The 54,464-nt window shown below is 65.6% G+C and carries 57 protein-coding genes and 1 tRNA gene (1 of these 58 only partly in view); 18 read left to right on the plus strand and 40 right to left on the minus strand.

Annotation, left to right across the window (positions count from 1 at the left end):
• Window positions 1–533: 533 nt before the first annotated feature.
• The gene (locus QP457_RS18810; RefSeq protein ID WP_100553623.1) at window positions 534–1,067 is read right to left on the minus strand and encodes a GNAT family N-acetyltransferase; all 534 of its coding nucleotides are present in this window, start codon (window positions 1,065–1,067) and stop codon (window positions 534–536) included.
• Window positions 1,036–2,403: a bifunctional UDP-N-acetylglucosamine diphosphorylase/glucosamine-1-phosphate N-acetyltransferase GlmU gene (glmU, locus tag QP457_RS18815; RefSeq protein ID WP_205405520.1), complete on the minus strand. Its 1,368-nt coding sequence runs from the start codon at window positions 2,401–2,403 to the stop codon at window positions 1,036–1,038. Before glmU ends, QP457_RS18810 begins: the two co-directional genes overlap by 32 nt.
• A 79-nt stretch (window positions 2,404–2,482) precedes the next feature.
• Here glmU and QP457_RS18820 point away from each other — a divergent pair, with 79 nt between their 5' ends.
• From QP457_RS18820 to QP457_RS18830, 3 genes are read left to right on the plus strand one after another with little or no spacing between them, the layout of a single operon-like run.
• A complete protein-coding gene (locus tag QP457_RS18820) occupies window positions 2,483–4,489 on the plus strand; it encodes a hypothetical protein (RefSeq protein WP_286040842.1) in 2,007 nt (668 codons plus the stop codon).
• Entirely contained in the window at window positions 4,486–5,532 is a 1,047-nt protein-coding gene (locus tag QP457_RS18825; protein WP_205405522.1) for a glycosyltransferase, read from the plus strand. The genes QP457_RS18820 and QP457_RS18825 overlap by 4 nt, the downstream gene beginning before the upstream one ends.
• On the plus strand, window positions 5,529–5,912 hold the full coding sequence (locus tag QP457_RS18830) for a GtrA family protein (protein ID WP_100553627.1): 384 nt from the start codon (window positions 5,529–5,531) through the stop codon (window positions 5,910–5,912). Before QP457_RS18825 ends, QP457_RS18830 begins: the two co-directional genes overlap by 4 nt.
• A 143-nt stretch (window positions 5,913–6,055) precedes the next feature.
• Here the strand turns inward: QP457_RS18830 and QP457_RS18835 are convergent, their stop codons facing one another.
• From QP457_RS18835 to QP457_RS18875, 9 genes are all read right to left on the minus strand, one after another.
• Window positions 6,056–6,478, minus strand: coding sequence for a F0F1 ATP synthase subunit epsilon (locus QP457_RS18835; RefSeq protein ID WP_025877355.1), 423 nt, complete (start codon window positions 6,476–6,478; stop codon window positions 6,056–6,058).
• Window positions 6,479–6,590: 112 nt separating this feature from the next.
• Window positions 6,591–7,997: a F0F1 ATP synthase subunit beta gene (atpD, locus tag QP457_RS18840; protein ID WP_089237045.1), complete on the minus strand. Its 1,407-nt coding sequence runs from the start codon at window positions 7,995–7,997 to the stop codon at window positions 6,591–6,593.
• Window positions 7,998–8,035: 38 nt separating this feature from the next.
• The gene (gene atpG, locus QP457_RS18845; RefSeq protein ID WP_089237047.1) at window positions 8,036–8,899 is read right to left on the minus strand and encodes a F0F1 ATP synthase subunit gamma; all 864 of its coding nucleotides are present in this window, start codon (window positions 8,897–8,899) and stop codon (window positions 8,036–8,038) included.
• Between the two features lie 95 nt (window positions 8,900–8,994).
• Complete coding sequence (atpA, locus tag QP457_RS18850; RefSeq protein WP_205405523.1) at window positions 8,995–10,542, minus strand: F0F1 ATP synthase subunit alpha; 1,548 nt, start codon at window positions 10,540–10,542, stop codon at window positions 8,995–8,997.
• Between the two features lie 44 nt (window positions 10,543–10,586).
• Window positions 10,587–11,114 carry a F0F1 ATP synthase subunit delta gene (locus QP457_RS18855; RefSeq protein ID WP_089237051.1) on the minus strand — a complete coding sequence of 176 codons (528 nt, stop codon included), beginning with the start codon at window positions 11,112–11,114 and terminating at the stop codon, window positions 10,587–10,589.
• Window positions 11,115–11,116: 2 nt separating this feature from the next.
• Window positions 11,117–11,587, minus strand: a complete 471-nt coding sequence (locus QP457_RS18860; protein ID WP_025877365.1) for a F0F1 ATP synthase subunit B — start codon at window positions 11,585–11,587, stop codon at window positions 11,117–11,119.
• 114 nt (window positions 11,588–11,701) lie between these two features.
• Entirely contained in the window at window positions 11,702–12,004 is a 303-nt protein-coding gene (gene atpE, locus QP457_RS18865; protein WP_089237053.1) for a F0F1 ATP synthase subunit C, read from the minus strand.
• Window positions 12,005–12,068: 64 nt separating this feature from the next.
• Window positions 12,069–12,857 carry a F0F1 ATP synthase subunit A gene (atpB, locus tag QP457_RS18870; RefSeq protein ID WP_089237055.1) on the minus strand — a complete coding sequence of 263 codons (789 nt, stop codon included), beginning with the start codon at window positions 12,855–12,857 and terminating at the stop codon, window positions 12,069–12,071.
• Window positions 12,858–12,888: 31 nt separating this feature from the next.
• Window positions 12,889–13,221 carry a hypothetical protein gene (locus tag QP457_RS18875; RefSeq protein ID WP_032952006.1) on the minus strand — a complete coding sequence of 111 codons (333 nt, stop codon included), beginning with the start codon at window positions 13,219–13,221 and terminating at the stop codon, window positions 12,889–12,891.
• Window positions 13,222–13,717: 496 nt separating this feature from the next.
• On the opposite strand from QP457_RS18875, the gene QP457_RS18880 reads away from it, so the two are divergent.
• Window positions 13,718–14,536 (plus strand): hypothetical protein, encoded by an 819-nt coding sequence (locus QP457_RS18880; RefSeq protein WP_089237057.1) that lies wholly within the window; start codon window positions 13,718–13,720, stop codon window positions 14,534–14,536.
• 470 nt (window positions 14,537–15,006) lie between these two features.
• On the opposite strand, the gene lpdA is transcribed toward QP457_RS18880, so the two are convergent.
• The 3 genes from lpdA to QP457_RS18895 all read right to left on the minus strand — a co-directional run bounded on the left by lpdA (window position 15,007) and on the right by QP457_RS18895 (window position 19,336).
• Window positions 15,007–16,815: a dihydrolipoyl dehydrogenase gene (gene lpdA / locus QP457_RS18885; protein WP_205405524.1), complete on the minus strand. Its 1,809-nt coding sequence runs from the start codon at window positions 16,813–16,815 to the stop codon at window positions 15,007–15,009.
• 107 nt (window positions 16,816–16,922) lie between these two features.
• Window positions 16,923–18,653 carry a dihydrolipoyllysine-residue acetyltransferase gene (gene aceF, locus QP457_RS18890; RefSeq protein WP_100553630.1) on the minus strand — a complete coding sequence of 577 codons (1,731 nt, stop codon included), beginning with the start codon at window positions 18,651–18,653 and terminating at the stop codon, window positions 16,923–16,925.
• Between the two features lie 113 nt (window positions 18,654–18,766).
• Window positions 18,767–19,336: a DNA-deoxyinosine glycosylase gene (locus tag QP457_RS18895; protein WP_205405525.1), complete on the minus strand. Its 570-nt coding sequence runs from the start codon at window positions 19,334–19,336 to the stop codon at window positions 18,767–18,769.
• Between the two features lie 186 nt (window positions 19,337–19,522).
• On the opposite strand from QP457_RS18895, the gene QP457_RS18900 reads away from it, so the two are divergent.
• The 3 genes from QP457_RS18900 to glpK all read left to right on the plus strand — a co-directional run bounded on the left by QP457_RS18900 (window position 19,523) and on the right by glpK (window position 23,387).
• On the plus strand, window positions 19,523–20,155 hold the full coding sequence (locus QP457_RS18900; RefSeq protein ID WP_165378166.1) for an OmpW family outer membrane protein: 633 nt from the start codon (window positions 19,523–19,525) through the stop codon (window positions 20,153–20,155).
• A 181-nt stretch (window positions 20,156–20,336) separates the two neighbouring features.
• Complete coding sequence (glpD, locus tag QP457_RS18905; RefSeq protein WP_205405526.1) at window positions 20,337–21,821, plus strand: glycerol-3-phosphate dehydrogenase; 1,485 nt, start codon at window positions 20,337–20,339, stop codon at window positions 21,819–21,821.
• Between the two features lie 66 nt (window positions 21,822–21,887).
• On the plus strand, window positions 21,888–23,387 hold the full coding sequence (glpK, locus tag QP457_RS18910) for a glycerol kinase GlpK (RefSeq protein WP_205405527.1): 1,500 nt from the start codon (window positions 21,888–21,890) through the stop codon (window positions 23,385–23,387).
• A gap of 139 nt (window positions 23,388–23,526) precedes the next feature.
• On the opposite strand, the gene QP457_RS18915 is transcribed toward glpK, so the two are convergent.
• Both QP457_RS18915 and QP457_RS18920 read right to left on the minus strand, forming a co-directional pair.
• A complete protein-coding gene (locus tag QP457_RS18915) occupies window positions 23,527–24,321 on the minus strand; it encodes a MetQ/NlpA family ABC transporter substrate-binding protein (RefSeq protein ID WP_205405528.1) in 795 nt (264 codons plus the stop codon).
• Window positions 24,322–24,348: 27 nt separating this feature from the next.
• A complete protein-coding gene (locus tag QP457_RS18920; RefSeq protein ID WP_089237071.1) occupies window positions 24,349–25,320 on the minus strand; it encodes a YafY family protein in 972 nt (323 codons plus the stop codon).
• A gap of 81 nt (window positions 25,321–25,401) precedes the next feature.
• Here QP457_RS18920 and QP457_RS18925 point away from each other — a divergent pair, with 81 nt between their 5' ends.
• Together QP457_RS18925 and QP457_RS18930 are read left to right on the plus strand one after the other, a co-directional pair.
• Window positions 25,402–26,004, plus strand: a complete 603-nt coding sequence (locus tag QP457_RS18925) for a hypothetical protein (RefSeq protein ID WP_089237073.1) — start codon at window positions 25,402–25,404, stop codon at window positions 26,002–26,004.
• Window positions 26,005–26,111: 107 nt separating this feature from the next.
• Window positions 26,112–26,888 (plus strand): DUF481 domain-containing protein, encoded by a 777-nt coding sequence (locus tag QP457_RS18930; protein WP_089237075.1) that lies wholly within the window; start codon window positions 26,112–26,114, stop codon window positions 26,886–26,888.
• Window positions 26,889–26,959: 71 nt separating this feature from the next.
• Here QP457_RS18930 and hemC read toward each other — a convergent pair whose 3' ends face one another.
• From hemC to mdoH, 5 genes are all read right to left on the minus strand, one after another.
• The gene (gene hemC, locus QP457_RS18935) at window positions 26,960–27,871 is read right to left on the minus strand and encodes a hydroxymethylbilane synthase (RefSeq protein ID WP_205405529.1); all 912 of its coding nucleotides are present in this window, start codon (window positions 27,869–27,871) and stop codon (window positions 26,960–26,962) included.
• Window positions 27,872–28,394: 523 nt separating this feature from the next.
• On the minus strand, window positions 28,395–29,123 hold the full coding sequence (locus tag QP457_RS18940) for a LytTR family DNA-binding domain-containing protein (protein ID WP_025879008.1): 729 nt from the start codon (window positions 29,121–29,123) through the stop codon (window positions 28,395–28,397).
• 10 nt (window positions 29,124–29,133) lie between these two features.
• The gene (locus tag QP457_RS18945; RefSeq protein WP_205405530.1) at window positions 29,134–30,177 is read right to left on the minus strand and encodes a sensor histidine kinase; all 1,044 of its coding nucleotides are present in this window, start codon (window positions 30,175–30,177) and stop codon (window positions 29,134–29,136) included.
• Between the two features lie 3 nt (window positions 30,178–30,180).
• Complete coding sequence (locus QP457_RS18950; RefSeq protein WP_205405531.1) at window positions 30,181–30,840, minus strand: alpha/beta hydrolase; 660 nt, start codon at window positions 30,838–30,840, stop codon at window positions 30,181–30,183.
• Window positions 30,841–30,890: 50 nt separating this feature from the next.
• Complete coding sequence (gene mdoH / locus QP457_RS18955; protein WP_205405532.1) at window positions 30,891–32,816, minus strand: glucans biosynthesis glucosyltransferase MdoH; 1,926 nt, start codon at window positions 32,814–32,816, stop codon at window positions 30,891–30,893.
• Between the two features lie 494 nt (window positions 32,817–33,310).
• On the opposite strand from mdoH, the gene QP457_RS18960 reads away from it, so the two are divergent.
• Complete coding sequence (locus tag QP457_RS18960) at window positions 33,311–35,347, plus strand: TonB-dependent receptor (protein ID WP_205405533.1); 2,037 nt, start codon at window positions 33,311–33,313, stop codon at window positions 35,345–35,347.
• A gap of 57 nt (window positions 35,348–35,404) precedes the next feature.
• Here the strand turns inward: QP457_RS18960 and QP457_RS18965 are convergent, their stop codons facing one another.
• Window positions 35,405–35,575: a hypothetical protein gene (locus QP457_RS18965; protein ID WP_162887695.1), complete on the minus strand. Its 171-nt coding sequence runs from the start codon at window positions 35,573–35,575 to the stop codon at window positions 35,405–35,407.
• Between the two features lie 218 nt (window positions 35,576–35,793).
• Between QP457_RS18965 and QP457_RS18970 the strand changes: the two genes are divergently transcribed.
• Window positions 35,794–36,180, plus strand: a complete 387-nt coding sequence (locus QP457_RS18970) for a DUF2628 domain-containing protein (RefSeq protein ID WP_025879013.1) — start codon at window positions 35,794–35,796, stop codon at window positions 36,178–36,180.
• A gap of 72 nt (window positions 36,181–36,252) precedes the next feature.
• Here QP457_RS18970 and QP457_RS18975 read toward each other — a convergent pair whose 3' ends face one another.
• Both QP457_RS18975 and QP457_RS18980 read right to left on the minus strand, forming a co-directional pair.
• The gene (locus tag QP457_RS18975; RefSeq protein ID WP_180165494.1) at window positions 36,253–38,787 is read right to left on the minus strand and encodes a methyl-accepting chemotaxis protein; all 2,535 of its coding nucleotides are present in this window, start codon (window positions 38,785–38,787) and stop codon (window positions 36,253–36,255) included.
• 209 nt (window positions 38,788–38,996) lie between these two features.
• The gene (locus QP457_RS18980) at window positions 38,997–39,890 is read right to left on the minus strand and encodes an NAD(P)-dependent oxidoreductase (RefSeq protein ID WP_205405535.1); all 894 of its coding nucleotides are present in this window, start codon (window positions 39,888–39,890) and stop codon (window positions 38,997–38,999) included.
• Between the two features lie 329 nt (window positions 39,891–40,219).
• On the opposite strand from QP457_RS18980, the gene QP457_RS18985 reads away from it, so the two are divergent.
• Entirely contained in the window at window positions 40,220–40,522 is a 303-nt protein-coding gene (locus QP457_RS18985) for a KGG domain-containing protein (protein ID WP_205405536.1), read from the plus strand.
• A gap of 46 nt (window positions 40,523–40,568) precedes the next feature.
• Here the strand turns inward: QP457_RS18985 and QP457_RS18990 are convergent, their stop codons facing one another.
• From QP457_RS18990 to QP457_RS19005, 5 genes are all read right to left on the minus strand, one after another.
• A complete protein-coding gene (locus QP457_RS18990; RefSeq protein ID WP_180165491.1) occupies window positions 40,569–40,919 on the minus strand; it encodes a VOC family protein in 351 nt (116 codons plus the stop codon).
• 99 nt (window positions 40,920–41,018) lie between these two features.
• A complete protein-coding gene (locus QP457_RS21620; protein ID WP_088101443.1) occupies window positions 41,019–41,219 on the minus strand; it encodes a hypothetical protein in 201 nt (66 codons plus the stop codon).
• Window positions 41,220–41,302: 83 nt separating this feature from the next.
• Entirely contained in the window at window positions 41,303–41,821 is a 519-nt protein-coding gene (locus QP457_RS18995; protein WP_108268308.1) for a Rossmann fold nucleotide-binding protein, read from the minus strand.
• A 122-nt stretch (window positions 41,822–41,943) separates the two neighbouring features.
• Window positions 41,944–43,128, minus strand: coding sequence for a CmlA/FloR family chloramphenicol efflux MFS transporter (cml, locus tag QP457_RS19000; RefSeq protein WP_205405537.1), 1,185 nt, complete (start codon window positions 43,126–43,128; stop codon window positions 41,944–41,946).
• Window positions 43,129–43,346: 218 nt separating this feature from the next.
• Window positions 43,347–44,252, minus strand: coding sequence for a LysR substrate-binding domain-containing protein (locus QP457_RS19005; RefSeq protein WP_205405538.1), 906 nt, complete (start codon window positions 44,250–44,252; stop codon window positions 43,347–43,349).
• 76 nt (window positions 44,253–44,328) lie between these two features.
• Here QP457_RS19005 and QP457_RS19010 point away from each other — a divergent pair, with 76 nt between their 5' ends.
• Window positions 44,329–45,828 carry an MFS transporter gene (locus QP457_RS19010; RefSeq protein ID WP_240196585.1) on the plus strand — a complete coding sequence of 500 codons (1,500 nt, stop codon included), beginning with the start codon at window positions 44,329–44,331 and terminating at the stop codon, window positions 45,826–45,828.
• A gap of 84 nt (window positions 45,829–45,912) precedes the next feature.
• On the opposite strand, the gene QP457_RS19015 is transcribed toward QP457_RS19010, so the two are convergent.
• The 6 genes from QP457_RS19015 to QP457_RS19040 all read right to left on the minus strand — a co-directional run bounded on the left by QP457_RS19015 (window position 45,913) and on the right by QP457_RS19040 (window position 48,807).
• Window positions 45,913–46,365 (minus strand): PA2169 family four-helix-bundle protein, encoded by a 453-nt coding sequence (locus QP457_RS19015; protein WP_205405539.1) that lies wholly within the window; start codon window positions 46,363–46,365, stop codon window positions 45,913–45,915.
• 177 nt (window positions 46,366–46,542) lie between these two features.
• On the minus strand, window positions 46,543–47,607 hold the full coding sequence (locus QP457_RS19020; RefSeq protein WP_205405540.1) for a hypothetical protein: 1,065 nt from the start codon (window positions 47,605–47,607) through the stop codon (window positions 46,543–46,545).
• 77 nt (window positions 47,608–47,684) lie between these two features.
• Window positions 47,685–47,984 carry a hypothetical protein gene (locus QP457_RS19025; RefSeq protein ID WP_025879032.1) on the minus strand — a complete coding sequence of 100 codons (300 nt, stop codon included), beginning with the start codon at window positions 47,982–47,984 and terminating at the stop codon, window positions 47,685–47,687.
• Window positions 47,972–48,187: a hypothetical protein gene (locus QP457_RS19030; protein WP_205405541.1), complete on the minus strand. Its 216-nt coding sequence runs from the start codon at window positions 48,185–48,187 to the stop codon at window positions 47,972–47,974. The genes QP457_RS19025 and QP457_RS19030 overlap by 13 nt, the downstream gene beginning before the upstream one ends.
• Before the next feature lie 43 nt (window positions 48,188–48,230).
• The gene (locus QP457_RS19035) at window positions 48,231–48,443 is read right to left on the minus strand and encodes a hypothetical protein (protein ID WP_240196586.1); all 213 of its coding nucleotides are present in this window, start codon (window positions 48,441–48,443) and stop codon (window positions 48,231–48,233) included.
• 142 nt (window positions 48,444–48,585) lie between these two features.
• Window positions 48,586–48,807, minus strand: coding sequence for a hypothetical protein (locus QP457_RS19040; protein WP_205405543.1), 222 nt, complete (start codon window positions 48,805–48,807; stop codon window positions 48,586–48,588).
• Between the two features lie 170 nt (window positions 48,808–48,977).
• Between QP457_RS19040 and QP457_RS19045 the strand changes: the two genes are divergently transcribed.
• Entirely contained in the window at window positions 48,978–49,280 is a 303-nt protein-coding gene (locus QP457_RS19045) for a hypothetical protein (protein WP_089237115.1), read from the plus strand.
• Window positions 49,281–49,297: 17 nt separating this feature from the next.
• Here QP457_RS19045 and QP457_RS19050 read toward each other — a convergent pair whose 3' ends face one another.
• On the minus strand, window positions 49,298–49,783 hold the full coding sequence (locus tag QP457_RS19050) for a hypothetical protein (RefSeq protein ID WP_240196587.1): 486 nt from the start codon (window positions 49,781–49,783) through the stop codon (window positions 49,298–49,300).
• Between the two features lie 30 nt (window positions 49,784–49,813).
• On the opposite strand from QP457_RS19050, the gene QP457_RS19055 reads away from it, so the two are divergent.
• Both QP457_RS19055 and QP457_RS19060 read left to right on the plus strand, forming a co-directional pair.
• Complete coding sequence (locus QP457_RS19055) at window positions 49,814–50,455, plus strand: glutathione S-transferase family protein (RefSeq protein ID WP_205405544.1); 642 nt, start codon at window positions 49,814–49,816, stop codon at window positions 50,453–50,455.
• Between the two features lie 169 nt (window positions 50,456–50,624).
• A complete protein-coding gene (locus QP457_RS19060) occupies window positions 50,625–50,945 on the plus strand; it encodes a hypothetical protein (RefSeq protein ID WP_205405545.1) in 321 nt (106 codons plus the stop codon).
• Between the two features lie 58 nt (window positions 50,946–51,003).
• Here QP457_RS19060 and QP457_RS19065 read toward each other — a convergent pair whose 3' ends face one another.
• On the minus strand, window positions 51,004–51,381 hold the full coding sequence (locus tag QP457_RS19065; protein ID WP_205405546.1) for a nuclear transport factor 2 family protein: 378 nt from the start codon (window positions 51,379–51,381) through the stop codon (window positions 51,004–51,006).
• Window positions 51,382–51,505: 124 nt separating this feature from the next.
• Between QP457_RS19065 and QP457_RS19070 the strand changes: the two genes are divergently transcribed.
• Window positions 51,506–52,420, plus strand: a complete 915-nt coding sequence (locus tag QP457_RS19070; protein ID WP_205405547.1) for a LysR family transcriptional regulator — start codon at window positions 51,506–51,508, stop codon at window positions 52,418–52,420.
• A gap of 165 nt (window positions 52,421–52,585) precedes the next feature.
• A complete protein-coding gene (locus tag QP457_RS19075) occupies window positions 52,586–53,656 on the plus strand; it encodes an acyltransferase (protein WP_205405548.1) in 1,071 nt (356 codons plus the stop codon).
• A gap of 12 nt (window positions 53,657–53,668) precedes the next feature.
• Here the strand turns inward: QP457_RS19075 and QP457_RS19080 are convergent, their stop codons facing one another.
• From QP457_RS19080 to QP457_RS19090, 3 genes are all read right to left on the minus strand, one after another.
• On the minus strand, window positions 53,669–53,965 hold the full coding sequence (locus QP457_RS19080) for a hypothetical protein (protein WP_205405549.1): 297 nt from the start codon (window positions 53,963–53,965) through the stop codon (window positions 53,669–53,671).
• A gap of 102 nt (window positions 53,966–54,067) precedes the next feature.
• Window positions 54,068–54,143: transfer RNA gene (locus QP457_RS19085), tRNA-Ile, on the minus strand.
• 44 nt (window positions 54,144–54,187) lie between these two features.
• Window positions 54,188–54,464, minus strand: the 3' portion of a protein-coding gene (locus tag QP457_RS19090) for a hypothetical protein (protein WP_205405550.1). It continues 53 nt past the right edge of the window; the window shows 277 of its 330 coding nt (coding positions 54–330); its start codon lies beyond the right edge, outside the window; it ends in the stop codon at window positions 54,188–54,190.

The raw sequence follows: 54,464 nt of genomic DNA on the forward strand, positions 1-54,464 counted from the left end.
TGATGGCTGAAGGTTGATCATTGTTCATGGGTGTCACTTTTCTTTTCGCGCGAAAAGAAAAGTAACCAAAAGAAACGCGCCGCCGGTCCGCGAGCCGTCGTGCTGCGCACGCCGGTACCCTGCGCTCCTCGGTCCGTCGAGGGACGGCGCGGGAACTCGCTTCGCTCAGACACCCGCGCCTCTTCGCCCTCGCCGGCCCTGCGGTGCTCGGCTCGCTTCAAGGCGGACTCGAGAAGCAAAGCAAAAGCATCCACGCATGGCGTGGATCTACTGGGTGCAGCTGTGGGGTTTGACTTGGGTCCGCCTTGAAGCGAGCCGAGCACCGCAGGGGAATCAGGGGCGAAGAGGTGCCGATGTCTGAGCGCAGCGAGTTCGGCACCGGCCCCTGATTCGCCGAGGAGCGCAGGGCACCGATGCGCAGCATCGGCTCGCGGCCGGCGGAACGTTTCTTTTGGTTACTTTTCTTTGCGTACAAAGAAAAGTGACACCCATGAAAGATGAGCAACCATCAGCAATCAACAGAAGAAGCAAAACTAAAGCACCCGTCGCATTGCCACCCGCAGGTGCATCGGGAATCCCAATGCGGCCTCCTCGGCCATCACCGCTCGCAAGCCCGCGCTCCACTCTGCCTCCGGCAGCACCTTGAATCCTTCGCTGGCATAGAAAGCCGCATTCCACGGAACATCGGACAACGTGGTCAGCACCGCCCCCGGATAGCCAAGCGCCTTGGCCTCGGCGAGTGCATGCCGCAGCAACGCTCGGCCGTAACCACGCCGCGCGTGGCCGGGATCCACATCCATCTGCAGCACGTGGAAATCACCGTCGAGCGCACCGCCCAGCAGGTAGCCGGCGATGCTGCCATCGGCGCCGTCGATGACCCACAGCTGGTCACGCTGCAGTCCAGCCTGCAGCGTGAGCAGATCCAGTCCATGACCGGCGAACACCGGGTACGCCTCATGCCCGCGCAGCAGTTCGCCCGCACGCTGTTCGATGCGGGGCAATGCGTCGAGTTCGCCGACGCGCGGTGGCCTCGGCTCAGCTTTTCTTGATGGGACGCTGCCAGCCATCGATCGTTTCCTGGCGCGCACGGGCCACGGTCAGCTTGCCGTCCGGCGCAGTGCGGGTGATGACCGAACCTGCAGCGATCGTCGCCCCTTCACCGATCAGCACCGGCGCCACCAGCGAACTGTTGGAGCCGATGAAGGCGTTGTCACCGATGGTGGTGGTCGACTTGTTCACGCCGTCATAGTTGCAGGTGATGGTGCCCGCACCGATGTTGACCTTGCTGCCGATCACCGCATCGCCCAGGTAGGTCAGGTGGTTGGCCTTGCTGCCCACCCCCAGGGTGACTTTCTTGGTTTCCACGAAGTTGCCCACGTGCACGCCATCGGCCAGCACGGTACCGGGGCGCAGGCGCGCGAACGGGCCGATCTGTGCCGCCCCCTCGCTGACGACACCTTCGACATCGCAGTGCGCGCGCACCTCTGTGCCCGCGCCGAGCGTGACGTCCTTCAGCCGGGTGAACGGACCGATGGTGACGCCATCGCCGAGCACCACCTTGCCTTCCAGGATCACGTCGACATCGATCATCACGTCGCTGCCGACGATCACTTCACCGCGGATGTCCACCCGCGCCGGATCCCGCACGCGCGCGCCCTGGATGCACAGCGCACGCACTGCGCGGCGTTGCCAGGCGCGTTCCAGCTGCGAGAGCTGCCATGGATCGTTCGCGCCTTCCGCGTCCTGCGCATCGGCCACCAGGGCCATCTCCGCCGGAGTGAACTCACGGGCGGCGAAGGCGAACACATCGGTCAGGTAATACTCGCCCTGTGCGTTGCTGTTGGACAGCTGTGACAGCCAACGGCGCAGCGCGGTCGACTCGGCAGTGATGATGCCGGTGTTGATGATGCGCACCCGGCGCTGTTCGTCATCGGCGTCCTTCTGCTCGACGATCGCCCCTACCTTGCCTTCGGCATCGCGCAGCACGCGACCATAGCCGGTTGGATCCTCGACATCGGCAACCAGCACGGCCAGCCGGCCCGGCTGCGCCAGCAGGTCGCGCAGGGTCTGCGCACGGATCAAGGGCACATCGCCGTACAACACCAGCACCTGCGCGGCATCGGGCACCTCCGGCATGGCCTGGGCAACGGCGTGGCCGGTACCCAGCTGCTGCGCTTGTTCAGCCCACAACAGGTCCGGCTGGTCAGCGAAGTAGTGTCGCACCCGGTCCCCACCGTGGCCGTACACCACGTGGATGGCAGCCGGCTGCAGTTCGCGCGCCGTGGCGATCACATGCGCCAGCATCGGCTGACCGGCAATCGGCTGCAGTACCTTGGGCAGCAACGACTTCATGCGCTTGCCGGCGCCAGCTGCGAGGATGATCACGTGCAGGGGTTGGGTCATGGAGAGGGGCCACGCAGCGGCGGCAATCTGAGGACTGGCTGATAGGATAGCCGAGCTCTTTCCCTGCCTGACGTGAACCGTGAATTCCTTGAAGGAACGACTTCTCAATCTGCTGCCCTGGATGGGCCCACTCCTGCTGCTCATCGGCCTGGCCATCACGCCACTGCTCAAGAGCCTGCCATCGGGTCGCTTCGGTGAACTGGTCGCACTGGGTCTGCTGACCTGCGCCTTGGCATGGCTGATGCGGCGCCTGCGTGGCTGGTCCATGGCCAGCGGCCTGGCGGTGCTCTGGATACTTCTGCTCCCCCTGTTCACCGGTGTATTTCCGCTACTGGCAACGGTCTTGCTGCTGCTGGTTGCGATCGTGATCGGTCAGGCGCTGTTCGTGCAGCGCCCGTTGGCCCTGCAGGCGATGGCTGGCCTGTTGGGACTTTCGGCAGTGCTGGGGTGGACCCTGCTGGTTCCGATCCATTTCCGCTGGGTCTATCTGCCGGTGGGCCTTGCCGTGGTGATCTGGCGCCGTTCGCTGCTGTGGTCATCGTTGCGGGCCGGCGTGGCGCAGTGGCGGCAGTCCGTGGCGGACGCGCCGCGCAGCGCCGCTTTCGCTGTGCTGGTGGTGGGCTTGGCCAGTACCGCCTGCTGGTTGCCGACCCTGCAGTACGACGACCTCACCTACCATCTGCGCTTGCCATGGCAGTTGCTGGAACAAGGCGTCTATCAACCGGTTCCCCAGCACCAGATCTGGGCGCTGGCGCCCTGGGCGACGGATATCATCCAGGCAGTACCACAGGTAATCGCAGGGGCTGAATCACGTGGCCCGGTCAACGCGATCTGGCTGCTGCTGCTGGCCACGGGCGCCTGGCAGCTTGCGGCGCAGCTCGGCGCGAGCGTGCTGCTGCGCTGGCTGGCGGTTGCCATGGTAGCCAGCCTGCCGCTGACCGCCGGCCTGGCGGGTGGCATGCAGACCGAGCTGCCAACCGCTGCGGTGCTGCTCTGGATGTGTGCGCTGGCTGCCGCGCCCCGTGATGGCCGCTTGTCCAACTGGATGCTGCTGGCGGTGCTGGCCGGTGGACTGCTGGCGATGAAGTCGATGAGTGCGGTGATGGCACTCCCTGTCCTGGCCTGGGCCCTGATCCGCCATCCGTGGCCGTCGTTGCCGCGCATCGGCCTGGTGCTGCTGGCAGGACTGCTGGTCGGTGGTGCCAACTACGTGTTCGCGCAGTGGATTGCTGGCAATCCGGTGCTGCCGCTGTTCAACGGCATCTTCCAGTCTCCCTACTTCGCTCCGACGAACTTCATCGACCTGAAGTACAAGATCGGCTTCGGTCCCGACCTGCCGTGGGCACTGACCTTCCATTCATCGCGCTACTTCGAATCGCACGATGGTGCGGCGGGCGTGGTCCTGATCGGCTTGGCCGGGCTGTGGCTGCTGGCCGTGCTGCGTCCGCCAACTCGCGCGGCGGCACTGGTGGCACTGGCCGTGCTGGCCCTGCCGCTGTTGCCGATCCAGTACCTGCGCTACGCCTATCCTGGCATGGCATTGCTGTGCGTGGTCGCCGTGGCGTCGCTCGGCGCCGGTCCCCTGCGCCGGCCTCTCATTGGACTGCTGGTGGCGCTGTGCGTGCTCAATGTCAGCTTCCAATCCACCGGCTACTGGATGCTGCGTAGCGGAGCGTTGAAGGACACGCTGAAGGCGGCTGGCCGCGATGCTCCGTTGTTCCAGCGTTTTGCACCCGAACGCACACTGGCCGCAGCCATCCGTGCGTCGGGTGAAGACGAGGGCACCGTGCTGCTGCTGGATCCGGGTGACCCGTTCTTCGCCGAATTCGGTACCCGTGGGCGCACGATCAGCTGGTACTCGCCCAGCCTGCAGGCGGCCGCCGCCAACGCCGAGCTGGATCCCAGCGGCAAGCGCTGGCTCGCCATGCTGCAGCAACAGCAGGTCAGGCACGTCATCCTCCGCGGTGAAGCGCTCACACCCTCACAGAAACTCGCACTTGAGCTGGCAGGTGCCCACCTGCGCGAAGAAGCCGGCGGCCGCCAGTGGTGGAGCCTCCCGGCGCCTCCAGGAAAGCCATCGCGATGAACATCCCCCCTCCGACCAGCCCCACCACAGCGGTCCGGCCCGACGACTCGCCGCGCATTGCGGTGGTGATCCCGTGCTATCGCGTGCGCACGCATATCCTGCAGGTCATCGCCGGCATCGGACCGGAAGTGGGCTGGATCATCGCCGTCGATGATGCCTGTCCCGAGGCAAGCGGCGCCTGGATTCGCGAACACTGCACCGATCCGCGCGTCATCGTGGTCCATCACGAGCAGAACCAGGGAGTGGGTGGTGCCACGCTGACCGGCTACCAGCACGCGCTGCAGACACCTGCCCATGTGGTGGTCAAGCTCGACGGCGACGGGCAGATGGATGCCGGCCTGCTTCCCCGCTTTGCCAGCCCACTTCTGTCCGGCCACGCGGACTACGCCAAGGGCAACCGCTTCCATCGCGTCGGCTTCGTGCGCGGCATGCCTTGGGTGCGCCTGGCCGGCAATGCGGCACTTTCGTTCATGACCAAGCTGTCCAGCGGATACTGGCAGATCGCTGATCCGACCAACGGCTACACGGCGATCCGCAGTGAAGTACTGCACGAGCTGGAGCTCGAGCGGATCGCAAAGCGCTACTTCTTCGAATCGGACCTGCTGTATCACCTCAACCAGGTGCGTGCCGTGGTGATCGATGTACCGATGCGCGCCCGCTATGAAGACGAAACCAGCAGCCTGAGCCCGTTACGCATCCTTGGCCCGTTCCTGCTGGGGCATCTGCGCAACACCCTGCGTCGCCTGCTTTACAGCTACGGCATACGCGGCTTCTCGCTGGCCAGCGTAGAGCTGCTGCTTGGCAGCGTTCTACTGGCCGGCGGCGGCATATTTGGCCTGTGGCGGTGGTGCCTCTCAGCCGACAGTGGTGTACCGGCCACTGCGGGTACCGTGATGATCGCCGGCCTGCCCATCATCGTGGGTATGCAGATGCTGCTGTCCTGGCTCAATTTCGATGTAGCCAGCGAACCGCGGCAACCCGTGCATCGTCTGCTTGGCGTCGAACAGGCCCTGCGCAGCGTCATCGGGAAGCCTCGGCAATGACCCTCCTGCGCCAGGGCAGCGCATACATCGTCATCGGCCTGGTGCAGCTGCTGCTGGACTGGCTGGTGTTCGTGGGAAGCACCGCACTCGGGCTGCCGGTCGCTCCTGCCAACATCGTCGGCCGTTTGGCCGGCATGCTGCTCGGCTTCTGGCTCAATGGCCGCTATACCTTTGCTGCCGCCGGCCAACAGCGCCTGGGCTGGAAGCGCTTCGCGCGTTTCTTCCTGCTCTGGATTCTGCTCACCGCGGCCAGCACCCTGCTGGTGACGGCGGTCGACCATGCGGTGGGGCTGCAGTACACGTGGCTCGCCAAGCCGCTGGTGGAAGGTGGCCTGGCCCTGGTGACATTCGTGCTGCTGCGCCACGTCGTGTACCGCTGACCGGATTCATTTAGCGCGACAGCGCCTGATGGCAGCCTGCTCCGGGCATGCGGCAGCGGAAAACAAACAAAAACGCCGGCATGGCAGCCGGCGTTCCTGCACTCACCCATGCCTTGCAGGCAGAGGTGTCACCTCGGCACGGTTCAGTGCTTGAGGGTCTTGCGCAGGCGCTCCAGCGCCTGCAGCTGGACAACGGCTTCGGCCAGCTTCTGCTGGGCTTCGGCCACTTCCATCGCTTCGCCGCGGTTGGCCAGGATGCGCTCGGCTTCTTCCTTGGCCTTGCGGACCGAGGCTTCGTCGATGTCCTGTGCGCGGATCGCGGTGTCGGCCAGCACGGTCACCACCTGCGGCTGCACTTCCAGGATGCCGCCGGAAATGGCGAAATCCAGCTGCTCGCCGCTCGGCGTGGTCACTACCACCTTGCCCGGCTTCAGGCGGGTGATCAGCGGTGCGTGCTTGGGCGCGATGCCCAGTTCGCCCAGCTCACCGGTGGCCACGACCAGGGTCGCTTCGCCACGGAAGATTTCCTGCTCGGCGCTGACGATGTCGCAACGGATGGTGCTCATGTAACTCTCTTCGCTAGGGGGCGGGTCGAACCCACCGCAGGGATTCCGCAGCGGTGGGCGCAGGCCCACCCCGTGTCACGGTCGGGACGGGCGTGTGCCCGTCCCTGCCGCATCAGGCCTTCTCGGCCATCTTCTTGGCCTTCTCGACCGCTTCTTCGATGCTGCCGACCATGTAGAACGCCTGCTCCGGCAGGTGGTCGTACTCGCCATCGACGATGGCCTTGAAGCCACGGATGGTGTCCTTCAGCGACACGTACTTGCCCGGCGAGCCGGTGAACACTTCGGCCACGTGGAACGGCTGGCTGAAGAAGCGCTCGATCTTGCGGGCGCGCGACACGGCCTGCTTGTCTTCTTCGGACAGTTCGTCCATGCCCAGGATGGCGATGATGTCCTTCAGTTCCTTGTACTTCTGCAGGGTCTGCTGGACGCGCTGGGCGGTGTCGTAGTGCTCGTGGCCGATGACCAGCGGGTCCATCTGGCGGCTGGTGGAATCCAGCGGATCGACCGCCGGGTAGATACCCAGCGAAGCGATCGAACGCGACAGGGTCACGGTCGAGTCAAGGTGGGCGAAGGTGGTCGCCGGCGACGGATCGGTCAAGTCATCGGCCGGCACGTAGACGGCCTGGATCGAGGTGATCGAACCATTCTTGGTCGAGGTGATGCGCTCCTGCAGGACGCCCATTTCCTCGGCCAGGGTCGGCTGGTAACCCACTGCCGACGGCATACGACCCAGCAGTGCCGACACTTCAGTACCGGCCAGGGTGTAGCGGTAGATGTTGTCGACGAACAGCAGCACGTCCTTGCCCTTGCCGTTCTCGTCCTTCTCGTCGCGGAAGTACTCGGCCATGGTCAGGCCGGTCAGGGCGACGCGCAGACGGTTGCCCGGCGGCTCGTTCATCTGGCCGTACACCATCGCGACCTTGTCCAGGACGTTGGAGTCCTTCATCTCGTGGTAGAAGTCGTTGCCCTCACGGGTACGCTCACCCACGCCGGCGAACACGGACAGACCGCTGTGCGCCTTGGCGATGTTGTTGATCAGTTCCATCATGTTGACGGTCTTGCCGACGCCGGCGCCGCCGAACAGGCCGACCTTGCCGCCCTTGGCGAACGGGCACATCAGGTCGATGACCTTGATGCCGGTTTCCAGCAGCTCGGTGGCCGGGGACTGGTCTTCGTACGACGGAGCAGCGCGGTGGATTTCCCAGGTGTCGCTGGCGGCGACCGGACCGGCTTCGTCGATCGGACGGCCGAGCACGTCCATGATGCGGCCCAGGGTGCCAGCGCCGACCGGCACGGAGATGCCGCGCTCGGTGTTGGTGGCCACCAGGTTGCGCTTCAGGCCATCGGTGGAGCCCAGCGCGATGCAGCGGACCACGCCGTCACCGAGCTGCTGCTGCACTTCCAGGGTGATTTCGGTGTTGTCCACCTTCAGCGCGTGGTACACCTTCGGCACCGACTCGCGGGGGAATTCGACGTCGACGACGGCGCCGATGATCTGAACGATCTTGCCCTGACTCATTGCTGCATCCTCTAAATGTGTGCTTTTAACGAACGCGGTCAGACTGCTGCCGCGCCGCCGACGATTTCGGAGATTTCCTGGGTGATCGCTGCCTGGCGGGCCTTGTTGTAGACCAGCTGCAGGGTTCCGATCAGCTTGTTGGCGTTGTCACTGGCCGACTTCATCGCCACCATGCGCGCGGCATGCTCGGAAGCGACGTTTTCCAGCAGCGCCTGGTACACCAGCGACTCGATGTAACGCGTCATCACGTGCTCGAGCACGGTCGCGGCATCGGGTTCGTACAGGTAGTCCCAGTCGTGGTGCGCAACCTGCTTCTCGGCGGCCGGCAGCGGCAGCAGCTGATCGAAGCTGGCCTTCTGCACCATCGTGTTGACGAAGCGGTTGTAGACCAGATACACGCGGTCGACCTTGCCTTCGGTGAAGGCGTCGAGCATGACCTTGATCACACCGATCAGCGATTCCAGCTTCGGCGTGTCGCCGATGTGGGTCACCGTGCCGACCATGTTCACCTTGACCCGGCGGAAGAAGGTCGATGCCTTCTGGCCGATGGTCACCAGGTCCACTTCGGCGCCCTTGTCCTGCCAGGCCTTGGCTTCGCCAAGCATCTTGCGGAACAGGTTGTTGTTGAGGCCGCCGGCCAGACCGCGATCGGAGGAGATCACGATGAAACCGACCCGCTTGACCTGCTCACGCTCGACCAGGAACGGATGCTGGTAATCGGTGCTGGCCTGCGCCAGGTGGCCGATCACCTGCTTCATCGCCTGCGCGTACGGACGCGAGGTCTTCATCCGATCCTGCGCCTTGCGGATCTTGGAGGCCGAGACCATTTCCAGGGCGCGCGTCACCTTGCGGGTGTTCTGCACGCTCTTGATCTTGGTTTTGATTTCGCGTCCGCTTGCCATCTTTTATTCCCGTGGCGCGGGGCCTGGGCCCCGCGTTGTTCAACCGTTTGATCGTCTGGTCCAGCGGAGCATCGCTCCGCTCTACAGGACCTCGATTACCAGCTGCCGGTGGTCTTGAACTCGACGATGCCCTTCTTGAAGGCACCTTCGATGTCGTTGTCCCAACCGCCGGTGGCGTTGACCTTGCCGATCAGCTCGCCCTGGGTGTTGGCGAAGTGCGCGTGCAGGCCTTCTTCGAACGCCAGCAGCTTGCTGACCGGCACGTCGTCGAGGTAACCCTCGTTGACGGCGTAGATCGACAGCGCCTGGTTGGCGATCGACATCGGCGCGTACTGCTTCTGCTTCATCAGCTCGGTGACGCGCTGGCCGCGCTCCAGCTGCTTGCGGGTGGCTTCGTCCAGATCCGAAGCGAACTGCGCGAACGCAGCCAGCTCGCGGTACTGGGCCAGCGAGATACGGATGCCGCCGGACAGCTTCTTGATGATCTTGGTCTGCGCCGAACCACCGACGCGCGACACCGAGATACCGGCGTTCACGGCCGGGCGGATGCCGGCGTTGAACAGATCGGTTTCCAGGAAGATCTGGCCGTCGGTGATCGAGATCACGTTGGTCGGAACGAACGCGGAGACGTCGCCGGCCTGGGTTTCGATGATCGGCAGCGCGGTCAGCGAACCGGTCTTGCCGGTGACCTTGCCTTCGGTGAACTTCTCGACATATTCCTCGGACACGCGGGCAGCGCGCTCGAGCAGACGGGAGTGCAGGTAGAACACGTCACCCGGGTAGGCTTCACGGCCCGGCGGGCGCTTCAGCAGCAGCGAGATCTGGCGGTAGGCCACGGCCTGCTTGGACAGATCGTCGTACACGATCAGCGCGTCTTCGCCGCGGTCCATGAAGTACTCGCCCATGGTGCAGCCCGAGTAGGCGCTGATGTACTGCATCGCGGCCGATTCGGACGCGGTGGCAGCCACCACGATGGTGTGCGCCAGGGCGCCGTTCTCTTCCAGCTTGCGCACGATGTTGGCAACGGTCGAGGCCTTCTGGCCGATCGCTACGTACACGCACTTGATGCCGGTGCCCTTCTGGTTGATCACCGCATCGATGGCCAGCGCGGTCTTGCCGGTCTGGCGGTCACCGATGACCAGCTCGCGCTGGCCACGGCCGATCGGGATCATCGAGTCGACCGACTTGTAACCGGTCTGCACCGGCTGGTCGACCGACTTGCGCCAGATCACGCCCGGCGCAACGCGCTCCACCGGAGCGGTCAGCTGGGTGGCCAGCGGGCCCTTGCCGTCGATCGGCTCGCCGAGCGCGTTGACGACGCGGCCCAGCAGTTCCGGACCGACCGGCACTTCCAGGATGCGGCCGGTGGTCTTGGCGACGTCACCTTCGCGCACTTTCTCGTAGCCACCCAGGACCACGGCGCCGACCGAGTCGCGCTCCAGGTTCAGGGCCAGGGCGAAGGTGTTGTTCGGCAGTTCGATCATTTCGCCCTGCATCACGTCGGCCAGACCGAAGATGCGCACGATGCCGTCGGACACGCTGGTCACGGTGCCTTCGTTGCGCGATTCCGCGGCCAGCTTGACCTTCTCGATGCGGTTCTTGATCAGTTCGCTGATTTCGGAGGGGTTGAGCGTGGTTGCCATCGTCAAGTCCTAGTGCCGGCAGCGGGGCCGGACGTTAAATGAATTCAGTTAGCGAGCGCGGTCTGCAGACGGGCCAGCTTGCCCTTCAGCGAACCATCGATGACCACGTCGCCGGCGTCGATCACAGCGCCGCCGATCAGCGAGGCGTCGACCGCGGTGGCCACTTCGACCTCGCGGTTGAAGCGCTTGCGCAGCGCGGCCTTGATCGCGTCCAGCTCGGCAACCGACAGCTCGGCCGCGGAGGTCACCGTGGCCTTGACCACGTGCTCGGCCTCGGCGCGCAGCGCGTCGAACATGCCAGCGATTTCCGGCAGCAGCGGCAGGCGATGCGATTCGGCAAGCACAGCCAGGAAGCGCGAGTAGGTCTCGCCGCGGGACTCCGGCGCCAGCAGGGCGACGGCGTCATCGCGACCCAGCTCCGGGTTGGCGAGCAGGGCCGCCACGCGCGGGTCGGCGGCGACGTGGGCGGAGAACGCCAAAGCGTCCGACCACGGCGCGAACGCGCCTTCGTCACGCGCGGTCGCGAAGGCGGCGCGGGCGTACGGGCGGGCAAGCGTGAGGGCCTGGCTCATCCTTAAATCTCCGAGGCCAGCTCGTCGAGCAGCGCCTTGTGGGCGTTGGCGTCGATTTCGCGCTTGAGCAGCTTTTCGGCACCGGTCACGGCCAGCGCGGACACCTGCTTGCGCAGATCTTCACGGGCACGGTTGGCGGCGGCGTCGATTTCGGCCTGGGCCAGGTCCTTCTGACGGGTGGCTTCGGCAACAGCTTCGTTGCGGGCCGCGTCGACGATCTGGTTGGCACGCGCGTGGGCCTGGTCGATGATCTCGTTGGCCTTGGTGCGGGCTTCCTTCAGCGCTTCATTGACCTTGTCCTGCGCCTGGGCCAGATCTTTCTGGCTGCGGTCGGCAGCAGCGAGGCCTTCAGCGATCTTCTGCTGGCGCTCTTCGATCGCGTTCATCAGCGGCGGCCAGATCTTGGTCGCGATGAGCCAGATCAGGGCGGCAAAGGCCAGGGCCTGGGCGATGAGGGTAAAACCGATATCCATGGGGTTCGCTCAGTCGGTTGTGACGGGATGGACGCGCCGCCACATGGGCGGCGCCTCCGAACCTTCATCCGCGACCAGGCGCCTGCGGCGCCCGGTCGTTTCGCTTTCGCTGGATCAGCCAGCGATTGCCGGCAGGCGCGAGACGAACTCGCCGACCATCGGGTTGGCAAAGGCGAACAGCAGGCCCACGGCGACCGAGATGATGAAGGCGGCGTCGATCAGGCCGGCGGTGATGAACATGCGGACCTGCAGGACCGGGATCAGTTCCGGCTGGCGCGCGGCCGACTCCAGGAACTTACCGGCCATGATGGCCAGACCCAGACCGGCGCCCAGCGCGGCCAGGCCGATCATGATGCCGACGGCGAGGACGGTGGAGCTCTGAACTTGGGCGAGATTGGTCAGGACGGCGAAGTACATGGTTTTCTCCAGGAACTTGATTGCTAAGGGATTAGAAACAAACGGATGAAGGGTGAAGCGAAACTCAGTGAGCGTCTTCCGACAGGCTCAGGTACACGATGGACAGCATCATGAAGATGAAGGCCTGCAGCGGAATCACCAGAAGGTGGAACAGCATCCAGCCGAAGCCGGCGAACGCGCCTGCAAACATGCCGGCGATACCTGCACCGCCCAGCACCCAGATCAGCAGGAACACGATTTCACCGCCGAACATGTTGCCGAACAGTCGCATCGCCAGCGAGATCGGCTTGCTCAGCCACTCGACGATGTTCAGGATCAGGTTGAACGGCATCATCCACTTGCCAAACGGTGCGGTCAGGAATTCCTTGGCGAAACCGCCAAAGCCCTTGGCGCGCAGCGCGAAGAACAGCATCAGGAAGAACACGCTGATCGACATGCCCAGGGTGGCATTGACGTCGGCGGTGGGGACCGGCTTCCAGTACGGCACGCCCATCAGTTCGAGCGGCTTGGCGATGAAGTCGGCCGGGATCATCTTGATGAGGTTCATCAGGAGGATCCAGAAGAAGATCGTGATCGCGATCGGGGTCACCAGCTTGCTGGTGCCGTGGTAGGTGTCCTTGGCCTGGCGGTCAACGAACTCCAGGCAGATCTCGACGAACGCCTGCCACTTGCCCGGCACGCCGGAGGTGGCCTTGCGGGTGCCGAGCCAGAAGGCGACGACCATCACCAGGCCCATCAGCAGCGAGGTCACCAGCGTGTCCACGTGGATTGCCCACGGAGAGCCATGACCTGCCGTCAGATTGTGCAGGTGATGCTGGATGTAGGAGGTGGGTGTAAGCGCCTCGCCTGCCATGTGTCCGGAACCTTAAGTTAAATGAATTCGATTAGCGCCTGGCCATGGCCAGGACCTGGAACATCAGCCCGACGGCGATACCGGCCAACAGCGCCAATGCAGGCAGCTTGAAGACCAGGAACCCCACCATCAGGACACCAAAAACGAGCGCCCACTTGGCCACGATCGCAACGATCAGGCGTGCCATGGCCGAACCGGCCCCCAGCGCACCACCACCCAGTGCCATCCGTGCCGCCACCCAACCACCGGCCGAAACCGCCACACCGGATGCCAGGGCACCAAGGGCATATTTCGGCCCTACCAGCAGGAAGGCCAGAGCCAGGACAGCCACTGCGGCCAGCGGGTAGACCGCGGCGCGCAGCATCAGTCGCCGACCCGTTTCTACGGAGTTCAGCACAGGACGTCCCGCGTGGTTACAAGTGGATGGCTGAGGCGACTACAGCAGGGGGGCCTCATCGAGCCGCCAAATTATAGCAATGGGACAATTTGCGAGACAACCGGTGCCTGTTCATATCGGAACAGCGCAAGTTGCGGTAAGGGCTGCGCTTCTACAGCCCACCACGGGGACAATGACAACTGCGCGATGTTGCGCCGCAACGTATTGAACTTTGGTCGCAGACGACGGAACTTTCCGCCGACGGTGATGGTCCGATCCTGCGACCTGCCTGCAGCTACCTCGTCGACGCTTCGCCTGCAGGTCCCATGATGGCCCCGAAGCGCCGCTCCGGGGCCATCTTTTTCGCACGGCAGCGACAGCGCTGAACCGTCCACACCGCGTGGACCATACTTTCACGAATGGTGGACAGCGACGTCCGGCAAAGTGGCCTTCATTCCGATGAACCACTGCAAGGACTCTTTCGATGCGCTCCGTCCCCACCCTGCTTGCCCTCTCGCTTCTCGCCGCCGGCGCGTCGTTCGCCTCCGCCGCCCATGCCGCCGAAGGCGATGACCGCTTCGCCCTGCGCCTGGGTGCGATGAACATCGACTCGGACAACACCCTGCGCGGCAATACCAATGTCGCCGGCCAGGACATCGGCTTCTCCGAGGACTTCAAGCTGGGTGGCAAGGAATGGGAGCCGCGTATCGACGGCATGTTCCGCATCAGCAACCGCCAGCGCCTGCTGTTCAACTACTTCAAGTACGACAAGGACCGCCGCGAGACGCTCGGCCAGGATATTTCCTTCGGCAACGTCAACGTGCCGGCCGACAGCTTCGTCAAGGCCGAGCTGAAGTATCAGGTGGCCAGCCTGGTGTATGACTACTCGGTGGTGGACACCGAGAAGTTCGACCTCGGCCTGCAGCTGGGTGCCGAGTACGCGAAGGTCAGCACCAAGGGCTACGCCGACCTTGGCACGGTGTACGAAGGCCAGTTCCTGGACGAGAAGACCGACGGTGTTGCGCCGGTGGTCGGTGCACGCCTGAGCTTCACCCCGTCCGAAAAGTGGATGATCACGCTGCAGGGCCAGTACCTCAACACGCGCTGGGGCAGCTTCGACGACTACAAGGGTGACCTCAGCCGCGCCAACGCGATCGTCGATTACCGCTTCACCGACAACTTCGGCGTGTTCGCCGGCTACGACTGGTTCAAGCTGGATGCGGACAAGAAGGGCAGCGACGGCACCATCGGCCTGAAGCAGGAATTCAAGGGCCCGGTGGCCGGTATCAGCGTCACCTTCTAAGCCCTGCTTCCCTTCCACAGCACTCTCTCTCCTGGCGCGGCCTCCGGAACATCGGGGGCCGCGTTTTTTGTGGGTTTCTGACAGAAGAGCAGAAGCGGGTTGGTCGAGCGCTGGAGGGAGAGGGGGCTGCGTGCGAATGTCCCCCGGCGCCGGCCTGCGGCCGTCACCTCCTCCTTTACTTCGCACCCAGCCCCCTCTCCCTCAGCGTGTCAGGCATCCACGCGGCCGTTGCCGTGGCAGCGGCTGTGGCTCCTCTTTCCGCAAGCCGAGCCGCTGCGCGGGCGGCAGGCGTTTCGACAAAGTAAAGGAGGAGGCGACCGCCGCAGGCGGACGACGGGGGACATTTGTCGAAACGCCTGCCGCCCACGCAGCGGCCCCACCGCTCGCAATGAGATTGATCGACGCCCAACAAAAAAACCCCGGCAATGCCGGGGCTTTTTATTCGCATTATTCGCAAAGGCGCGGGCGCCTTATTTCTTCTTCGGCATGTACAGATCGGTGATCGTGCCGTCGTAGATTTCCGAGGCCATCGCCACCGATTCGCTCAACGTCGGGTGCGCATGGATGGTGTGGCCGATGTCCTCGGCCTCTGCACCCATCTCGATCGCCAGGCCGATCTCGGCCAGCAGATCACCAGCATGCACACCGACGATGGCACCACCGATGATGCGATGGCTGTCCTCGTCGAAGATCAGCTTGGTGAAGCCCTCGGTGCGACCGATGCCGATCGCGCGGCCGCTGGCGGCCCACGGGAACTTGGCCACGCCGACCTTCAGGCCCTTGGCCTTGGCTTCGGTCTCGGTCACGCCGACCCAGGCGATTTCCGGGTTGGTGTAGGCCACCGACGGAATCACGCGGGCCACCCATTCCTTCTTGTGGCCGGCAGCCACTTCGGCCGCCAGCTTGCCCTCATGCGTGGCCTTGTGGGCCAGCATCGGGTTGCCGACGATATCGCCGATGGCAAAGATGTGCGGCACGTTGGTGCGCATCTGCCGGTCGACCGGAATGAAGCCGCGGTCGGTGACCTGCACGCCGGCCTTGTCCGCGTCGATCTTCTTGCCGTTCGGCGAGCGGCCCACGGCCACCAGCACGCGGTCGAAGGTGCCCTGCGCCAATGCCGGCGTCTGCCCTTCCTCGGCGGCTTCGAAGGTCACGGTGATGCCCTTGGCATCGGCGGTCACGCCGGAGGCCTTGGTCTTCAGATGGACCTCGATGCCCTGCTTCTTCAGGCGGTCGGCCAGCGGCTTGACCAGGTCCTTGTCGGCGCCCGGCATCAGCTGGTCCATGAACTCGACCACGGTCACCTTGCTGCCCAGCGCGCCATACACGGTGGCCATTTCCAGGCCGATGATGCCGCCACCCACGACCAGCAGCGAACCCGGCACTTCGGCCAGTTCCAGTGCGTCGGTGGAGTCCATCACGCGCTTGTCGTCCCACGGGAAGTTCGGCAGCTTCACCGCCTGCGAACCTGCGGCGATGATGCACTTCTGGAAGCGCAGCAGCTGCGTGCTGCCGTCTTCAGCCGTGATCAGCAGTTCGTTGGCCGACACGAATTTGCCCACGCCCTGCACGTTGCGGACCTTGCGCTGCTTGGCCATGCCGGCCAGGCCCTTGGTCAGCTGGTTGACGACCTTTTCCTTGTACTGGCGCAGCTTGTCCAGGGTGATGGTCGGCTTGCCGAACTCGACGCCGAAATCACCGGCGTGGGCGACTTCGTCGATCACCGCTGCGGCATGCAGCAGTGCCTTGGACGGAATGCAGCCCACGTTGAGGCAGACGCCGCCGAGGCTGGCATAGCGCTCGACCAGCACCGTATCCAGGCCGACGTCGGCGGCGCGGAAGGCGGCGGTGTAGCCGCCCGGGCCCGAGCCCAGCACGACCATTTCGCATTCGATGTCGGCGGCCTTGCCACTGGCCAGCGCCGGCTTCGGTGCTGCCGGCTCGGCCGGGGCGCGGTGCGACGGGGTCACCGGCGGCTTGCTGGCCGGAGCGGCTGCAGCCGGGGCCGGCGCAGCAGCCTTGGCCGGCGCTTCAGCGGCGCCCTCGGTCTCCAGCAGCACGACGACCGCGCCTTCGGACAGGCTGTCGCCCAGCTTGACCTTGATTTCCTTGACCACGCCGGCAGCCGAGGACGGCACTTCCAGGGTGGCCTTGTCCGACTCCAGGGTCACCAGACCCTGGTCTTTCTTCACCGTATCGCCAACGGCGACCAGCACTTCGATCACCGGTACATCGCTGTAATCGCCGATGTCGGGAACCTTGATTTCAATCGTGGCCATGGTGGGTTTTCCTCGTGCCCGACCGGCGTGGCCGGTGGGCTGTCACTGCGTTTCGACAGGCGGCCGCGCCAGGGGCAGCGGCCGCACGGTGGGGGCGAAGCGGTGCCTTACAGCAGCACGCGGCGCATGTCGGCCAGCACCTGCGAGAGGTACGTGGTGAAGCGTGCGGCCAGGGCGCCATCGATGACGCGGTGGTCGTAGCTCAGCGACAGCGGCAGCATCAGCTTCGGTGCGAATTCCTTGCCGTTCCAGACCGGCTGAATGGACGACTTGGAGACGCCGAGGATGGCCACTTCCGGTGCATTGACGATCGGGGTGAACGCGGTGCCGCCGATGCCGCCCAGCGAGCTGATCGAGAAGCAGCCGCCGCTCATGTCGGCCGGGCCCAGCTTGCCGTCGCGCGCCTTCTTGGCCAGCTCGCCGGTTTCCTGCGCGATCTGCACCACGCCCTTCTTGTCGACATCGCGGATGACCGGAACGACCAGGCCGTTCGGGGTATCGGCCGCGAAACCGATGTTGAAGTACTTCTTCAGGGTCAGGTTCTCGCCGCTGGCATCCAGCGAAGCGTTGAACTCCGGGAACTGCTTCAGCGCCGCAGCGCTGGCCTTGATCAGGAAGGCGAGCATGGTCAGCTTGATGCCGGCCTTCTCGTTCTCCTTGTTCAACGCCACGCGCAGGCCTTCCAGGTCGGTGATGTCGGCCTGCTCGAACTGGGTGACGTGCGGGATCATCGCCCAGTTGCGGGCCAGATTCGCACCGGAGATCTTCTTGATGCGCGACAGCGGCTGCACTTCAACGTCGCCGAACTTGCTGAAATCGACCTTCGGCCACGGCAGCAGGTTGAGGCCACCGCCGGCGGCCACGGTGCCACCGGCAGCCGCCGGAGCGCCGCCGCTGAGCGCGGCCTTGACGAATTTCTGCACGTCGGCCTTGGTGATGCGGCCGCCCTTCTCGCTGCCGCTGACCTGCAGCAGGTCGACACCCAGCTCACGGGCGAACACGCGTACCACCGGCGATGCGTAGGGCACCTTGGCCGGCAGCACGCCATCGGCGTTGAACTGCACCGGCGGGCTGCTCGGCGCGCCGGCCGAGGGGGCGCTGGCGATCTCGCGGGCGGCCAGCTTGTCCGGCTGTGCCGGCACGGCGACCGGCTCGACCTTGGTGGCCGTCTCGGCGGCGGCCGGGGCGGCGGCAGCGGCGGCCTTGCTCGGGGCCGGGGCGGCAGCGCCTTCGGCTTCGATGATGGCGACCACGTTGCCCTGCGACAGATTGTCGCCGACCTTGACCTTGATTTCCTTGACCACGCCGGCGACCGACGACGGCACTTCCATGGTGGCCTTGTCGCTTTCCAGCGTGACCAGGCCCTGGTCCTTCTTCACCGTATCGCCCACGGCGACCAGCACTTCGATGACCGGAATACCGCTGTAGTCGCCGATATCCGGCACCAGCGCTTCAACCGCGCCGCCGCTGGCAGCGGGGGCGGCAGCGGCCGGAGCCGGGGCGGCAGCGGGAGCCGCCTGGGTGGCCGCGGCCGGAGCAGCGGCCTTGGCCGGCGCCGGCGCAGCGGCAGCAGCGGCCGGCTGGGCAGCCTCGCCGTCGGCCACTTCGATCAGCGCCACGACCTTGCCTTCGGACAGGCTGTCGCCCAGCTTGACCTTGATTTCCTTGACCACGCCGGCCACCGAGGACGGCACCTCCATGGTCGCTTTATCGCTTTCCAGCGTGACCAGGCCCTGGTCCTTCTTCACCGTATCGCCGACGGCAACAAGCACCTCGATTACCGGGATATCGCTGTAGTCACCGATATCGGGGACACGTGCTTCCTTGATTTCGGCCATGGGGAGAACTCCGGCAATCTGGTGTAGGGAAACGTCTATTGTGCGGCCAGCGGGAGCCAGCGCCAACCGTTACAGGTGTTTTCAGTACGCACGCAGCCGGGACACGCTGTTGCTCATGGCTCGTCGGCGCCTCCAGTGGGTAGCGTATTGTCCTGCCGATGTCCGCTTGATGTCGCCAGTGCGACGGCCACCGGCTGCCAGGCCTGGCGCAGGCGCGGCAACGACCATGCTGCATTGGCCGGACTGGTGGACGGCAGCGCCAGCACTGTTGGCGAGGCGGCCAGCTGCGGCAGCACCCAGCGCTGGAAGGCCTGCATCGCTGCGCCGCCATTGCAGCCGATCAGCTGCAGGTCAGGCAACGCGGCGATCAGTGCGGGAAGCGCATTGGCCACTTCCGTGCCACGCACGATGTCCGCATCCAGGCTGCCGCGTCGCTCGCAGCGGCCGATCACATCCCACAGGCCGACCCCATTGGCGGCCAGTGCCTGCAGTCGCTGCGCGTACGGCAACGACGGATCGAAGCCGCACAGATCGCCGAGCAAGGGCCAGAAGCGATTGCGCGGGTGCGCGTAGTAATGCTGTGCCTGCAATGACGCGATACCGGGCATTGAACCCAGCAGCAACACCCGGCAATCCGTGTTCACCTGCGCAGGCAGGCCGATGCACAACGTTGCGGCGCTCACATCTTCTCCAACTGCATGAATATTCCCGGATGGCAGAAACCGCATGAAAACAAGCGTTTCGCGCTGTTCGCTGAACAATGCGAACTAATTTTTAACGCGCGTCGGATTCGATTCATGTTGGGGCGACTACGGTGTGCTCGCCCCGCAACCGGGGGCCCAAAACAAGAAACATTAGGAGATTCCCCCATGCGCTCCATCCGTATCCTGAGCCTCGCCCTGCTGACCTCCGCCGCGTTCGCACCGGCTGCCTTCGCGCAGGACAGCAGCACCGACACCGCCTCGGGCAAGCATTTTGCCGTGGTTGGCGGCGTCTCGCTGCTGCAGCCGAAGAATGACCCGATCGACGGCATCAAGAAGGTCGATGGCGGCCCGGCACCGACCGTCAGCTTCAGCTACTACATCAACGACAACTGGGCCGTTGAACTGTGGGGCGCTGCAGACAAGTTCGACCACAAGGTGAAGGGCCCGGGCAATGCCCGCCTCGGCAGCGTCGAGCAGCAGCCGGTCGCACTGAGCGGCCAGTACCACTTCGGCCAGGCCGACAACGTGTTCCGTCCGTTCGTGGGCGTGGGCTACTTCCAGTCGGCTTTCAGCAATGAAACCCTGGCAGACGGCAGCGACTCCGACATCCGCCTGAAGGATGCCAAGGGCGTGATCGGCACCGTCGGTGTGGACATGAACATCAACTCGACCTGGTTCGCCCGTGCCGACGCCCGCTACATGCGCTCGCGTCCGGACGTGAAGGTCGGCGGCGAGAAGATCGGCGAAGCGAAGATGGATCCGTGGACCGTCGGCTTCGGCATCGGCGCCCGTTTCTAAGCGCTTCTGCGTCATTGTTGTACCGCGACGGGCCCTTCGGGGCCCGTCGTCGTTTCCGTCACCCGGGTTCCGCCTGTAGAGCCGAGCCCATGCTCGGCTGCTTTTTTGTAGAGTCGAGCTTGCCCGGCCACCCGGAAAGCAGCCGAGCATGGGCTCTACATAAACAAGATGCGGAGGCGCGATGGACGAGGTCGACCTGCTGGTGATCGGCGGTGGCATCAACGGTGCCGGCATCGCCCGTGATGCCAGTGGCCGTGGCCTGAAGGTACTGCTGTGCGAACAGCACGATCTGGCAGCGCACACTTCCAGCGCCAGCAGCAAGCTGATCCATGGCGGCCTGCGCTACCTGGAGCAGAGCGAGTTCGGTCTGGTGCGCAAGGCGCTGGGCGAGCGCGAGGTGGTGCGCCGGCAGGCGCCGTTCCTGGTGCGGCCGCTGTGTTTCGTGCTTCCGTGGCAACCCCACCTGCGGCCACGCTGGATGCTGCGCCTCGGGCTCTGGCTGTACGACCACCTGGGCCGGCGCAGCCCCGCCTTCCCTGCGTCGCGCGGCGTGGATCTGCACGACGATCCGCTCGGCGAGCTGCTGTCGCCCCAGCTGCGGCAGGCCTTCAGCTACGCCGATGCGCAGGTGGATGATGCGCGGCTGGTCATCCTCAACGCGCTTGACGCTGCGCGACGGGGCGCACGCATCCTGACCGGCACGCGCTGCGTGGATCTGCGACGCGAGCACGGGCGCTGGCGCGTCGTGCTGGAAGGCACGTCAGGCCATCAGCAGACCGTGCAGGCGCGGGCGGTGGCCAACGCCGCAGGCCCCTGGGCGGGCGGCCTGCTGGAGCGCATGCACGCCCGCAGCGGCGGACCTGCGCTGCGCCTGGTACAGGGCAGCCACATCGTGCTGCGCCGCCCCTGGCCGAACGACAGGGCCTGCCTGCTACAGCAGCCCGACGGCCGCGTGGTGTTCCTGCTGCCCTTCCACGACCATCTGCTCGTCGGCACCACCGACACCGACTATAGCGGTGACCCCGCACGCTGCAGTGTGCTGCCTTCGGAGGTGGGCTACCTGTGCAGCGCGGCCAACGGCTACCTGCGCGACCCGATCACACCTGCCGAGGTGGTCTGGCAGTTTGCCGGCGTGCGCCCGTTGCTGGCCGACCCGGACCCGCGCGCGGCGAAACTGAGCCGCGACTATCGCCTGCAACTGGACGCCGGCGGTGCGCCCGCGCTGCACGTGCTGGGCGGCAAGCTGACCACGTACCGGGTGCTGGCCGAGGAAGCACTGGATCTGCTGCGCCCCCATCTGCCCCACGCAGGCCCGGCCTGGACAGCGGCAGGCGAGCCGCTGCCCGGCAGCGACTGGGGCGATGCCGGGCAGGCACGGCAGCAACTGCAGCAGCGGGCCCCTTGGCTGCCGGAAGCCACACGGCGACGCTGGGCAAGCGCCTATGGCAGCCGCAGCCTGGATCTGCTGCAAGGCGCACACAGCCTGCTCGATCTGGGCGAAGACCTTGGCGCGGGCCTGCACGCACGCGAGGTGGCGTTCCTGTGCGACCACGAGTGGGCCCGCAGCGCCGAGGATGTACTGTGGCGACGGAGCAAGCTGGGGCTGCAGATGGATGCGGCGCAGGCGGCACGGCTGCAGGCATGGATGGATTCACATTGCCGGTAGTGCCGTGCCGCGCGGCCAGCCGCCGCCGATGCATTACGATTCCAACATCGCCACCGGAGACGCTGCATGACGCCCCGCTACGTGCTGGCCATCGACCAGGGAACCACCAGTTCGCGCGCGATCCTGTTCGATCGCGCCGGCGACACCGTCGGCAGTGCGCAGCGCGAGTTCTCCCAGGTGTTTCCACAGCCGGGCTGGGTCGAGCATGACCCGCGCGAGATCCTGACCAGCGTCTACGCCACGATCACCGAACTGCTCAGCCGCGAACAGATCGATCCCCGCCATATCGCGGCGCTGGGCATCACCAACCAGCGCGAAACCACTGTGGTCTGGGACCGCGCCAGCGGCCAGCCGATCCACAACGCCATCGTCTGGCAGTCGCGGCAGAGCCAGGCCATCTGCGAGCGGCTGAAGTCCGGCGGCCACGAAGCGCTGATCCGCGAACGCACCGGCCTGCTGATCGACGCCTATTTCTCGGCCACCAAGATCCGCTGGATCCTCGATCACGTCGAAGGCGCGCAGCAACGCGCCGAACGTGGCGAGCTGCTGTTCGGCACCATCGACAGCTGGCTAGTGTGGAATCTCAGCGGCGGCCAGGCGCACGTGACCGACTACAGCAACGCCGCGCGCACGCTGCTGTTCAACATCCATACCCTGGAATGGGACGATGACCTGCTGGCACTGCTGGACATCCCACGCGCGATGCTGCCGCAGGTGCGCGATTCCAGCTCGGTGTATGCGCACACACGTCCGCAGTTCTTCTTCGACCACCCGATCCCGATCGCCGGCATCGCCGGTGACCAGCAGGCTGCGCTGTTCGGCCAGGCCTGCTTCCAGCCGGGCATGGTCAAGAACACCTATGGCACCGGCTGCTTCATGCTGATGCACACCGGCACGCAGGCCGTACGCTCGCGCAATGGCCTGCTGACCACCATTGCCTGGGGCCTGGATGGAAAGGTGGAGTACGCGCTGGAAGGATCGATCTTCGTCGCCGGCTCGGTGGTGCAGTGGCTGCGCGATGGCCTGCGCATGATCGATCGCGCCGCCGACAGCCAGGCCTTGGCCGCACAGGTGCCGGACAGCGCGGGGGTGTATCTGGTGCCGGCCTTCGTCGGCCTGGGTGCACCGTACTGGCGCAGCGACGTACGCGGTGCGATGTTCGGCCTGACCCGTGGCACCCGCAAGGCGCACTTCGTGCGGGCAGCACTGGAGGCGATGGCCTACCAGACTCGCGACGTCCTGGACGCGATGCAGTCCGACGCGGGCATCTCGCTCAGTGAACTGCGCGCCGATGGGGGTGCGATCGGCAACGACTTCCTCGCCGGCTTCCAGGCCGACATCCTCGGCGTGCCGCTGCTGCGCCCGCGGCTGACCGAGACCACCGCGCTGGGTGCGGCCTACCTGGCGGGGCTGGCGGTCGGCTTCTGGGAAAGCCGCGAACAGATCGCGGCACAGTGGGGGCTGGATCGCCGCTTCGAACCGCAGATGGCGGTAGCCCGGCGCGAGAAGCTCTACGCAGGGTGGCAGCAGGCCGTGGCCGCCACCCTCGCCTTCCACGTCGATTGACATTGTAGAGCCGAGCCATGCTCGGCTGCCGTTGGTGGAATGCCGAAAACAGCAGAGCCGAGCGTAGGCTCGGCTCTACAGGAAGGGCAGTGTCGACCAAGGTCGACATCTACCTTTCAAATCAACAGATCAGCCGCAGTCAGAACGCCGGCAGCACCGCGCCCTTGTACTTGGTCTCGATGAAGGTCTTCACCTGCGGGCTGGTCAGCGCCTTGGCCAGCTTCTGCACGCGGGCGTCGTCCTTGTTGTCCGGGCGGGCAACCAGGAAGTTCACGTACGGTGAGTCCTTGCTCTCGATCGCCAGCGCGTCCTTGGTCGGGTTGAGACCGGCATCCAGCGCATAGTTGGTGTTGATCAGGGCCAGATCGACCTGGTCCAGCACGCGCGGCAGCATGGCCGAATCCAGCTCGCGGAACTTCAGGTTCTTCGGGTTGGACACGATGTCGCGCTGCGTGGCCAGCGCATTGGTCGGGTCCTTCAGCTCGATCACGCCGGCCTTGTGCAGCAGGATCAGCGCACGGCTGTTGTTGCTCGGGTCGTTGGGGATCACCACGTCGGCCCCTTCACGCAGCTCGGCCAGCGACTTGATCTTGCGCGAGTAAGCACCGAACGGCTCGATGTGCACGCCCACCACCTTGGTCAGGTCGGTCTTGCGATCGCGGTTGTAGGCGTCCAGGTACGGCTCGGTCTGGAAGTAGTTGGCATCCACCTGCTTCTGCACCAGCTGGTCGTTGGGCTGCACGTAGTCGTTGAACACGCGCACGTCCAGCTCCACGCCTTCCTCCTTGAGGATCGGCTTGACCACTTCCAGGATCTCGGCGTGCGGCACGGCGGTGGCGGCCACCACCAGCTTCTGCGAAGGCTCGCCGGACTTGCCGCAGGCGGTCAGTGCCAGCGCAGCGGCGAACAGGGGCAGCAACAGGGTCTTCTTCATGGGCGCAATCGATCTCGGGGGGAGGTGTCAGGATTTTTCGTAGTTGGTCAGGGCCAGTTCCAGCAATGCCTTGGCCTGCTCGCGCAGCATCATCGGCTCGACGATCTCGGCATCGGACCCGTAATGCAACACGTCCATCAACAGTTCGCGCGACACGCTGTAAGGCACCTTCAGTTCGTAACGGCCATCGGCGAGGAAGCGGCCCTGCTGCTTGGAGTGCCAGTGCTCATCGGCCACCCAGCGTGCGGCCTTGGCACTGAACAGGATGGTTGCCCAGCCCTTCGGCGCACCGGAGAAGATGCCGTAGCTGGCGCCCAGCTGCTCGTCCAGCTCGCTGTCGGCGACATCGCGGGCGGTGCTGTCGATCACCCGCGCCTTGTAGATGCGGTCCACCGCAAAGCTGCGCAGGGCCTCGCGATCATGGTCCCAGCCGTCCAGATACCAGTTGTCGCGGTAATGGGTCAGCCGCTGCGGCGATACCGTGCGCTTGGTCGCTTCGTCGGTCGAGCGGGCACGGTATTCAAAGCCCAGCTGCTTGCGCTCCAGCACTGCCGAGGCGACCGAACGGAAGCTGGCTTCATCGAACTTGCGGCCACGGTGCGGAATCACCCGGACCCGGTCCACCGGCCAGCTGGAAACACCTGCCTGGGCGGCCAGCAGGCTCTCGATGCGCTGCTGCAGCGGCGCCAGCACCGAAGACAGCACGCCGCCGCCGGTACGGGCCAGCAGGTGCTGCGAGGCCAGCAGGGCGTGCAGCTCCTCCGAGCTCAGCCACAGCCCGGGCAGCTCGAAGCGGTCGCTCTCGTCGGCCATGTAGCGGAAGCCGGCCTCGCCATCGCCCTCGATCGGCGCCATCAGCGCATCGCGCAGGAACGCCAGGTCGCGGTAGACGGTGGCCCGGGAGCAACCGAGCTTGTCCTGCAGGGTCGCCACCGTCACCGGATAGCGTGCGGACTTGAGCAGACGATGCAGGGCGGTGATGCGTTCGTATCGGTCCATGCCCCCGATTATGTCCGAGTCTCGGGCGTTGTGGCGGACGATTGGGCTATCGTGGGCGCCCCCTGCCCTGCGGAGCGCCCGATGCGCCGGTTGTCTGTCCTGCCCCTGCTGGCCTGTCTGCTGCTGGCCGCCTGCGACCGCGCACCGGCGCCCACCGGTACTGCAACGCCCGTCCCCGCTGCCGATCCAGCACAGGCGGTGCTGTCTGCCAGCCAGAGGTTTGCCGCCCTGCGCAGCTTCCACGCCGAGCTGGAGGTGCTGGGCGCGCAGCAGCCGGTGCGTACCGCGATGGACTTCGTCGCCCCGGATCGCTTCCGGGTGCAGACCCCCGCCGGGCCGCAGGTGATCATCGGCGACACCATGTTCCTGCAGGCCGACGATGCGATCCGCCAGGTGCCGACCCCACCGGGGTTGCTGGAGCAATGGCGCAGCCCGCTGCCCGCCGATATCCCCGCACAGGCCCTGCAGGCCGAAGACCTGGGCGAGCAGACGCTGGATGGCGTCAGCACGCGCCACTACCGCCTGCGCGGCGCCACCGCCGGTGAACGCCTGGAGTACTGGGTGGATGCGCAGGGTCTGCCGCGGCAGATCGTGCGCAGCGGCCACAACAACGGCAAACCCTTCCAGCTGCGGCTGCGCTACTCGCGCTTCAACGATCCGGCCCTGCAGGTCGATCTGCCCTGAATGGGGCTCGCCGACAACGCCTGCTGAAGCAGGCGGGACGGGCGATTCGGACGGTCATCACGCTTCCAGTATCATCACTGGCTGCCAATTGCTTCGGAGAAGCCTCGATGTCCCTGCGCGTGTCCCTGCTGGTCCCCTTGCTGCTCTGCGCCCCGCTGGCGTATGCGCAGGATGCCTCCGAACTGGCGGCGATGTCCTCGCCGTGGAGTGGCAGTGGTGGCGAACTCGGCTTCGCGTCGGCCCGTGGCAACAGCAGCACCGAGAGCTTCAACGGCCGCCTGCGCCTGCGCTATACCGATGGCGACTGGGTGCACAGCATGGACCTGTTCGGCCTGCGCTCCAGCTCCAAGGTGATCGAGACCAGCGACGACGGCACCACCACCCGCCGCAACAACACCACCGCCAACCGCTACACCGGCAGTGCTGGCAGCGCGCTGCAGCTGGGCGAACATCGCCAGTTGACCGCCACGGTACGTACCGAGCGTGATGATTTCGCCACCTACGATCGGCAGAGCTCGTTCGGTCTGGGTTACGGCACCCGGTTGTGGAACACCGAGCGCTTCTCGTTCGACGCGCAGATCGGCCCCGGTGTGCGCCGCACCCACAGCACCGAGGACGACCGCACCCGCACCGGCCTGATCGGTCGTGGCCTGTTCGACCTGAAGTACTCGCTGACCGACAACACCGACCTGATCAACACCCTGCTGGTCGAATCCGGTTCGTACAACACCTTCGGCCAGAACGATTTCGGTGTCTCGGTGAGCATGAACGAGCACCTGGCGCTGAAGGCCGGCTGGCAGGCGCGTTACAACAGCGACGTCGCCGTGGACAAGCGCAAGACCGATACGCTGACCACGATGAACGTGGTCTACAAGTTCAAGTAAGCGAAACGGGCGCCAGGCGCCCGTTTTCTTTTCCGGTAGGTGCCTACCTTGGTGGGCACGATCCAGCGAACTCAGACGTTCAACAGCTCACCAGCGCCGGCCTCCAGCAGCATCTTCGCCACGCGCTGGCCCAGCGCTTCCGGGTCGCTGGCCGGGCCCACGGCGTCGGCACGAACCGCGCGGCCGTCACTGGCGCTGCCGACCAACCCCTGCAGATGCAGGTTCTGGCCCTGCCACTGCGCGATCGCCGCCACCGGCACATGGCAGCTGCCATGCAGCGCGCGGTTCATCGCCCGCTCCGCTTCCACGCAGGCGCGCGTGGCGGCATCGTCCAGGCCTGCAAACAGCGCCATCAGCGCGGCGTTGCCGCCATCGCACTCCACCGCCACCGCGCCCTGCGCCGGTGCTGGCAACCACTGCGGCGGCTGCAGGCGGGCGACGATGCGCCCCCCAAGGCCCAACCGCTCCAGCCCAGCCACGGCCAGCACGATGGCGTCGTAGCCACCGTTGTCGAGCTTGGCCAGGCGGGTGTTGACGTTGCCGCGCAGATCCAGCAGTTCAAGGTCCGGGCGCAGCGCGCGCAGCTGGGCCTGGCGGCGCAGTGACGAGGTACCGACGCGCGCACCGATCGGCAGCGCATCCAAGGATGCGTACAGGTTGGAGACAAAGCCGTCGGCCGGATCATGCCGGGTCAGCATCGCCGGCAGCGCGAACGGCGCATCCAGTTCCATCGGCACGTCCTTCAGCGAATGCACCGCGCAATCGGCCTCGCCCCGCAGCATGGCCAGTTCCAGTTCCTTGAGGAACAGGCCCTTGCCACCGATGGCTGCCAGCGAGCGATCAAGCACTTCATCGCCGCGGGTGCTCATCGGCACCAGTTCCACGTGCAGATCGGGATGTGCCTGGCGCAGGCGGTCGGCGACGTGTTCGCTCTGCCAAAGGGCGAGCGGGCTCTTGCGGGTGGCGATGCGGACGGTTTCCATCCGGTCATTATCGCGCCTATCGGCGGGATACGGCCAACGGCGGAGCCCCTCGTGGCTTGAAGCAGCAGCTGGGCTTGGCCGGTCGGGGTGGGCTACGCAGGGGTCGCTGCAAGTACGTCCATGTAAGCTCGGTCGCCGCATCCATGCGGCTCACGCCCCTGCGCACCCACCCCGCCCGGCCTCTGACAGTTTCCGTGTGCGTCAGCCACGGAAGATCAAAAGAAAAGCAGAGCAAAAGCGGGTCGCTTCGCTCGGAGCCGAGCGTAGCTCGGCACTACATTTTTCTCCCCACCCGATAACAACAATGCTTTTGCCGTCCGTCACCTGGAAATTCGCGAGGGTGAGGCGGGATGGGCGGGTGGGACCGTTGGCGCCATGGATGGCGCCATCGAGCCCCCATGGATGGGTTGCGGCGTGTCCCGCCCGCCCATCCCGCCTCACCCAACACGCAACAACACAGAGCCGACAACCCGCTGTTGCTGTTGCTGTCGAAGCAGTCGCGGCCGCAGGCCGCGCGGAACACTCACAGATGCCGCAATTCCTGCTTCAGCGTCGCCACGCAGCGCCGACTCACTTCCAGCGGCTGCTTGCCATGCCGCAGCACGGCCTGCACCTGGCCACCACTGCCACGCCGCAGTTCCACCAGCTCATGGCGCGCCACCAGGCAGTTGCGGTGGATGCGCACGAAGCGGCTGGCGAACTCTTCCTCCAGCGACTTCAACGATTCCTCGATCAGGTCCTCGCCACGTGCGTGATGCACCACCACGTACTTTTCTTCGGCCTGCAGGTAGTGGATGTCATCCAGCGGAATCAATCGCAGGCTGCCACGCAAGCGGGCACACAGCATGCTGCGGGCCTGGCCGCCGGTGTGCTGGGGTTGGCCGTCACGGCCAGCAAGGAAAGTGCGGGCGCGTGCGATCGCCGCCGCCAGCCGTTCGGCGCGCACCGGCTTCATCAGGTAATCGATGGCCGCTGCCTCGAACGCCGACAGCGCGTGCGCATCGTAGGCAGTGCAGAACACCACGGCCGGCCTCGGCTCGAAACTGGCCAGATGGCGGGCCGCTTCCAGCCCGTCCAGGCCGGGCATGGCGATGTCCAGCAGGACCAGGTCCGGCTGCAGTTCGGCGCACGCGTGCAGGGCCTGCTCGCCGTTGCCGGCCTCGGCCACTACGTCCACCCCTTCCTGCGCGGCCAACAGGCTGCGCAGGCGCTCACGCGCCAGCGGTTCGTCATCGGCGATGACTACCCTCACGATCGTCCCCTCACTGGATCGGCACTGTCACCTGGCAGGCATAGTAGCCCTCGCTCCAGCCAGCCGTCATCCGCGCGGCGCGGCCAAAGCGCCAGGTCAGGCGATGGCCGATGCTGTGCTGGGCATGGCCCGCTCCCTGCGCCAGGACCAGCCCGGGCACCTGCGGATCGGGCGCGGGATTGCGTACGCGGATCTGCAGCTCGCTGCCCACACAGGCCAGATGCAGCTCGATGGTGCCGCCTTCGGGCAGACGCGAGATGCCGTGCAGCACCGCGTTTTCCACCAGTGGCTGCAGTACCAGCCGCGGCATCGGCAGATCCCAGGGCAGGGGTTCGTCGCGCTGCCAGTGCACCCGCAAGCGGTCGCCCAGACGCAGCGATTCAATCGACAGATAGCGCTCGGCCAGTTCGCACTCATCGCGCAGGGTCGAATCGCCCTCGCCCGCGCCCAGTGCGGCGCGGAACAGATCGGACAGGTCGAGCACGGCACGCTCGGCCACCGCCGGGTCGCGATGCAGCAGGCTGGCGATCAGGTTCATGCTGTTGAACAGGAAGTGCGGGCGGATGCGCGCCTGCAGAGCGTCGGCCTGCGCGCGGGCATTGGCCTGCACCTGCGCCGCCCAGCGGTCGCTGACATAGAAGTAGCGCAGCGCCAATGCGGTGATCAGTGCCGTGGTGGCCGCGCTGCCCAGGGTGAAGCGCCAGAAGCCGATGCCACGCGCGAAGTTGTCGCCCAGCACGGCATACAGGGCATGGATGATGCCCGCACACAGGATGGCGATCAGCGCGGCCAGGCCGACAGCCGCGACGGCACCCAGCATTTCCGGCAGCTTCGACAGTGCCTGCCGCAGCAGGCACAGGCTGGCGGTCACCGCCAGCGCAAGCCACAGTGCGAAGCCGCTGGCCGAGGCCAGTTCACCCATCGTCCAATGGCGGCTGCCATCGGGCGCCAGCGCCAGCACCACCACCACCAGTTCGGCCAGGCCGAGCATCGCCGCCAGCCGCGGCAGGCGGCACAGTTCCGGCATCCACGGGGTGGCAGCGCTCGCGGCCATGGCTCAGGCGGCGCCCAGGCGTGCCTGCAGCCAGTCGCCCAACGCGTCGATTTCCTCGGCGCAGACCTGGTGGGCCATCGGGTAGCTGTGCCACTGCACGTCCAGCCCAAGCGCGCGCAGCTTCTCGGCGCTGTGCGCGGCCACTGCCTGCGGGATCACCGGATCGCTGCTGCCGTGGGCCATGAACACCGGCACGTCCACTGCGCCATCGACGCGCGACGCGCTTTCGGCATCCGGCAGGTAGGTCGACAGTGCGATCAGGCCGGCCAACGGTGCAGTGCGTGCCAGCGCGGCACTGAGGATCACCGCCCCGCCCTGCGAGAAACCGGCCAGGAAGATGTGATCGGCAGCGACGCCGCGTTCGATCTCGCGGGCGATCAAGGCATCCAGCTGCACCACCGACTCCTGCACGCCGGTCATGTCGGCGCGCGAGCGGAAGTCCATGCCGACGATGTCATACCAGCCGCGCATCGGCACGCCGTTGTTGATCGTGATCGGCCGCACCGGTGCGTGCGGGAACACGAAACGCAGCGCCGGCCAGTGCGGGCGCACCAGCTCGGGCACGATCGGCGCGAAATCATGGCCGTCGGCACCGAGGCCGTGCAGCCAGATCACCGACCACTGCGGCGAGGCGCCGGTTTCCTGTTCCACCGTTTGCAGCATGTTGCGGCTCCTGTACGTTCGAGCCGCATTATGCCGCTGGCACGGTGCGATCAGTACAGCGGCAGTTGCTCGGCGGCTTCCCGGCGCAGCTGTGCGGCGCGCACCAGCACCGGCGGCGGGATGTTCTCTTCGGGGATGTCGAGCAGGCCGAGACGATGCAGGAAGGCACCCGGCCCGCGCAGCGAGGTCAGTGCCACCACCGGCACCGCCAGCACCATGCCGATCACCACCGGCGCCATCCAGGCCGCCAGCGACGGCGACACCGCCCACGCCAGCACGCCCATGAAGGCGCCAAACACACCCAGGCCGCCGTAGCCGCGCACCAGCGAAATCCACGAGATGCCACCGTCATCGCGCTGCTGGGCATCCCAGCCCGAGTCACGCCCGGACAGCACCTCGGCCACGCCGCGCGACTGCACGTACATCACCACCGGCGCCATCAGTGCGGCCAGCACGGTTTCCACCAGCATCGACAGGAATGCGCGGATCGCGCCACCGCAGCCACGGCGTTCGACCGGGTCGAGCAGCATTGCCAGGTACCCCAGCACCTTGGGCATCAGCAGCACCGCCATGGTGGCGGCGAACAGGCGCACCACCTGCTCTTCATCCTGCGCGCGCCAGTACACGCTGGGCGACAGATGCAGCAGCGCATTGAAATCGATGCCTTCCTGGAACAACGGGATGGCGATGCCGATCAGCATCAGCATCGCCCACATCGGTGCGGTGAAGTAATGGCCGATGCCGATCAGCATGTGTACGCGGCTGATCCAGTGCAGGCCACGGCTGCCCACCACCTTGCCGTGCTGCAGGTTGCCCTGGCACCAGCGGCGATCGCGCACCAGCAGGTCGGTCAATGTCGGCGGGCCTTCCTCGTAGCTGCCGCCCAGGTAGGGAACCATGTGCGCCGCCCAGCCACCACGGCGCATCAGCGCGGCTTCCACGAAATCATGGCTCAGCACGTGGCCGCCGAACGGCTTGCGCCCCGGCAGCTCCGGCAGGCCGGCGTGGTCGGCGAAGGCCCGGGTGCGGATGATCGCGTTGTGGCCCCAGTAATTGCTTTCGGCACCGTGCCACCAGGCCACGCCACGAGCGATCACCGGGCCGTACACGCGCCCGCCGAACTGCTGCATGCGCGAGAACAGGGTGCGGCCGCCGATGACCGATGGCAGGGTCTGGATCAGGCCGACGTCGGCGTTGTGCTCCATGCCGGCCACCAGGCGCACGATGCTGTCACCGGTCATCAGGCTGTCGGCATCCAGGATCAGCATCTGCGGGTAGGCACCGCCGAAGCGGCGTACCCAGTCGGCGATGTTGCCGGCCTTGCGCGCGCTGTTGTCACCACGGCGGCGATAGAACAGCCGCGCCTGGCCATCGGGCACCAGCTCGCGCAGCTCGGCGAACACCTGCTCTTCGGCACGCGCGATGTCCTCGCGGCGGGTATCGCTGAGCACGAAGAAATCGAAACGCTGCAGCTGGCCGGTGGCCGCCACCGATTCGTAGATCGCGCGCAGGCCGGCCAGCAACCGGCGCGGGTCTTCGTTGTAGGTGGGCATCAGCAGCGCGGTGCGGCTATGCACGGTCGGCAGCGGCTTGTCCGGATCGATGCCCAGGCGGTAGCCGCGGTCGAACACGGCCGTCAGGAAGCCGGCCACGGCACTGGCAAAGGACAACGCGATCCACGCGAACAGGCCGACGAACAGCACCAGCAGGCAGGCCTCCAGCACACTGATGCCGTTGCCGGACAGCACCCGCCACATCATGCGGGTAGCCACGGCGGTCATCGCCACCGTGCCGCCAAGGATGTACAGGCGACGCAGGCCGATCATGCGCGGCGAGGTGCGATGGCGCCGTACTTTCAGCGCGCCTTCGCGCAGCGTCTGTTCGGGCATGACCAGTGGCGCTTCGGCGGGCAGCAGGGCCCAGCCCGCGTCGGGACCGGCCGTGACCGGTTCCGCGTCGATGGTTTCACTCCCCATGGCCGCCTACTCCCTGCAGGCCGCAGGACCGGCCGTCCCGGCCGGGCTGCATGCACCAAGGTTCCTGGCACGCATTCCCGGCGTCCGCACTTGTCCTGTCTGCCACGGCGTCACGCCGCGCAGTCGATGTCTGTCACTACCGGAACCCACACGATCTCCAACGGGGCGGAATCGAAAAATGCGGCTCAGTCTATGGCCCCGAATGTAAGCCGGGTGCGAAGGTCTACGCCGGGAAATCTCCCCATTCAGCAATCAGCAGGCGAACCGCGGCACGCAGGCAGGGAATGTCGATTCATCCCGGAAAGTACTGGATCGTAACAAACGAGAACGGTTATCATTCCGTTAACCAGGCAGGTCACCGCGCTTCGCGCACCGGACCCACCCAGCTGCGCCGGACCTACCGCGCGCCCGACGACCCAGGGAAGGGGTGGCTGCCTGCTGTCTGCGTGCGCCTGCTGCTTCCACCGGGTCTCTCCTCTCCCTTGGAAGCCGTCATGTCCCCTCTTCGTTCCGCGCGCCTGTCGCGCACCCGACTGGCCAGCGCCCTGGCCACCGCCTGCCTGCTGACCCTGCCTGCCCTCGCCGCCGCTGAAGCCAGCGCCGACGCCTCGACCAAGGACCTGGATACCGTGGTGGTCACCGCTTCGGGCAACCAGCAGTGGATCAAGGATGCCCCGGCCAGCATCAGCGTGATCAGCCGCGAAGACATCGAACGCCAGCCGGTGCACGACCTGGCCACCCTGCTCAGCCGCATTCCGGGCGTGACCGGTGGGCTCAGCGCCGCCGGTGAGCAGTCCAAGATCAAGCTGCGCGGGATGCCGTCCAACTACACGCTGGTGCTGGTGGACGGCAAGCGCATGGGCAGCTCGGCCTCGACCAACTACCGCCCCGACCTGGGCCGCCAGGACCTGAACTGGATTTCTCCGGACCAGATCGAGCGCATCGAAGTGGTGCGCGGTCCGATGTCCTCGCTGTATGGCTCGGACGCGATGGGCGGGGTGATCAACATCATCACCAAGCGCATCGGCGACAGCTGGAACGGCAGCGCCACCCACAGCTACACGCGACCGCAGGATGGCGACCGTGGCGACACCCAGCAGATCGGCGCGACCTTCTCCGGCCCGCTGGGCGAGCGCTTCGGCCTGCGCATCGGTGCCAACAGCATGCGCCGCGACTCGGACCGCTCCAACGGCGGCGTGTATGGCAATGCCTATGCCGGCGAAAAGGACCGCAATGTCGACGCGCTGCTGCAGTGGAAGCTGAGCGAGGCACAGGAAGTGTCGCTGGAAGCGGGCCATGGCGTGCAGCAGGCCTTCATCGCCCAGGCGCTGGAGAAGCAGGACGAAGGCGCATGGGGTGCCAGTGAACTCAAGCGCAGCTCGCTGGCGTTGAACCATGACGGCAAGTGGGATTTCGGTACCTCCAAGCTCAGCGCGTACTGGACCGAGTACAAGAACGATATCGGCGCTACCGGTCGCTCCGAGGCAACCGATACGATCATCGAAGGCAGCCTGAGCACGCCCTTCACCCTGGGCGTGGACCACCAGTTCGCGGTGGGCGGCCAATGGAAGCGCCAGGAGCTGACCAACACCGACACCATCGGCCAGGCACCGATCGACTACGCCGGCAAACCGGTGGTCGGCTCCACCCTGGAAGTGGATACCTGGGCGCTGTTCGTCGAAGACGAGCTGAAGCTGCACCGCACCCTGGCCCTGACCCTGGGCGCGCGCCTGGACCACCATGAACAGTTCGGCAGCCATGTCAGTCCACGTGCCTACCTGGTCTGGCACCCGAGCGAGCAGTGGACGATCCGTGGCGGCGTCTCCAAGGGCTTCCGCGCGCCGAGCCTGACCGAGAATTCGCCCAGCGCGGCGACCCAGTCCGGCGGCCGCGGCTGCACTTCGCTATACCCGCTCGGCTACGTGCGTGGCGGCTGCTACATGGCCGGCAACCCCGACCTGGACCCGGAAACCAGCACCAACCGCGAGATCGGCGTCAGCTTCGACAACGATCTGGTCGACGCCGGCCTGACCTACTTCCATACCGACTTCAGGAACAAGATCGAATACGAAGCGCTGGGCTTCTTCAACGGCTACTGGTGGACGCGCATGAGCAACGTGCAGCGCGCGCGTACCAGCGGCATGGAAGGCAACCTCAACTTCCGCTTCGGCGATCACTGGCGCTGGCGTACTTCGGCGACCTGGATGAAGGAAGCCAAGAACCTGACCACCGGCCGCAACCTGATCGACACCCCGGAGTTCTCAGGCTATTCGTCGCTGGACTGGACGCCGAACACGGTGTTCTCCAGCAGCCTGTCGGCGCAGTACACCGGCAAGCAGACCGGCGTGGTCAATACCTTCCTGAAGGCCTACACGCTGTATGACCTGACCGCTGCCTGGAACGTCAACGAGGTGCTGACCCTGCGTGGCGGCGTCAGCAACCTGGCCGACAAGAAGCTGTACGCCGACGGCGCCACCGACTACTTCGTCGCCGGCCGCAGCTACTTCCTCAGCATGACCGCGCGCTTCTGATGCGCACGGCGATCGCGCTGGCAACAGGCCAGCGCGATCGTGGGGGCTTTTTCAGGCTCAGTCGTTTTCCAGCACAGCCGGTGCAGCGTCGCGGCTGGCCGCGATGCGCGCACGGTCCATCGCCACCGCCAGTTGCTGGCGGGCGAGCAGTTGTTGTGCCTGCACCACTTCGGGTGTCGGCAGGAGCACCGGTCCGGGTGCGTTTTCCGGTGTAGCAGGTGTGGTCATGCAACCTCCATGGACATACCGCTGTTACCCATGAAACACCGGGGTGGCAGCGGAACTGCGCACCCTATCCTAAAAACAAGGCGGATGGGTGACGGTGCGGCACCGGGACGCAAGCCCTTTGCCGTAGGAACGTCACATTTTTGACGCTCCAAGCTGGCTTGCTGAATGCGACTCACTTATTATGAAAACGTTTTCCTAACAGGGAAGTCCCTACTCACATGAATACCGTCGACCTGACCCGCTTCAGCCCGAAGTGGCAGTTCCGCTTCAACTTCTTCCAGCAGCACGGCGCCCCCAAGGAGCCCGGCTTCAAGCAGGCGTGGAAGGCGCTGTCCTTCGGCGACCGCCTGAAGATCAACCTGAACTTCTTCGCCTTCTTCTTCGGCGCGATCTATCTGTTCATCCTGGGCATGTGGCGCAAGGCGCTGGTGGTGATCGGCATCAACATCGTGCTGATCGCGGTCAGCCTGGTGCTGCCGGACATCGTGGCCCGTGCACTGTTCATCGCGATGAACTTCCTGGTCGCGTCGAGCACCAACTACAGCTACTACCTGGAACAGGTGAAGGGCAACACCAGCTGGAACCCCTTCGAAGGCATGTTCTAAGCCGCAGCGTTCAACAGCGCAGCAGCACATCGACGCCCGGCCTTGGCCGGGCGTCTTCGTTCACGGCCCCGGTCAGGCAGCGCGCAACGTGGCCGTGGGGCGGGTGTCGGCCTGCAGGCGGAAGCGTGACACCGCCACCGCCAGCTGCTCGGCCTGTTCTTCCATCGCCCGCGCCGCAGCGGTGGCTTCTTCCACCAGCGCAGCATTCTGCTGGGTGGTCTCGTCCATCTGCACCACGGTCTGGTTGACCTGTTCGATACCGGCCGACTGTTCGCGCGAGGCGGCCGAGATCTCGGCCATGATCTCGTTGACCCGGCCGACCTGGCCGACGATCTCCTGCATCGTGCGGCCGGCGCCATGCACCAGCTGCGCACCGGCACCGACATGGCCGACCGAGGCGTCGATCAGCTCCTTGATCTCCTTGGCAGCGCCCGCCGAGCGCTGCGCCAGCGCGCGCACTTCGCTGGCGACCACGGCAAAGCCACGGCCCTGTTCGCCCGCGCGCGCCGCTTCCACCGCCGCGTTCAATGCCAGGATGTTGGTCTGGAAAGCGATGCCATCGATCACCGAGATGATCTCGGCGATACGCTGCGAAGAGGTCTCGATCTGCTCCATGGTCTGCACCACCTGGCTGACCACCTGCCCGCCTTCGCTGGCAACGCCCGCGGCCGAGGCCGCCAGCTTGTTGGCCTGAAGGGCATGATCGGCGTTCTGGCGCACGGTGGAGGTGAGTTCCTCCATGGACGCGGCGGTTTCTTCCAGATTGGCCGCCTGCTGCTCGGTGCGGCGTGACAGGTCGCTGTTGCCGGAAGCGATCTCGCCTGCGGCCAAGCGGATGCTGGATGCGGACTGCTGGATCTGGCCGACGATCTGGGTCAACTGCTGCACGGTGCTGTTGGCATCATCGCGCATCACCGCGAACACCCCGTGGAAGTCACCCTCCATCCGCGTACTCAGGTCACCGGCGGCGATGGCGCGCAGCAGCGTCGACAGCGCGGCCAGGTTGTGGTCACTGACCTGCATCATGGTGTTCAGGGTTTCCACCATGCGGCGGAAATCATGCTCGAAGCGCTGTGCATCGCCGCGCACCGCGAAATCACCCGCTGCTGCGGCGGCGGCCAACTGCTGGATCTGCTCGTTGATCGCCGCCAGGTTGCTCTTGGTGGTTGCCATGGCAGCGGTGAATACCGCCTTTTCGCCCGGCAGTGCGTCCATGTCCACGCTCAGGTCGCCCACCGCGTAGCGCTGCATCACTTCAACCAGGCGTTGGGTGACCGCGTTGCTGTCGGCCACCAGCTGGTTGCTGTCGGCCACCATGCGGCCGTACTCGCCCGGGAACACCGAGGCATCCATGCGGTAGCTGATTTCACCGGCATCATGGCGGCGCGCCATTTCCGCCTGTGCGGCCATTACTGCCTGCAGCTGGCCACGCATACCCTGCATCGCGTCCAGCAACCGGCCCACTTCATCGTTGCCCAGCGCCGGCATGGCGGTATCCAGCTTGCCCGCAGCAACATCGCCTGCAATGCGCACCGCCTGCGCCAGCGGTCGCACGGCCAGCCGCTGCAGCAGCAGGTAGACACCGCCGCTCAGCACCAGCGCGGCCACCACACCCACCAGCAGGATGATCCACAGCAGCTCGCGGGCCTGCGCGATGATCACCGCGTGCGGCACCACCACACCCAGCGCGAAACGCTGCGGCGCGTCCCCCACCTGCAACGGCACGTACAGGCGGACGTTGCCGGCAGCGTCGGGCTCGAACGCTTCGTAGGTCTTGTCAGCGGCGATCTGCGCCAGCATGCCGAGGGTGGCGGCATCGGTGCGCGCCTTGCCGATCTCGGCAGCATCGGCCGAGGCCAGCACCACGCCCTTCGGCGACAGCAGCTCGACACGGCCGGCACCCATCGGCGTCAGCGTGGCCAGGTGCTTCTGCAGCGCGTCCAGCGAGAAGTCGACGGTGAAGACGCCGAGGAAGGTACCGTTCTCGACGATCGGCGTGCTCAGCGTGCTCATCAGCACCTGCTTGCCGCCGATGTCGTAGGCATACGGTTCACTGACCAGCGGCAGCTTGTCGCGGCTGGGCACCATGTACCAGTTGCCCGAGCCGCTGGGCGTCTCGGTGTAGTCGGTCATCGTCGACTGCTGCGGCTTGCCGTCCTGCCAGGCCCAGTAGCTCATGTAACGGCCGGTGGCGTCGTGCGCCTCGCTGTTGACGAACTCGGCATCCTTGCCGTCGAAGGCATTGGCCTCCCACATGGTGCTCTTGCCCAGCCATTCCGGGTGCGCATGCAGCTGCTCGCCGATGACGTTGGCCAGGCTGGCACGATCAGGCGCATCACCGCGCGCACGCTGGGCCAGCACGGTTTCCACCATCGCATCGTTGCTGGCGAAGGCCGTGCCCAGGTCGGCAGCCACCTGGCGCGCCTCGGCACGGGCTTCACTGGCCATGGTCTGCCGCGAGGACGACACCAGCGCCGAACTGGCCTGGTGATAGATCAGGAACGCGGTCGCGCCGAAGCACAGCAACGCGATCACCGCGGTGCCCAGCATCAGCTTGTGGGCGATGCTGCCGGGGCGACGGGCAGCGACGGAACGGGAAGAAGACATGGGAGGATCCGCAGGCAGTTCAGGTCGACCGGTGCCACCAGGGCACCGCGCAGATGCGCGATCCATCGCGCGGGCCGCCTGCCCTGCCGGATCGGAACCCGGCGCAGGAAAGCGCGCACCGGGTTAGCGGCCATGGCCGGGCGAGGTTGAGGCTCAGCGCACGCACAAACCTGAACCTGCTCAGCTGCGGCCGTCGACAGCGGCCCGTGCTACTCGGCCACGCGGTCGCGGATCCACTCCGCGCGGGGCAGGACCTCGATGCTGCCCGCGGCGTACTGCTGCAGGACGTCCTCTGGACCGAAACGCGGCTGCCAGCCCAGCGCTGCGCGCATCCGGCTGCTGTCATAGACCCGGTCGATGCTGAGCGGCAGCGGCCAGCCACGGCGCTCGAACTCGGCCAGCAGCTGCGGCGCGCGGCGCGCCAGCACCTGGCGCGGATCGGCCGCCAGCTGCAGGCAGTCCTCGCGCCGGAACGGCGTCGGCGCACAGGCGAGGTAGCGCTGGAAGGGTGCGCCTTCATCGTGAAGCAGCGCGGCATGCGCGCTGGCCACGTCGCGCGCGTCGATACCGCGGTGCAGGCGGAACATCGCCATGCGATCAGGAGGCTCGGGGAAGCAGCGTGCCATCCGCAGCACGCGCACGGTGAATGCTGCACTGGCCGCCGCTTCGGCAGCGGCCTCGGCCTGCAGCTTGGTGCGGTGGTAGATCGTGCGTGGCAGCGGCTCGGTGTCCTCGTCGATCCAACGACAGCCGCCGGACACCACGGCATGGCCGTACAACGCCGTGGTGCTGGTCAGCACAAAGCGCTGCACGCCAGCCTCGCGTGCCAGCTGCAGCAGGTTCGCGGTGGCCTCCACGTTGATCTGCTGGAACACCGCGTCGGGTACCAGGCCCACGTGGGGTGCGTGCAGTGCCGCGGTGTGGATCACGGCATCGACCCCCTGCACAGCGCGCTCCAGCGCCCGGCGGTCGGTCACATCGGCAATCACCCGCGTGGTGGCGAAGGGACTGCGATCCAGCCCCACCACCTCATTGGCACCCGCCAGCGCACCGAAGATCGCGCGCCCTATCCGCCCGGAACTTCCGGTCAACAGAATCTTCATTGAATCCATTCACTCGACAGCGCCCGGGACCTACCGGGATATACCGATTCTAGGCAAGCCCGATGGCATCGGCGATAGGAACCGATGACATTCTGCATGCCATCCGCATCAGGCCGATGGCCCATACTCGACCGTGACAGGGTGCCACCGCTCACCGCCGTGTTGACCGGCTGCTGGTCTCGGCGCTCCCTGCGCGGTAACGGGTTGTCAAACGCATGCGCAGGGCATGTGAGTCCAATGTGGCCGACGTCCACCTGCCGTTAGCCCCCGATGTGGAGCATGAAGCCGTCGCTGATGGCGGCATCCCATTCCACCTCCGGAGATCGGCAATGGCCAACTCACGCACTGGCAGCAGCAATCGTGGCTTCGCCTCGATGGACGAGGACAAACAGCGCGCGATCGCGTCGAAAGGCGGACGCGCCGCACACGCATCCGGCAATGCGCACCAGTTCAGCCCGGATGAGGCCCGCGTGGCGGGCCGCAAGGGCGGTGAAGCGATCAGCCAGGATCGCCAGCACATGGCCGCGATCGGGCGTGAAGGTGGGCATGCACGGCATGCCAGTGCCCGCCAGCAACAGCAACAGCAACAGCAGAACATGCCCGGCAAGCCTGGCGGCAACCAACAGGGTTGAGCGATCACTGCCAGCGTCGAAGGGCGGATTGGCCGCGGTCTTCCAGTCAGCGGTGGGCGAGTATGTTCAACAGGCGACCGAACGGGTCGCGCACGTAGAAGCGACGCACGCCCCATGGCTCTTCGGCCGGGCCATATTCAAGCGCGATGTTCGCGTGTCGCAGGCGTTCGAGCACGCCCTCCAGGTCGTCCACCTCGATCGAAAGATCCGGCACCGGCGTACCCGATCCGCCTTCGCTGGCGACGCTGAGCTGTGCCAGTGCTGTGCCCTGCCCGCCGTAGGTGACGATCCAGCCGTGGTCCATCACGATGTCCATGCCGAGGATGTCTCCGTAGAACGCAGCCGCCTGCGCAGGATCGGCACTGGCGATGTTGGCGACGACGCGTTTTACAGCCATGTGGCGGCTCCAGACGATCACGACCGCGGACCACGTGCCTGCGGCCGGGTGGAAAGGGGCCCATGGTTCGGGCCCCCCAATGCGAACGGTATGCAGGCCTCAGACGGCGCCGCACCTGTCCATGACACAGCGATCGTATTCGAACTGGCACTCCATGGCATCACCGCCGCCGGAAACGCAGGCCTGGTACGCCTTCCAGCACGGGAAGTCGCACGGCTGCACCGGACCGGCCACCGCCACCGAACCGGTACACGCAAGTGCAAACACTGCAGCAGCGATCACTTTCCTGATGGCTCGCATCGATATCACTCCTTGATAGGCCTGGTGACTCCAGGCCGGATCACCCTACCCGCGTGTACGGGAGAGGAAGTGAAAGTGCCGGTTCAGCCTGCCAGCAGCTGCAGATGGCGGAGCTGCGCGCGCAGCTCCGCGATGTCGTGCCACGGCAGTATCGGCGAGTTCCCGCGCTCATCGGGAGGGTTGCCGGGAAGACCATCCGACCAGCCACCCGCGCCCACCAGCGGCAGCAACGGCCGCTTGTGCAGCCAGGCCAGACATACCTCGGAAATCGTACCTGCGCGCCCGCCGATGACGATGCAGGCATCGCCGGCCAGGGCCATGATGAGATTGCGGGCATCGCCCATGCCGCAGGGCACGACCACCGTTGCCGGCCAGTCCGCTGCGGGCATGCTGCCTTCCGGAATCACACTCAGCACCGTGCCGCCAGCTGCGACTGCATGCTCGGCTGCCACCCGCGTGGCCGGGCTGCCGCAGCCGCTGACCAGGGTGATTCCACTTTCGGCGAGGAATCTCCCCGCCTGTGCAGCGAGGTCGAACGCCAGTGAACCGGGATCGGCACTACCAAGGATCGCGATCTGGGGCTTGCGGAAGGATGGTGTCATGCAGCGACCTGGACAATGGCAAGGAAAGCAGGGAGGCAGAGTCGATCCACACAGCGCGTTCGATTGCCCGAGGCGGGAAAGTAACACGCTCATCCATCCCTTTCTGATGCTGGCTGCTCACTTCACGACCGTCGCAGCATCAGCAGACCAACCAGGCTCAGCGACGGCAGCAGCAGTCCATAGGCCACCAGCGGCCAGACCGTGTCGCCCGGCAGCAGCAGCGTCGCGAGCGTGCCAAGCGTGGCCACGATCAGGCTCTGCACGGCGTAGTAGAGCGCCACCGCCGCGCCGGATGCATCGGCGAAATCACGCAGTGCACCGTTGGCTGCCACCGCCACCACCATCACGATGCCGATGGCCACAAGCCACATCGGCAACACGATAGTGGCAAATGAAGGCGGCAGCATCGCCGCCATCGCCATGACCAGCACGCCGCCGATCATCACCATCAACCCACGCAGGAAGCTGCCACCCATGCCCCATCGCCCGATGAACCACGCGGCGAAGCGCGAGGTAACGATCATCACCAGCGCAACCGTCGCGAAGGCCAGGCTGAAGCCCATCGGCGAATAGCCTGCGCGCCCCATCAGCACTCGCGGGGCGATCGAGAAGAACACGAAGAACGTGCCCATCGCCGCACTGAATCCCACTGCGTGGACCCAGAACCCGGCATTGCCGAGGATGCGCGCGAAGGCGGGCGATGCGTTGCCGTGCTGCGGTGGCCGCGTCTCCTGCCAGTCCCTGCATGCACGCACGCCTGCCAGCAGCCCCAGCACGCCCAGCGCGATGAAAATGGCTCGCCAACCCAGCGCGTAGGCGATCAATGCGCCGAGGATCGGACCGAGTGCCGGCACGAATGCCAGCATCGAGGCGAACAGACCGTAGAGCGTGACACCCTCGGCCGTATCGGCATACACATCGCGCACCGTCGCGAAGGTGGCGACCAAGGCCGCCGACGCACCGATCGCCTGCACGCCGCGCCAGGCCAGGAACCCCGCACCACCACTACACGCGGCGAGCGCGAACGACGCCAGCGTGAACAGCAGCGCGCCCATCAGCAGCACAGGCCGTCGCCCGATCCGGTCCGACAGTGGGCCGAAGATCAGCTGACCCAGCCCGAGTACGAGCATGTACAGACTCAGCGTCAACTGGATGATGGCAGGCGATGTGCCGAGTGCATCCGGCATGGCCGATACAACAGGCAGGTAGATATCCATGGCCAGCGAGGCCAGGAGGTCGAAGGGAGCCATCAACGCGATGGCGGCCGGCAGGGAATGGGCCCAGCGAAGGGCTTTTCGATCAGACATGGGGAAACATCCGCTCAGGAGGGAATCCGGCGGTGATCAACCCAGTGCGTGGAAATCGCAGGTAAAGACCACCGCAACAACGTGCGTATCGTTGTTGCGGCTCAGCGGACTGTCTGCGGACCGTTCCCGTTGTTCATCTGATGATCCGGTGGAAGATCGAATGCGGCCAGTGTAGCAAGGCAATTACGGGGTAACCGGCAACGGCGTCCGGCACGGCGTCAGGGCAAGGGCAGCATGTCGATGCGTCGGGAGGGCGTGCACCGCACTTGCTCGATGAGCCGACGCACCACCGGCGACGTTTCCTGTTCACGGTACAGCGCAGCGATGGTCGAGGCGATGACCGGCCCGGCGATCGGCAGATACACCACGCCCGGCAACAACAGTGTCCGCTGCAGTACCGACGGTACGATCGCCACTGCCCCATCGCCCACCGAGACCTGGGCAAGTACGGCGGCAAGATGGCCGGGACGGGAGCGGATGTCCGGCACGAATCCGCCACGGCGGGCGACTTCCAGCGTGCCTGCGGGCTGCTCCGGCATGATGAACGCCTCCTTCGCCAGCAACGCCGGCTGCACCGGCAACGCCGCGCGGGCCAGCGGGTGCGATGCCGGCAACGCTACGCAGAACTGGTCTTCGATCAGGATGTGCGAACCGAGCGCATCGGGAATTTCCATAGGAAGCCTGCAGAACACCACATCGATGCGACCGTCCAGCAGCAGGTCCGGCAGGTCGGCCATCGGCCATTCGCCGACCTGCAGAACCACATCGGGCGAGGCGCTGCGGAACCGCTGCAACTGCTCCTGCAGCGCGCCCGCATGGACCGCCGAACCCACGTAACCGATCTCGATCCTGCCGATCTCGCCACGACCGGCGCGGCGGCCCACGGCCTCTGCCTGCTCGAACTGGCGCAGCACGTTGCGCGCTTCGGCCAGGAAGATCGCGCCGGCCGAGGTCAGCGTGACCTCGCGTCGGCTGCGATCGAACAAGGGCGTACCCAGGCGACGCTCGATCTCCTGGATCTGCACGCTCAGCGTCGGCGTAGCGATGCCCAGGCGCAGCGCGGCGCGTCCGAAATGCAGCTCCTCGGCCAGTGCGACGTAGTACTGCAGATGTCGACGGTCCATGCGCGTCCGATCGTTAGCTTTGACCTAACGTACTTCAAGAACATGGGCAATGAAACAAACCATCGAAGCTGCTTGAATGGGCATTCTTCTTCCACCCGAGTACCTGGTGCCCCTCTCCCCTCCCCGCCGCAGGCCGCCCAACTGGATCCTGATCATCGCCTCGCTCGGCTGCACGATGACAGTGCTGGAAACCAACGCCGTGGCCGTCGCGCTGCCGACCATCGCGCGGGATCTGCAGGCTGATTTCGCCGACATCGAATGGGTGATCAGCTGCTACATCCTGTCCTTCACCTCGCTGCTGCTGCCTGCCGGTGCCATTGCCGATCGCCATGGTCGCAGGCGCGTACTGCTGATCGGCATCGCACTGTTCGCCATCTCATCGCTGACCTGTGCGTTGGCACCCACGGCCAGCGCTCTGTATCTGGCCCGCGCGTTCCAGGGCGTGGGAGCAGCCTTTCTGCTGGCGCCGTCACTGTCGGTGATCGGCCATGAGTTCCACGAGGGCAAGCAACGCGACGATGCCTGGGCCTTCTGGGGCACGGCAATGGGCATGATGATGGTGCTCTCGCCACTGATCGGCGGACTGTTGTCCTCGCTGTGGGGATGGCGATCGGTGTTCATCGCGATCCTGCCCTTCCTCGCCTTCCTGGCCTACGGTGCGGTCCGCTGGGTACCCGACTCCGCCGACACGGTGGTACGCCCACTGGATCCGCCCGGCATCATCACCTTCAGCATGGCGATCTTCGGCATCGTGTTCTTCCTGGTGGAAGGGCTCGCGCAGGGATGGACATCGATAGTGGCGCTGGCCGGCCTGGGCCTGGGCATCGCGATGGGTGCGCTGTTTGCCTGCATCGAACTCAAGCGTCGGCATCCGATGGTCGACCTGCGGCTGCTTGCAAGCCCGCGTTTCGTCGATGCACTCATCGCCATGATCGGCTACGCGGTCAGCGCGCAGGTGATGGCCTCGATGCTGCCGCAGTACCTGCAGAATGGCGTCGGCCTGAGTGCGCTGGCCACGGGCGCAGGCATGCTGCCGTTCGCCGCGGCAATGCTGTTGTTCCCAAGCGTTGGCAGGCGCCTGGGCCGACGGTTCCCGAGTGAGATGGTGCTGGCCATCGGCCTGTCCATCACTGCCGCCGGCAACGCGCTGGCCGGTATCGGCGCGTGGCACCACATGCCGACGATGGCCCTGCTGGCGATGGTCATCATCGGCGCAGGCGGTGGCATCCTCAACGGCGAAACCTCCAAGGCCATCATCGGCTCGGCACCCCGGGATCGTGCAGGCATGGCCTCGGGCATCAGCGCTACGACGCGCTTCGTCGGCATCCTGCTCGGCTTCACGGTTCTCTCCAGTGCCTTGACCGTCGGCATCCGCGCCGGACTGTCGGCTCGTGTTCCCGCAGACGACGTCATGTGCCTGGCCGACAGCATCGCCACGGGTGCGCTGACCAAGGGAGCCCCGGTCGATCTCGCACGGGCGATGTACAGCCAAGGCTTTGCCGCGTCCCTGTGGACCGCCGCGGCTGCGGCGACGCTGGCCAGCCTGGCCGTTGCCCTGCTCAGGAAACGCGCCTGAGCGCAGATGACAGGTGCAGAAACGACCAGGGCAGCACGAAGCCGCCCTGGCCGTGGCGATGTGGGGGGCGATCGCCAGATGCGATCAGGCAGCCTTCATCGCGTGCTTGCGATCACGCATCACCGCATGGCATTCCTGCACTTCCGGCAGCCACTGGGTCACTTCCTGGCGTACCGCCGGCGGCAGGTCGTTGTCCTTCAGCACGTCCTTGAACGCGCCCAGCAGGCGATCCTCGGACTCTTCAAGTTCGGCCACGTAGCCGTAGTTGGTATCGCCGAAGGCAGCGCGCACCTTGCCGTAGAACTGCTGCATGGAACCGACCATGGTGCCGTGCTCTGCCGGCTTGCCACCGGTGGCGGCCACCGAGCTGCTCAGCGAGGACACGATGCGCCCCTTTACCCCGGCGATGCGGACGAACAATGCCGACAGCTCGGCATCCTTCACTTTCGTTGCGGCTTCCTCGTAGAAGGACTTGCCATCACGTGCGATCTCGATCAGGTCGTTGAGGCGATGCTCGATGGTGGACTGGGTGCTCATGTGTAGTCTCCTCGTTGGGGAAAGGACAACAGTGGTATCCGTTGCCTGCGACACCAGACTGGCCGAGTGCGCGTGGTTCGCGGGTGAGCACCGATTGATGCGGCGATCATGCTGCCCAACGGCACCCCACTGGATCACGCGGGCGACGCGGCGTCTTCACTGCATCTGAATCAGCACTCAGCCGTCCTTGCCCATCAACCAGCGAATGGCCTGCGGGAACGAGGTCTTCCAGTCGTCCGGATAGAAATGGCCGCCGCCATGCGTGCGCGAACGCACTTCGTTGCCGTCGCTGAACAGCGCGCGGAAATCCGCGCTCATCTTCTGGTTCGCCGGCCCTTCCTGTTCGCCATTGATGACGAACACGCGCTTGCCGTGTGCGCTGCTCTGCGTAGGCACCGGCTGGCGCCAACCGCCCGGCGACACCAGCAATGCACCGGCGTAGTCATCGGGGTGCTGCGCCAGCAATGCACCGGCATGCTGCGAGCCCTGCGAGAAACCCATCAGGTAGACCTGCTTTCGATCGATACACCGGCGCGCGGCCAGTGTATCCAGCCCCTTCTGCACCACCGTGTGCGTGCCTTCATAGGGGCCGGTCCAGCTGAAGCTGTCGAACGACTCGCGCATCTCCGTACCGTTGATGCCCAGCAGCACCACACCGGCATCGGCCAGTGGCTGCTTGCTGCTGTCCAGGTGTCCGTTGATGCCGTAGCCGTGCAGCCACACCAGTACCGGCGCACAGGCCGGCATCGCAACACCCTTGGAAGGCTGCAGTACCGAGATGGCGCCCACCTTGCCGGCCGACACCTGCGCGTAGCGTGCCTGCGTGTTGGCCAGCACCTGCTTGAAGAACTTGGTTCCGCGCAGGTGCTCGAAGTCATCGTTGTCGGCCAGCGCGGGCGCGAACCACATGCCACGCTCGTCGGCTTCACGCAGATAGCGCTCGGCAAGCGCATCGTCACCGCGGCGAGCGAACAATGCCGCTGCGCGGTACGGCGCCAACGCCAACGTTGCGTCTTCGCGGGTTGCCGCCAAGTACAGCGCCAGCGACTGCAGCAGCGTGGCGTCGTCCTCCTCGGCCTTCTGCATCAGTTCCTGCGCATCATCGGCGTTGATCAAAGCATTCAGCACCGGGCTGATCGATTTGAACGCGATGGTCGACGCGCTGTCCTGTTCATCGGCGCGTGCGCCCGTCGTGCAGACAGCGAGCGCCAGGAGAACAGCAAGAGCAGACAGCTTGGGCATGGGAATCTTCCGTGATTGCGGCGACGCGCGGGGCGCGCAGTCTAGCAACCTCGGGGGCCAATCAGATCACCGTGCACTCAACCGTAGGCAGGATGGCTGCCGGTGAGCACGCCCATCGAAAACGCGTAGCCCGCTTCTTCCAGCAACAGCCGCATGCGCAGTTCCGCGCGGCGCGGAACACAGAGCCCGCTGGGTGCATACAACGCGTAAACGAAACCGGCACCCTCCACATGCTCGCGCCGGACCGAACAGTTGTTGGTCTCGGCGGCATCGGACCACACGGCCCGCAGCTTCTCCGGACCGATGGACTGGCCGTTGCGCAGACGAAATGTCAGCCAGCGCACGCCCAGCGGCGGATGGTAGGTCAGGTTAGCCATTGCGCACCTTCAATGCGGCAGCGGAGGCGGTTCAGGACGTCAGGTTGCAGATCAGGATGCTCGTTGCGCGTGGACGCCGGCAGATCGATGCGGACAGCGCCGTTGACCAGCGCGGGGGGATCGGTGTGCAGGTCGATCCACCATCCATCGGGAAGGCGAAGCCCGCGTCCGTCCCTGTCATAGAGGTTGATCTGAAAAGACATGACGCTCGCTCCCATTGGACTTCGAGCATACGCCTGCGCAATGTCACTCCAGACTGCGACCCGTCGACGCGGTTTCCTCAACGCGCTTGACGCAGACGAAGACGAACGCCTCGTCCTGCTGCACCTTCAGGAACGAATCCAGCCACCGCGCAGCAGCGCCGCGGTTGCCGATCACACCGCCCAGTTCCTCGGTGAGGCAACGGGCACACTCCATGCCACCCGGACTGGGTGCCTGGCAGGCGCGGCATCGCGCCATCGTCGTCGTCCTTGCCGGTCGGCACTGGTACATGATCTTCGTCATCAGGCTTACCGCACGGGCATGGGATGGCATCAGCGCTCTTCCAGAACGTTGGACACAGGAAAGCCGCGCAACGCGCGGCCTTTTCTTTGCTTACTGGTCAGCGGCGAGTGTCACGGCCCTGATCGCTCTTCTGTTCCTGTCCGGACTTCTGCGGGCCGCTCGGTTGCCCATCCTGCTGCTGTTCCTGCTGGCGCTGCTTGCCGTCCTGCTTCTGGTCACCGCCCAGTTCGTTGCCATCGGTCTGCCCCTGCTGGGCAGCCTGCTTGGTATCGGTCGAGGCGTTGTTGCGGTCGGTCTGGCCTTGCGTGTTGTTGTTCATGTCTTGCTCCACCGCAGCGATCTGCTGCAACGCCACTGTGTGCGTCGGCCGGTTACGCAGCTGCATCGGATCGTGCGAATAATGAACAGCCACCATGAACGGACCGGCAGCTCCAACACAGGGTGCTGACACGCGGAGGTATACGTTGGCGTTCCAACAGGAGAAGTCTCATGGAACGCATCACCAACAAGGACTTCGTTGACGTCGAGCGCGAGCTGCAGCACTGGCAGGCCGCGTTCCAGACCGGTGATCTGCCCGCCATCAACTTCCGCCACGAGGTCGCACCGGTCATCCGCCTGGCGTGCGACATCTACGTCCGCAACCCACACGGCACGCGCACGGCGTGGCTCACCGACCTGCAGTCACGGCTCGCACTGCGCACCAGCCTGCGTGGCCACCCGGGCTCGGCGGAAATGGCGATGGGCTGCTGGGCTCGTCTGTCCGGCCCGGCATTGGTCCCGCAAGCAGGCTGACACGCCCTGCGGGCAGCTCACTCCTCACCTGCGTGCAGGTTGCCTTCCTGCATCAGCTGATCGTTCAAGCGGTTCACCAGCGCAATCACAGCATCGGCCAGGGCACGCGCATCGGCGATGGAGCCATGGAAGGCGATGCGGGTGCCCTCCACCTTTACTTCCGCCAATGAAAGCTGCGACGCCAGCGTCGCGCAGTGCTGCAGGAAGCGATCAGTCCACTGTTCATCGGGCGCCTGGTCCAGAAGCGCAGTGATCGCTTCATCGGCAGCTGCATCGACCTGCTGGTGAAGGCGCGGCACGTCGAACCCAACGATCCTCGGCAGTCTGGACGTGCTCACGTACTTCCCCAAGGGTGTGCAGAAGGGCAGTATCGCGTCACCACGCATCCCATGCGAACCGCGCCACGTGAACCGTTCATCCTGCCGGCCATGACCTGCGTGCTGGGCGATCACCTGTGTCGATTCCAGGGTTTCTCGCACGTCGATTGAGAGAAGGCCGGCCAATCAGGTCGGCTATCGCCGATGGGCAACCCGATGACCCCAATCCTGACCGCATTCAAGCATTCCCCGGACCGCGGGCAGGGTCTGGCCCGCGACATGCGCGTGCGCTGGGCGCTGGAAGAACTGGGCGTAGCGTACGACGTCCATCTACTCTCCTTCGAGGAGATGAAGCAGCCGGCACACCTGGCGCGGCATCCCTTCGGGCAGATTCCCACTTACGAGGATGGCGAGATTGTGCTGTTTGAATCAGGCGCGATCGTTCTGCACCTGGCCGAACAGCACCTTGGGCTGCTGCCCGACGATGCGAGCGCACGCATGCGTGCGATCACCTGGATGTTCGCCGCACTGAACACGGTTGAGCCGCCAATCGTCGAACGCTCGATGGCGTGGGTGCTGGAACGCGAGCAACCCTGGTATGCGCAGCGGCTGGTGATGCTGGACGAGCGCGTGCGCAGACTGCTGGGGGAGCTGTCGGCGCGACTGGGCGATGCACCGTGGCTGGATGGAGACTTCAGCGCCGGCGATCTGTTGATGGTGTCGGTACTGCTGCGGCTGCAGAGCAGCGGCATCGTCGATGAGTATCCCGTGTTGGCCGCCTACATCGCCCGCGCAACGGAGCGGCCGGCGTATCAGCGCGCGTTCGCAGCGCAGCTGGCGGTGTTCCAGAACCAGTAGCGCCTCGTCGCCTCCAGTAGCTCCACGCCATGCGTGGAGAACGCCATCTGCACACTGCAACCATTCCCCAGCGAATGGTGAACACCCAGTAAAACGTGCATCCCGCTGCATATCCATCGCCACGCACCATCGCCTACGCTCCGGTTTCGCCACTGCCCGGAACCGGATCATGCCCCTGATTGCCGTCGCACTTGCCTCCGCACTCTCCGCCCTGCCCGACATTGCCTGGGAACGCGAGCGATCCGAAGATGCGCACCAGCTCACGCTGTGCCAGATCCACCGTGATCAACTGATGGATCGTGCAGAGAGCATGGACACGCACCAGCAGGCCAAAGCGGTCTGCGATCTGCTGGCACGCGAGTACAGGCAGAAGTGGGACTTCGACGCGCACGATGCGCTCGCCACACAGGCGGTGGATATCGACGAGCTGGTGCGGCGCGGAGATGCGGTCGAAGTGCCCCCGGGCAAAGCGGATTACGTTTTTGATTGATGCCGACGGCACCGCCTGCATCGCTTGAAGGCAAGCCAGCACCAGTACTGATCGATGCCTATTCCCTGAAGAGGCCTGCAAAGGTCTGGATGACGATCTTGCCATCGCGGACGATGAGCGTATCGGTCGCCATGATCGCGTTCTTCGCGCGCCAGCGGATGTAGGCGGCCTCACCATGGACGGCCAGCTCATCGATGGTCATGTTGCGCGTGCCGTCCGGGAAGTAGTCACGGTAGACCTGCACGAAGGTCTCGTAGATCTCTGCGTGTCCTTTGATCACAGACCCCGTCCCATTGATGATGATGGCGTCCGTCGCGTAGTCCGCCAGGGTCCGGTCCACATCACCCAGACGGAAGGCCTCCAGATGCCGGTCCAGCACCATGCGGGTTTGTGACGACTGCTCGGTGAGATTCTGCGGAAGCGTTTGCGTGGTCATGGCATATCCAGAATGGGGAGAGGCGCCGCGTGTCTGGCGGCACGGCTAGGATCGGGGCACCTACTGTTTCCGGGTAGTCATCAATCGGTTGAATCACTTGTGAGGATTGATTGAGAATGCCTCCATGGAGACCTTGTCCAACCTTGAGTGTTTTGCCCGGGCGGCGGCCACGGGAAGCTTCTCCTCGGCCGCAAAGCAGCTGGGGCTGACGCCTTCAGCGGTCAGCCGCAATGTCGCGATGCTCGAGCGGAATCTTGCGGTCCGGCTCTTTCATCGGACCACCCGCAAGCTGACACTGACCGAAGCCGGGGAGCGCTTGGCGGACTCGATCCGGTCCAACCTCGAGGGCCTGCAGGATGCGATTGCCGAAGCCTCCGACCAGCAGCAGGAGCCCTCGGGTGTCCTCAAGGTCAGCATGGCGAGCGTGTTCGGCATGGATTACGTCCTGCCCCTGCTGCCTGGCTTCCTGACGGCATACCCGAAGATCAGGATCGACTGGCAGCTGGACAACCGGCATGTCGACCTGGTTGCCGAAGGTTACGACGCGGCGATAGGGCGAGGCTCTGAGCTGACTCCGGGCACCATCTCCAGGACGCTCGCCCGCGTACGCATCGTGGCAGTTGCATCGCCCGCCTACATGAAGGCACGGCGCCCTCCCGCGTCGCCACAGGACCTCGCCGGACTCGACCTGATCGACATGCGCTCGACGCGCACGGGGCGACTCGTGCAATGGATGCTGCGGGACGAACACGGCAATGAAGCCGTGTCCCCTGTCGGTGAGCGCATCATCTTCGACGACCCCGGCGGCCTGTGCAAAGCAGCCGCTCTCGGTCTTGGCGCCGCCTTCGTGGCGACCTCGCATGCCCTGCCCTACCTGCAGCGCGGCGAGCTGATTCAACTGCTGCCGGACTGGTCAGCCGACGGCGGACCGATCTCCATCTACTACGCCAATCGCCGCTACCTGCCGCCGAAGACGCGGGTCTTTGTCGACTACGTTGCCGACGCATTCCGGGATCAGGATCTGGCGGGTAGGTTCTGACGGATTCCGCACGGGAATCTTCTTGAATCTGCCGCGGCCGCTGAAGTGTGCGGGCGCGGGCGCGGCGGGGCGTTTCAAGCACGGCTCGGGCTGCTCGTCCCTGTCCTGACGATGCAGTGCGGCGCGGTCAGGTGGTAGCATGCGGCCCCACATGGAGCGCGAAGAATGGGCACGCAGCAACGAATGGACTCGCTACAGTGCCTGCGCGGCGTGGCAGCGCTTGCCGTAGTTCTGTTCCATCTCCGCGGTGTCGAAATCAAATACCTGCAAGGCCCGGCGATGCTCGACGCGGTGGCAAGGTATGCCGATGCCGGGGTCGATCTGTTCTTCGTGGTGTCTGGCTTCGTGATGACCACCATCGCCGCCGGTCGTTATACGAAGGCGGGCGCGAGTGCGCAGTTCCTGGTCAAGCGTGCCTGGCGTGTGCTGCCGATGTACTGGATCTTCACCACCCTCGTCGTGGCGCTGATGGCAGTGGTTCCCTCAATGGTGAACAGTTCGTATGCCGGCCAGAGCGTGCTGGCCTCCTATCTGCTGATTCCTCACGCCCAGTTGCCCGTACTGACGGTGGGCTGGACGCTGGTGCATGAGGCCTACTTCTATCTGGTGTTCGCCGGTGTCATCGCGTTTGTACCGGAGCGCTTCGTGCCGGCCTTTCTGTTGCTCTGGGCAGCAGCCATCGGCGTTGCGCCATGGTTGCCGCCAGGTCCGACTACGCCCGCCCACGTTCTTGTCACCAACCCGCTGACCTATGAATTCATCGCCGGTGCCCTGCTCGGGCTTTACTGGCGTCATATCCCGGCACGGCTGGGATTGCCGTTGATCGTCGCTGGCGTCGCAGTCGCCGTGTCTGCAGCAGTAGCGCTACCCGAGGCAGGACCAGCGACAATGGCCGTCGGCACTCGGGTCGCATGCTTTGGCAGTGCTGCTGTGCTCCTGCTGGCTGGCGCTGTTGTCTGGGAAGCCAGGGGCGGGTTGCAGGCGCCGCGCTGGCTGACTCTGCTGGGCGATTCGTCCTATTCGCTGTACTTGACCCACATCTTTGTCATATCAGCCATGGGGCGCGTCTGGGCAATGTTCTCGCCAGCGCCTGGCTGGGCCGGGCACTTGATGTTCGTGGTGGCAAGCGCGTTCGCTTGCTGCGTCGCTGGCTACATCGTGCACGCTCTGCTTGAGCGTCCTCTGCTTGCGCTACCCAAGCGCTGGGGCACGGCGCGGAGACAGCAGGCAAGCTAGCCGCCTGGGCGATCAGGCCGAAGATGAGCCGCCCGCAGGCGGCTTGTCGAAGGCGCGGAGTTCGTTACAGGCCGGGCAGTCCAGATCGGCTACGTCGAAGTAGTGACCGGTCATCTCGATGCCGGCATGTCCAGCGCTTGGCAACGCTTCAGTCGCATGGCGATGAGCGAGGGAGTAATCGCCGAGGATGAGCGGTTCTCGATGCACGGTCGAAAGCACCGGGGAATTACCGGCACCGAGGGCAACCATGGCGACAAGCAGGATGCGGCCGGACACAAATCGCCAACCACTACGGGTCGCTACGATCACGACGTGCCAGTCGTGAAACCACCGCGCGAGCGCCGATTCTTCCCGTGCAGTTTTCCCTGCGGCACAAAAAAGGCACCTGGGCAGAAGCCTAAGTGCCTTTTTTGGTGGGCCCACCAGGATTCGAACCTGGAACCAAGGGATTATGAGTCCCCTGCTCTAACCGTTGAGCTATAGGCCCTGCACAGCGTCACAGTGTAGTGGAGCACGACCGGAATCGGCTACTCAGTCGGCATTCGCGAGTGCCTCAGCAACATGTAGCAACCGCTTCTCGGCTATCCCAGCGAGCCGATCCATCTCCTGCAGATGCGCTTGGAACAGCGCCACTGCCCTCATGGCCCCCTCCAGTCCCTTCTGATTGCCGCTACCGAAGCCTTCGATCAATCCTGCGCCAGACTGCGTCAGCAGCGCGAACGTCGCGCGCCTGGCAAACCCCAGCCGATCCTCCCGCTCATCCTTCATCACTTCTTCCCAGTCCAGCAGCGGCGGGAAGTCACAGGCA

The organism is Stenotrophomonas sp. As-7, assembly GCF_030291015.1.
Taxonomy (GTDB): Bacteria; Pseudomonadota; Gammaproteobacteria; order Xanthomonadales; family Xanthomonadaceae; genus Stenotrophomonas; species Stenotrophomonas lactitubi.

What these genes read in the sequence shown, in the direction of transcription:
- QP457_RS18810 (WP_100553623.1), bottom strand. Translation starts at nt 1,067, where the DNA reads ATGGCTGGCAGCGTCCCATCAAGAAAAGCTGAGCCGAGGCCACCGCGC.
- QP457_RS21620 (WP_088101443.1), bottom strand. Translation starts at nt 41,219, where the DNA reads ATGCGAGCCATCAGGAAAGTGATCGCTGCTGCAGTGTTTGCACTTGCG.
- QP457_RS18915 (WP_205405528.1), bottom strand. Translation starts at nt 24,321, where the DNA reads ATGAAGAAGACCCTGTTGCTGCCCCTGTTCGCCGCTGCGCTGGCACTG.
- QP457_RS19075 (WP_205405548.1), top strand. Translation starts at nt 52,586, where the DNA reads ATGGGCACGCAGCAACGAATGGACTCGCTACAGTGCCTGCGCGGCGTG.
- glpD (WP_205405526.1), top strand. Translation starts at nt 20,337, where the DNA reads ATGGACGAGGTCGACCTGCTGGTGATCGGCGGTGGCATCAACGGTGCC.
- QP457_RS18835 (WP_025877355.1), bottom strand. Translation starts at nt 6,478, where the DNA reads ATGAGCACCATCCGTTGCGACATCGTCAGCGCCGAGCAGGAAATCTTC.
- QP457_RS18970 (WP_025879013.1), top strand. Translation starts at nt 35,794, where the DNA reads ATGAATACCGTCGACCTGACCCGCTTCAGCCCGAAGTGGCAGTTCCGC.
- QP457_RS18875 (WP_032952006.1), bottom strand. Translation starts at nt 13,221, where the DNA reads ATGCTGCGCGCCGCGGTCTACCCGCTGGCCGCAGTGGCTGTCCTGGCT.
- QP457_RS18990 (WP_180165491.1), bottom strand. Translation starts at nt 40,919, where the DNA reads ATGGCTGTAAAACGCGTCGTCGCCAACATCGCCAGTGCCGATCCTGCG.
- QP457_RS19065 (WP_205405546.1), bottom strand. Translation starts at nt 51,381, where the DNA reads ATGACCACGCAAACGCTTCCGCAGAATCTCACCGAGCAGTCGTCACAA.
- QP457_RS18925 (WP_089237073.1), top strand. Translation starts at nt 25,402, where the DNA reads ATGCGCCGGTTGTCTGTCCTGCCCCTGCTGGCCTGTCTGCTGCTGGCC.
- mdoH (WP_205405532.1), bottom strand. Translation starts at nt 32,816, where the DNA reads ATGGGGAGTGAAACCATCGACGCGGAACCGGTCACGGCCGGTCCCGAC.
- hemC (WP_205405529.1), bottom strand. Translation starts at nt 27,871, where the DNA reads ATGGAAACCGTCCGCATCGCCACCCGCAAGAGCCCGCTCGCCCTTTGG.
- QP457_RS19025 (WP_025879032.1), bottom strand. Translation starts at nt 47,984, where the DNA reads ATGGCTAACCTGACCTACCATCCGCCGCTGGGCGTGCGCTGGCTGACA.
- glmU (WP_205405520.1), bottom strand. Translation starts at nt 2,403, where the DNA reads ATGACCCAACCCCTGCACGTGATCATCCTCGCAGCTGGCGCCGGCAAG.
- QP457_RS19060 (WP_205405545.1), top strand. Translation starts at nt 50,625, where the DNA reads ATGCCCCTGATTGCCGTCGCACTTGCCTCCGCACTCTCCGCCCTGCCC.
- QP457_RS19020 (WP_205405540.1), bottom strand. Translation starts at nt 47,607, where the DNA reads ATGCCCAAGCTGTCTGCTCTTGCTGTTCTCCTGGCGCTCGCTGTCTGC.
- lpdA (WP_205405524.1), bottom strand. Translation starts at nt 16,815, where the DNA reads ATGGCCACGATTGAAATCAAGGTTCCCGACATCGGCGATTACAGCGAT.
- QP457_RS19055 (WP_205405544.1), top strand. Translation starts at nt 49,814, where the DNA reads ATGACCCCAATCCTGACCGCATTCAAGCATTCCCCGGACCGCGGGCAG.
- QP457_RS18985 (WP_205405536.1), top strand. Translation starts at nt 40,220, where the DNA reads ATGGCCAACTCACGCACTGGCAGCAGCAATCGTGGCTTCGCCTCGATG.
- atpA (WP_205405523.1), bottom strand. Translation starts at nt 10,542, where the DNA reads ATGGCAACCACGCTCAACCCCTCCGAAATCAGCGAACTGATCAAGAAC.
- QP457_RS18830 (WP_100553627.1), top strand. Translation starts at nt 5,529, where the DNA reads ATGACCCTCCTGCGCCAGGGCAGCGCATACATCGTCATCGGCCTGGTG.
- QP457_RS18920 (WP_089237071.1), bottom strand. Translation starts at nt 25,320, where the DNA reads ATGGACCGATACGAACGCATCACCGCCCTGCATCGTCTGCTCAAGTCC.
- QP457_RS19045 (WP_089237115.1), top strand. Translation starts at nt 48,978, where the DNA reads ATGGAACGCATCACCAACAAGGACTTCGTTGACGTCGAGCGCGAGCTG.
- QP457_RS18960 (WP_205405533.1), top strand. Translation starts at nt 33,311, where the DNA reads ATGTCCCCTCTTCGTTCCGCGCGCCTGTCGCGCACCCGACTGGCCAGC.
- QP457_RS18980 (WP_205405535.1), bottom strand. Translation starts at nt 39,890, where the DNA reads ATGAAGATTCTGTTGACCGGAAGTTCCGGGCGGATAGGGCGCGCGATC.
- QP457_RS18975 (WP_180165494.1), bottom strand. Translation starts at nt 38,787, where the DNA reads ATGTCTTCTTCCCGTTCCGTCGCTGCCCGTCGCCCCGGCAGCATCGCC.
- QP457_RS18995 (WP_108268308.1), bottom strand. Translation starts at nt 41,821, where the DNA reads ATGACACCATCCTTCCGCAAGCCCCAGATCGCGATCCTTGGTAGTGCC.
- QP457_RS19010 (WP_240196585.1), top strand. Translation starts at nt 44,329, where the DNA reads ATGGGCATTCTTCTTCCACCCGAGTACCTGGTGCCCCTCTCCCCTCCC.
- QP457_RS18880 (WP_089237057.1), top strand. Translation starts at nt 13,718, where the DNA reads ATGCGCTCCGTCCCCACCCTGCTTGCCCTCTCGCTTCTCGCCGCCGGC.
- QP457_RS18855 (WP_089237051.1), bottom strand. Translation starts at nt 11,114, where the DNA reads ATGAGCCAGGCCCTCACGCTTGCCCGCCCGTACGCCCGCGCCGCCTTC.
- QP457_RS18945 (WP_205405530.1), bottom strand. Translation starts at nt 30,177, where the DNA reads ATGGCCGCGAGCGCTGCCACCCCGTGGATGCCGGAACTGTGCCGCCTG.
- QP457_RS18900 (WP_165378166.1), top strand. Translation starts at nt 19,523, where the DNA reads ATGCGCTCCATCCGTATCCTGAGCCTCGCCCTGCTGACCTCCGCCGCG.
- QP457_RS18950 (WP_205405531.1), bottom strand. Translation starts at nt 30,840, where the DNA reads ATGCTGCAAACGGTGGAACAGGAAACCGGCGCCTCGCCGCAGTGGTCG.
- atpG (WP_089237047.1), bottom strand. Translation starts at nt 8,899, where the DNA reads ATGGCAAGCGGACGCGAAATCAAAACCAAGATCAAGAGCGTGCAGAAC.
- QP457_RS18825 (WP_205405522.1), top strand. Translation starts at nt 4,486, where the DNA reads ATGAACATCCCCCCTCCGACCAGCCCCACCACAGCGGTCCGGCCCGAC.
- QP457_RS19005 (WP_205405538.1), bottom strand. Translation starts at nt 44,252, where the DNA reads ATGGACCGTCGACATCTGCAGTACTACGTCGCACTGGCCGAGGAGCTG.
- atpB (WP_089237055.1), bottom strand. Translation starts at nt 12,857, where the DNA reads ATGGCAGGCGAGGCGCTTACACCCACCTCCTACATCCAGCATCACCTG.
- QP457_RS19030 (WP_205405541.1), bottom strand. Translation starts at nt 48,187, where the DNA reads ATGTCTTTTCAGATCAACCTCTATGACAGGGACGGACGCGGGCTTCGC.
- aceF (WP_100553630.1), bottom strand. Translation starts at nt 18,653, where the DNA reads ATGGCCGAAATCAAGGAAGCACGTGTCCCCGATATCGGTGACTACAGC.
- QP457_RS19070 (WP_205405547.1), top strand. Translation starts at nt 51,506, where the DNA reads ATGGAGACCTTGTCCAACCTTGAGTGTTTTGCCCGGGCGGCGGCCACG.
- QP457_RS18965 (WP_162887695.1), bottom strand. Translation starts at nt 35,575, where the DNA reads ATGACCACACCTGCTACACCGGAAAACGCACCCGGACCGGTGCTCCTG.
- cml (WP_205405537.1), bottom strand. Translation starts at nt 43,128, where the DNA reads ATGTCTGATCGAAAAGCCCTTCGCTGGGCCCATTCCCTGCCGGCCGCC.
- QP457_RS19035 (WP_240196586.1), bottom strand. Translation starts at nt 48,443, where the DNA reads ATGGCGCGATGCCGCGCCTGCCAGGCACCCAGTCCGGGTGGCATGGAG.
- QP457_RS18860 (WP_025877365.1), bottom strand. Translation starts at nt 11,587, where the DNA reads ATGGATATCGGTTTTACCCTCATCGCCCAGGCCCTGGCCTTTGCCGCC.
- QP457_RS19040 (WP_205405543.1), bottom strand. Translation starts at nt 48,807, where the DNA reads ATGAACAACAACACGCAAGGCCAGACCGACCGCAACAACGCCTCGACC.
- glpK (WP_205405527.1), top strand. Translation starts at nt 21,888, where the DNA reads ATGACGCCCCGCTACGTGCTGGCCATCGACCAGGGAACCACCAGTTCG.
- QP457_RS19015 (WP_205405539.1), bottom strand. Translation starts at nt 46,365, where the DNA reads ATGAGCACCCAGTCCACCATCGAGCATCGCCTCAACGACCTGATCGAG.
- atpE (WP_089237053.1), bottom strand. Translation starts at nt 12,004, where the DNA reads ATGTACTTCGCCGTCCTGACCAATCTCGCCCAAGTTCAGAGCTCCACC.
- QP457_RS18930 (WP_089237075.1), top strand. Translation starts at nt 26,112, where the DNA reads ATGTCCCTGCGCGTGTCCCTGCTGGTCCCCTTGCTGCTCTGCGCCCCG.
- atpD (WP_089237045.1), bottom strand. Translation starts at nt 7,997, where the DNA reads ATGAGTCAGGGCAAGATCGTTCAGATCATCGGCGCCGTCGTCGACGTC.